Raw genomic sequence first — 57,671 nt, forward strand, 5'->3', positions numbered from 1 at the left:
GCCGGGCGAGCCAAGGGTGCCGAAAAAGCCGTGGGTGCCGACATGCCAAGGGTGCCAGCACGACAACCACCACCCCCCTAATCGCAATGGGCCAATACCAACGGCCTGTTTGGGTGGTTCGCCTTGATTCGGGGGAAATGGGGCTAAACTCGCGGTGCGGGTGGGCTTTACGTGCCCCGCCTTTTGACCCGCACAGCCCCATTTCGAGGGGTCCCCGAATCAAGGCGAACCACCCAAACAGGCACCCACAGCGCAGCCGGCCGGCCCACAGCCGTACCCGGCACCCGCCCAACATGCCCGAGCAAAGCTCAGACAAGCTCAGGCAGCACCACAGACAACGATCCCCGCACCACAGCCGAAGCCATCCCGTCATAAGGCGTCGGCGACGCGTTGCACAAAACCACGACCGCCCCAGCCCGAGCCGCCAACCCCACCAACCCGGCAGCAGGCTGCACAGTCAACGAACTTCCCACTGCCATCAACAGATCCGCCGACTCCACCACCGCCCGCGCCTCATCCAGCACCGCCCGGTCCAACGCCTGCCCGAACGACACCGTCGCCGACTTGAGAATCCCGCCGCACCGCAAGCAAGGCGGATCAACCTCTCCCGCCGCCACCCGCTCCAGCGCCTCCCGCATCGGCCGCACTTCGGCGCACGACAGGCACACCGTGTCGAAAATCGTCCCGTGCAACTCGATGACCCGACTCGACCCGGCGCGCTGGTGGAGTCGATCGATGTTCTGGGTCACGATCGCGGCCAGCCGTCCACCACGCTCCAGCCGCACTAGCGCCAGATGCGCCGCGTTGGGCTCCGCAGTCCACGCTGGGTGTACCCGCCGGGCCAGCCAGGTCTGTGCGCGCAGCGCCGGATCTCGTTGGTATTCGCGGAGATTCGACATCCGCTGGGCGTCCGGGTTCTTCGTCCAGAGGCCGTCGGGTCCGCGGAAGTCCGGGATGCCCGAGTCGGTCGAGATGCCCGCCCCGGACAGCACGACGATCCGACCCGCCTTCGCGATCAGCTCGCGCGCCTGTTCGGTGCCCACCTGACGATGATGTCACGGGAATACCTGACGATCGCGGACCGCGATTCGGGAATGAAGGCCATTTATCCGGCCACTGACCGAAAATGACAAAGAACCGCGCCCGCTTTTCTCGGCCCTATCGCCTGTTCCGTGGCATGCCGCATCATTGCCGCGGCCTTTGCCGAATAGTCTTGGGAGGGGATCATCCGTGAGAATCACCCGGCGTCGATCGGCGATCATCGGTGTGCTCGTGGCTATCGGAGCGGCGGTGACGCCGAGCGCCCAGGCCGAGTTGCTGGGGATCGCGGTCCCGGTCGACATGGGTTCCACCCAGCTCGGACGCAACGCCTGGGTCACCGATTACGGCGACAGCGGCGTGGTGATCGGGCAGAGCGGCACCGGGCCGGGTGAGACCGACGTGCGGGGCGCGACCTGGAAGAACGGCAAGGTCACCGATCTCGGCCCCGGCGCCAACCCGCTCGCGGTCAACGGCACCGACGTGGTCGTCGGCTACCAAGGCGACTGGAGCGACAAGACCGCCCGGCTGTGGCGTCCCGACGGCACGTCGGTCGACTTGGCTCCGGCGGGCGAAGACTCTGTCGCCGTGGCGGTCAATGACCGCGGTGAGGCGCTCGTGTCGTCGGGCGCGGCCATCGGTGTCTGGCGGCCGAGCGGCGGCTTCACTCCGCTGGCGGTGCCGGGCACCCCTAAACCGCTCGGGCACCTGCCGCAGTACCGCCGGGGTGACATCAACAACCTCGGACAGGTCGCCTTGACCGCCAAGGACGGCGGCCAGGCCTACGCGGTGCGCTGCGACCCCGCCGGGTGCGTTCGCCTGCCGAACCCCGCCGGCCTGTCGATCAACGAAGCCGAAGTGCGCGGGATGAACGACGCCGGCCAGATCGCGGGTGTCATCGAGATCCGGCCGACCTCCGGCAATCCGAACTTCACCGAGTGGCGCGCGGTGCTGTGGCAGGGCGATGAGGTCGTGCTCCTGGACACCCTCGGCGGCGTGGACAGCGGCGTCGCCGGAGGCGAGCACGCGATCAACGAGCGCGGCGAGATCATCGGCCGGGCCCGCACGTCCGGCGGCCCAAGCAAGGCGGTCGTGTGGCGCGGACTTCGCCCGGTGGTCATCGGCGACACCGGGACCAGCCCGTCGGCGATCAACGACAACGGCGACATCGTCGGCACCACCAGCGCGTTCGGCGGTTCGGGTTTCCTGCTCCGCGCGGGGAAGATGACGACACTTCCCGCGTTGCTCCTGGTCACCCCATACCAAGGCCCGACGTCGGTGGCGGTCACCGGGATCACCGACTCGGGCCTGATCGTCGGCACCTGTTCCCGGCCCATCGCGCCGTATCCGTACTACGCGGGCCATCTGCACCGCGCCACCCGGTGGACCCTGCTCTGAGCCACCCCGACGACGAACCCCTATCCCGCACTGATCATCTCGCGCACGGCACTCGTTCGCCCCGAAAACACCACGACGACGCGCACCTCCGGTAATCAACTCGCTACGCCGAGATCACCGGAGGTAGCAGCTGATGAAGTCCTTACGCCGCTTGGCCGCGCTGGGCGCGGGTCTGATCACCACCGCGTCCCTGCTCGTGGCCACCGCGCCCGCCGCGGCCGCGGTCACCGACCTGGAACTGGCGACCCGCTGGGCGCCGATCCACTACCAGGACACCGACTCGTCCGATTACGACGCCGACTACCTGTCCAAGATCGATTTCGATCTCGAGTGGGACACCCTGAACAACTGGGAGCACCAGGACGATGTGCTCTCGCGCATGACCGGCACGGTCTACTACTCGGTCGTGGAGACCTCGACCCACTGGTTCCTCGGCTACGGCTTCTACCACCCGCGCGACTGGGAGGACTTCTCTGACCCTTTCAGTATCTACACGCACGAGAACGACATGGAAGGCGTCGTCCTCACCGTGCGCCGTGACGGGACGCCCTACGGCAGGTTCGAGGCCATGGTGACCGTCGCGCACACCGACTTCTACTCCTACGTCCCCTCCGGCAGCACGTTCACCAGCGGCCGGGAGAACGTCGACGGCACGGTGCCGATGCGGACCTACAACGGTGCGGCGCATCCCACCACCCGCCAGGAGGCGAAGGGCCACGGCGTCTACGCCTGGAACGGCGCCGAGTTCCCCGGCGGCGACGGCGTCGTCTACTACCCGAGCGGCACCGCGGAGGTGCCGTCGAGCGGCAACGACCGCTCCGTCGGCTACCAGTTGGTGAACGTCTTCGCCGCCGACGGCCTGTGGGCGCGTCGCGCGAACGCCGTGACTTTCGCCAGTTACGGCACCTTCCGTGGCGACAACGGCAAGGACAACGCCGCGAACGCCCCGTGGGGCTGGGACGACGGCAACGACGGCAGCGACATCCCGCGCGGCACCATCGCCACCGACCCCGCCTACCTCGTGGCCCAGTACTTCGCCGGGGAGGGCTCCTTCAGCCTCACCTACACCCGAAACTCCTACCGTTAGCGGAGTTTGACGCGCGCGCGCCGGGGGTACACAGCATCCGGATCCGCGCGTGCGAACGCGTCATCGCGAGCGGGGTGGCGGCGCCAGAGCGCCGCCACCCCGCTTCGCCTCGTCCGGCGCGGTACGTTGCCGGATCGGACCAGAAGCGCCAGGAGGAACAAGTGTCAGAGGTCGAGACCAATGCGGCGGCTCACGCGTCGGGAGTGCGCGGCGCCGACGTGCGGGTGAGCGCCGACGCCGAACAGGTGCCGTTGATCCGCTCGTTCGCGGCGGACATCGCGATGCGCCTCGATTTCGATCTCGACGCCATCGAGGACGTGCGCATGGCGGTCGATGAGGCGTGCTCGCTGCTCGTCCGGGCGGCCGTGGCGGACTCGTCGCTGTTCTGCTCGTTCGACCTGCTCGAGGACACGCTGCGGGTGCGGGTGCACGTCGACGCCAAGAGCCCGATGCCGCCGTCGGCGGACCGGATGAGCTGGCAGATCCTGACCGCGCTCGCGTCGTCGGTCACCGAGAACGTCGAGGCGACGGGGGACGGACACCGCGTGTCCATCGAGTTGGTGACCCGCACCGGGGAAGCGGCGGCGCGGTGAGCGAGTCCCACGCCACGCAGCGCGAGGACGCCCGGTTCGACAAGTTGGCCCGTCTCCCCGACGGTGATCCACGTCGGGTCGCGCTGCGCACCGAGTTGGTCGAGGCCTACATGGACCTCGCCCGCAACCTCGCGCGCAAGTTCGACCGCCGCGGCGACCAGCTGGAAGATCTGGTCCAAGTCGCCACGATCGGGCTGATCAAGTCCATCGACCGGTTCGAGCCCACCAAGGGCAACTTCTACGGCTTCGCCATACCGACGATCATGGGGGAGCTGCGCAGGCACTTCCGTGACACCGGCTGGGCCGTGCGGGTGCCGCGCCAGCTCAAGGAGCTGCACGTCACAGTCGCCACGGGCCGCGCCGAGCTCACCCAGCAGCTGGGTCGCGCGCCCAAGCCCAGCGAACTGGCCGACCACCTGGGGCTGACCAGGGAACAGGTCTACGAGACGCTCATGGCGGGCGCGTCCAAGGAGGGCACCTCGCTCGACGCGCGGCTCGCCGAACCCAACGGCGACCGGTTCGGCTACGAGGACGACGAGCTGAACCAGGTCGACAACCGCCGGGCGCTGCAGCCGCTGCTGGCCGAACTCACCGAGCGTGAGCAGAAGATCATCCTGCTCAGGTTCGTCCGCGGGATGAGCCAGGCCGACATCGCCCGTCGCGTCGGCGTCTCGCAGATGCAGGTCTCACGGCTGCTCACGAAGATCCTCGACCGACTGCGCGCGGGCCTCGGCGAGGACAGCATGGTGCGCTGATGGATCAGCCGACCCGAATCTGCCTGCGGCGGTGGGCGATCAGCGCCCGCCGCTCGCCCTCGCCCATCGCGCCCCAGATGCCGTACGGCTCCTGGACGCTCAGGGCGTGTTCGCGGCACTGCTCGAGCACCGGGCAGGCACGGCAGATCGCTTTGGCGCGGGCTTCGCGCGCGGCCCTCGCCGGTCCGCGCTCGGCGTCGGGGTGGAAGAAGACCACGCTGTCGACCCCGCGGCAGGATCCCTTGGTCTGCCATTCCCACTCGGTCGTGACGGGCTTGGGCAGGCGGGTGATCTCGGCCATCGTGACCCTTCCTCGTGGCCCCGCCATCGCGCGGGGAAGTGATCATCAGATACCCGGTGCCCGCATGGACCAAACTGTGCTCAGCGTCCTCACAGTGATCGACGCTGCGAAAAACTCGGTGACAAACCCGAATTACCCGGTCGGAAAGGATCGATAGTGGAGATCAACAGCGAGGGTCTCGACCCGGTGATCGTGTCCGTGGAGGGCGAGGTCGACCTCGCCACGTCGCCCCGGCTCGAACAGGCACTCGACGAGGCGCTCTCGTCCTCCGGCGCCACCGGTGTGTGCGTCGACCTGTCGAAAGTCGAGTTCATGGACTCCGCGGGCCTGCGGGTCCTCGTGGCCGCGCGGCGCCGGGCGGATGGGTCGGGGCTGTCGATGACCCTGCGTGAGCCGCACGACCGAGTTCGCCGAATCATCGAGATCACGGGCCTTGCCGAGGTGTTCGGGCTCGCAAGAAATTCGTGATTCAAGGTCCCCCGGTCGGGGTATCTCAGAGCGAGTGCACCCCCAGACCCACGGGGAGGGTGGTGCGTGGACTCCAGCAAGGGGCGGCGACATGGTGGATGACCGGGCAGAGTTAATCGCCCGCCTTCTGCCGACCACCCGGTCGGCGGGTGAGGCGCGCGACTTCGTCAGCGCCGCCCTCCGGTCCTGGGCGTGCGACGAGGCGCTCACCGCTGACGTCGTCCTCGCCACCTCGGAACTGGTCACGAACGCGATGGAACACGGGCGCGGAGAGATCACCGTGGACCTCCGCCTGCTGGAAAGCCGCGTCCTGCTGCGTGTCCGCGACGAGGGCCCGGGCGCCCCGGTGAGCGGGGACAGGGAAGTCCTGGCCCCGCGCAGCCGGGGCCTCACGATCGTCGAAGCGCTGAGCACGTCCTGGGGCTGGCAACTCGCCCCCGGCGGGAAGTGGGTGTGGGCGGAGTTCCCTTTCGTCCCCGCGAGCGCGCCGGTGCCGTCCGTGCACTCGCGCCCGCCCGCACACCACTGAACACCCTTTCGCGCGACCCTGGCCGGAAAGGTGGATGGGTGGACGCACACCCGAACACGGGCCCGGGCCGCCGCCACAGAAACGGCTGACCTCACCCGCGAAGACATCGTGGGGTTGATCCTGCGTGGATCCGCAGGGCTGTTGATCTCACTCGCGAGGCATGGGTCGATTCTGCGTGGATCCGCAAGGTTGCTGATCTCACCCGCGAGGCATGGGGTTGATCCCGCGTGGACCCGCAAGGCTGCTTACCCCACCGCCAAGGCAAGGGCCGATCCCACGCAAACCATGTAGCCCATGCACCCACCCGCAAACCCAAGGGGCCCAACAGAAAGGCCTGTTTGGGTGGTTCGCCTTGATTCGGGGGGAGAAGGACCTAAACTCGCCCGGCGCGGGGCAGTTTCTTCACCCTGCCCGCTTTACCCGCGCAGGTCCTTCTCCGGGGTCCCCGAATCAAGGCGAACCACCCAAACAGGCACCACCGCCACCAGCCCGCGGCCGAACCAGCCCGCCAGCAGCCCTCCAGCAAACCAGCCCGGCGATCCGAAGCTATTTCCGCGAAGCGATCCCCGTCAACAAATCGTCAGCCGTCCGACTATTGATCACCCGGTCCGCCCCGATCCCACACTCCTCAGCCCGTTCACACCCATAAGGCAGCCAATCCAGCTGCCCCGGCGCGTGAGCGTCAGTGTCGATCGCGAACTGGCACCCGATCTCGGCGGCCAGGCTCAGCAGCCGCCGCGGCGGGTCCAGGCGTTCCGGGCGGGAATTGATCTCCACCGCCACCCCGTACTCGACGCACGCGGCGAACACCGACTCGGCGTCGAAGGTGGACTCCGGGCGGCCTCGGCCGGTCACCAGCCTGCCGGTGCAGTGCCCCAGGATGTCGGTGTGCGGGTTGGCCACGGCGGTCAGCATCCGCTCGGTCATCTCCGCCTTCGGCATGCGCAGCTTCGAGTGCACGCTGGCCACCACCACATCGACCTCCGCGAGCAGCTCATCGGTCTGGTCGAGGCCGCCGTCGAGCAGGATGTCGACCTCGATGCCGGTCAGGATCAGGAACGGCGCCAGCTCCACGTTCAGCTCGGCCACCACCTCCAACTGCCTGCGCAGCCGCTCGGCGCTGAGCCCGTTCGCCACCTTCAGCCGGGGGGAGTGGTCGGTCAGCGCCATCCATTCGTGGCCGAGCGCGATCGCCGCCTCGGCCATCTCCCGGATCGGGCTGCCGCCGTCGGACCAGTCCGAGTGCGTGTGGCAGTCGCCGCGCAGGGCGGCTCTCAGCTGGGCGCCGCCCGCGACCGGTCCCTGTGCGCCCTCGGTCAGTTTGGTGAGGTACCCGGGCTCGCCGCCCGTCACCGCTTCGGTGATCGCGGCGGCCGTCGACTTGCCGATGCCGGGCAGCGCGGTGAGGGTGCCCGCCCGCACCCGCTTGTCGAGTTCGCCAGGGGGCAGGTCGGCGACGATCGCGGCGGCTTTGCGGAACGCGCGCACCTTGTAGGTCGGCTCGCCCGACCGCTCCAGGAACAGCGCGATCTGCTTGAGGGCCGCCACAGGATCCATGAACCCAATTAACCATCGCCAGGCGACACTCGCGACTGTTCCGCCTCCCCGGGCCGCGTTATGGATGCGCTCGGTGGTGACCGTCGTCGAGTCTCGTCACGGTCCCCTTAGGTGCCGGTCGGGCAGAGCGGCGGGTTTGTCCGGTAGGGCCTAGCGTTCGAAGGGCCGAAAGGAGCACCGATGGACATCCCGGCCACCGCGCCTGTCGCCCCGTCCGCGCTGACCGACCTGCTCGACGGACGGTGGGCGCACGTCCGCCGTGACGCCCGCGTCCGGATGTCCGAGTTGCCCGCGCCGCCGGTCGACCTCCCGACCGAGGAGCACCGCGCCCAGGTCCTCGACTCCCTGCGCGCGCTCGTCGCCTCCGGGTACCCGCGCGCCGGGTTCCCCAAGGAGTACGGCGGCGAGGCGGACACCGGAGCCGCGCTCACCGCGTTCGAGATGCTCGGCTTCGGCGACCTGTCGGTCATGGTCAAGGCGGGCGTCCAGTGGGGTCTGTTCGGCGGCGCCGTGGAAGCGCTGGGCACCGAGACCCATCACGAGCGCTACCTGCGCGCGATCATGGACCTCGACCTGCCCGGCTGCTTCGCGATGACCGAGACCGGGCACGGCTCCGACGTCCAGCACCTGCGCACCACCGCGACCTACGACCCGGCCACCGGCGAATTCGTCGTCCACACACCACACGAGGGCGCCCGCAAGGAGTACATCGGCAACGCGGCCCGCGACGGCAGGATGGCCGTGGTCTTCGCCCAACTGCTCACCGGTGGCGAGTCCCGAGGGGTGCACGCGCTGCTGGTGCCCATCCGCACCGAGACCGGCGAGCCGGCCCGCGGCGTGCGGATCGAGGACTGCGGGCGCAAGGCCGGGCTCAACGGCGTCGACAACGGCAGGCTCTGGTTCGACAACGTTCGCGTGCCGCGCGACGCCCTGCTCAACCGCTACGGCGACGTGGCCCCCGACGGCACCTACAGCAGCCCCATCGATGGCGACTCCAAGCGGTTCTTCACCATGCTCGGCACCCTCATCCGCGGCCGGATCAGCGTCGCGGGCGCCGCGGGCAGCGCGACGAAGACCGCGCTGAAGATCGCCGTGCGCTACGCGCAGGTCCGCCGCCAGTTCGAGAACCCGGAGACCGGCGACGAGGTCGTCCTCCTGGACTACCTCGCCCACCAGCGCAAGCTGCTGCCCGCCCTGGCGACCACCTACGGCCTGCACTTCGCCCAGGAGGAACTCGTCACCACCCTGCACGACCGCCGAACCGACGCCGACGACCGGGCGCAGCGCGAACTCGAGTCGCGGGCGGCGGGCATCAAGGCGATCGCCACCTGGCACGCCACCAAAACCGTCCAGACCTGCCGGGAGGCCTGCGGCGGCGCGGGCTACCTGGCGGAGAACCGGCTGCCCGGTATCAAGGCCGACACCGACGTGTTCACGACCTTCGAGGGCGACAACACCGTCCTGCTCCAACTGGTCGCGAAGGGCCTGCTCACCGGCTACCAGCAGCACCTGCACGCCCTCGGCAGCGCGGGCATGGCCCGGTTCATCACCGACCAAGTCCTCGGGACCGTGCTCGAGCGCACCGCCGCCCGCGGGCTCATCGACCGGCTCATCAACGCGGTCACCACCCAGGACGAAGAGACCGACCTGCTGGAGCGGGGCTGGCACCTGAAGCTGTTCGAGGACCGCGAGAAACATGTCCTCGACACCCTCGCCCGCCGCCTGCGCCGGGCGGGGGAGGAGGGCGCGGACTCGTTCGCCATCTTCAATCGTGCGCAAGACCACGTCCTGCGTGCGGCCCGGGTCCACATCGACCGGGTCGTGCTGGAGGCTTTCGTCGCCGCGATCGACCGCTGCACCGGTCCGGCCGTCACACAGTTGCTCGACCGTCTCTGCGACCTCCACGTGCTCAGCAACATCGAGGCCGACCTCGACTGGTTCCTCGGCCACGGTCGCCTCACCACCGCCCGCGCCAAGGCCGTGACCAGCGCCGTCAATGAACTCTGCGCCCATCTGCGCCCCCACGCGGGCACGCTCGTGGAGGCGTTCGCCATCCCGGACAGCATGGTCGGCGCCCCCATCGCGCTCGGTGCCGAACGCGACCGCCAGGACGCGCAGCGCTCGCACGGGGCCCGCGAACTACCCCGTATGGAGGACTCCGAAGAAGCTGTGACACCGTGATCGAGGATCGGGTAGTCCTGGCCAGGAAAGGCCCGTATCCTGGACACTGACACCCCCACTGCGGGGTGCCCGCCGGGTCCGGCGGCAACCGTGATCGCCCGGCGCCCGCGACCGCTGTGCCGGAGGAGGAAAATATGCCACTCTCCGAGCACGAGCAGCGACTGCTCGACCAGATCGAGCGCGCTCTCTACGCCGAGGATCCCAAGTTCGCCTCCACTGTTCGAGGTGCCCGCCTACGCAAGCCGTCCCGACGGCGCAGGCTGCAGGGCATCGCCCTGTTCGTCCTGGGCGTGGCGCTGCTCGTCGTCGGTGTGATGGTGCCGTTCAAACCGGCGGACATCCCGGTGGTGAGCCTGCTCGGCTTCTTGGTGATGTTCGTCGGCGCTCTGCTCACGCTGACGGCCCTGCGACACGGCGGCGACGCCGCGTCCGAAGAGGGCGAAGGCCAGCGTCCGCCAGGCGGCGAGTCCGCCCACCGGCGCAGTTCGTTCTCCCAGCGAATGGAAGAGCGCTTCAAGAAGCGCTTCGACGGCGAGCACTAGCCCGCCTCCCCGGAATTTGAGCTTTGGTCACCTGCCGGGGAACGGTTCAGTTGGTGGGTACCGTGGTCGGCTGTCGTCGCGGTCCCCTTAGGTGCGGGTCCGTAGACGTCGGGTTAGTCAGGGAAGCAAGCTTTGGGTGGTCTTGGGATCTAGGTCCCTTGGCCACCTTCGCTTTGTCCGGGCCTAGCGCTTCGTGCGGCGGGGCTGCACCACTGAGCGGGGCAGCAGGCGGGCCTTCCACGGCAGGGGAGCGGTGCGCCGCAGTCCGCTGACGACCTCGTCGAACGCCTGCGCCAGCGCCGGGTCCTCGGTTCGTCCGCCGTACCAGGACCGCTCCACCGAACTCACCACGGTTCGGAGCGCCTGCTTGCCGCCCTCATCCAGGTTGTGTTCCCGCGACATCCTGCGCGCGGCCGTGCGGACGGTGTCGGCGTCGGACAGCGACGCGCCCCGGTCCCAGGACTCGGCCATCAGCTCGGTCCACGCCGCGCTCGCCGAGGCTGGGCTGCCCGCGAGCACCGCGTGCCGCCGGTCGTGCCGCCACCACTCCCGGACCATCGCGGGCACGATCGCCGCCACGAGCACGAGGACCAGCACGGCCAGCCACCAGGACAGGATGGACGCGAGGAAGAACACCGTCAGCGTCCCCAGCGCCGCCACCACCGGCACGGCGAACTTCAGCAGGTCGCGCCGGAAATGCGCGACCGCCATCGCCGCGACCAGAAGCAGCGCGCAGATCAGCGCCGCGAAGAGCTGCCAGGGGATCGACCCGGTGCTCTCGCCGGGGATCGCTGCCTCGTTCCCGGGGTCCGTCTGGTCGTCGGGGTTCTGCTGAGCCGACGTGCTCGGCGCGGCGGACTCCGACGGCACGGCCGACTCCGAGACGGGCGTCGAGGTCTCGGTGTTCGGGTCGCTGGTCGTGTACGGCGCCTCATAGGTGCGGCCGTCCGACAGCGGCGTCGGATCGAACGTGACCCAGCCCTGGGCGGGGAAGAACACCTCGACCCACGCGTGCGCGTCCTGCGTCGTGATCGACCGGTAGTCGCCGGACTGGAAGCCCGCCGTGTAGCCGATCGCGACCCGCGAAGGGATACCCGCCGCGCGCGCCAGGATGGCCATCGCCGAGGCGTACTGCTCGCAGTACCCGATCTTGGACCGGAACAGGAACTCCTTGAGCGCGTCCTCGTCGCTCGACGTCCCGGTCTTCGTCTTGTAGTCGAACCCGTTGGACCGCTCGAAGTGTTTCTGCAGGGCCAGAGCCTTGTCGAACATCGTCGTCTTGCCGTCGGTGATCTGCTTCGCGAGCGCCACCACCTCGGGGTCGATGCCGTCGCCCGCCAGGTAGACCGGGTCGATCTCGCCGAAGTCGTACCCGGCCAGCCGCAGGTCGGCCGCGGTGGGCTGACTCATGTCGGCCTCTTCGACATACGTGGGCAGCTTGCGCGAGTTGCGCGAATAGACCATGCCGCCGCTCTGGTCGTAGAACATGCCCTTCGGGATGTCCCGCAGCTTGCGCGGGATCCCGTAGACCGGCGCCCACAGGTCCTGGGAGTTGATCGGCTCGATGGAGATCCGGGTGATCGTGCCGCCGCCGTCGTCGCCGGGGGCCGGCGGCAGGTCGCTGTCGGCCGGGATGTCGTCGGGCAGGGCGTCCGCGGCGGTCCAGCCGCCGTTGCGGTCGTAGCGGGGCAGCGTCATCGCCCGCAGGTAGCGGCCCTCGTTGCCCAGGCCCCGCACCCGGAACAGTTCGACGTTCGTCCCCTGGTCGAGCATGCCGCGCAGCGCCGTGAACGGCTTGAGGGCCAGGCCGCCGCCACCGCCGCCGCCGCCGCTCCCGCCGGGCAGGCCGCCGACCGTGCCGATGCCCGTGACCACCACGCCGGCGAGCAGGCCCAGCACCAGGGCGGAGGACACCATCGTCGTCGGGGAGCCGAACGCCGCCGCCGTGTCCGGCAGCGCGGGCCGGTTGCGCCACTGCTGGTGGCGGTGCGCGCCGTCGACGGCCAGCAGCAGCGCGAACGACGTCGCGCCGAGCACGAAGGACCACCAGGGCAGCAGTTCGTCGGCCAGCGACGCGGGCACGGCGTAGACGCAGAGCAGCACGAGCCCGCAGGCGGCGGGCGCGCCCGCCGAGACCGCGAGGGTGTCGACGAGGACCGCGACCAACCCGATCGCGATCACCACCAGGCAGAGCATGGGCGTCGAGGCAGGCACCGGGGGAACCCCGGTCTGCACCGCGTCGACGGACTTGCGGAGCACCTCGCCGAGCTCGGCGAACGCCTTCGGGCCGGGTATCACCCCGAGGATTCCGCTGTTGGTGAACAGCGCGACGACCAGGAACAGCAGCGCGACCATCTGCGCGAGGCCGACCACGAGGGTCGGCGTGCGGATCGCCCGCAGCGCCAGGCCGGTCGCCGTCACCACGATCACCGCGATACCGGCATAGCCCAGCCAGCGCATCCCGTCGATCACACCCGCGAGGGCGCTGGAGGCGCACAGCGTCGTGATCGCGGCGATCACCGGGGTGACCGTCACCGACCACTGCGCCTGCGGAGTCGTCTGCTCGCTCATCGCCCGACCCCCGGGGTGGTGCACGGTGTTCTGTCGTCCAAGGCTCTGTCGTCCACTGTGATCACTGGCCGAACCCCGCGATCATGCTGTCGCCGCGCTTGTGGCTGTTGCGGCACACGCTGCCCCACACCCCGGCCATCGGGGTGTCCGGGCGCGCGATCGTCACGCCCCACCCGGCCGCCGACAGCAGGGTGGCCGTGCCCTGGGGATCGGCTTCCGGCCCCTCTGCCGATCCCCAGGCCGAGGTGTCGAGCAGAACCGCGAGACTGCGCGTCCCACGGGTCCGGTACCTGATCAGCTGGCCCACCGACTCCGGGGTCGCCGCGCCGATGATCGCGATCAGCTCCTGGCCGTGGCCGGGGTCCGCCGGGCAGTTGATCTCCCGCTGGTGGATCGGCTGCAGCGCGGCGAGCGCGTCCAGCACGGCGTTGTCGCTGTGGCTGCCGTCGCCCGCGTCGCTCACCAGGACGCTGCCGGTCTCGGTCACCAGGCGGATCTGCTGGCCGTAGCGGTGCAGGTGCACGCAGATGCTGGCGGCGAACGACACCGCCCACTCCAGACTGGAGCTCGCGCCGGTGCCGCGGTGGCCCGACACCCGGTGGTCGAGCAGCACGGTCGTGCCGCCGCGCCACGGGCTCTCCTCGACCCGGACCATCATCTCGTCGCGCTTGGCCGTGGAACGCCAGTGGACCTTGCGCAGGTCGTCGCCCTGCCGGTAGGGGCGCACGATGGCGTCGTCCTCACCGTGGCCCGCGTTGAGCCGGATCGAGCCGTCGTCGCCCGAGCCCAGACCCGAGCCGCCCGGCACACCGCTGAGCGGCACCACCCGGGGCACCACGACGAGCCGCGACGTCCGCGCTAGCTCCCGTTCGAACTCCGCGAGGCCGAACGGGTCGGTGATCGTCGCCTTGAGCGGCCCCAGCTGCTGGATGCCGCGCAGCATCGGCTGCACCGCGTACCGCAGCTGGGTGCCGGTGTGCCGGGGCAGGTGCTCGATGACGAACCGGGGCTTGCCGCCCAGCGCGTAGGGCACGCCGTCGGAGATGAGGAGCCCGCCCGTGGGCAGCCTGCCGGTGCTGCGCACTGTCAGCGCGACTTCCGCGCGCCCGCCCACGGGCACGCGCGCGGGGGCGATCTGGCGCTCCGCGTGCAGGCCGACCCTGGCCACCGCCGTGATCAGGCAGACGATCAGCGGCAGCGCCACCACGAACACCGCGACCCGGAGCAGGTCACGCTCGTTGAGCACCACCGAACACAGCGCGGCGGCGACCCCCGCGGCCAGCAGACACCGGCCCCGCGTGGTCAGCCCCGACAGCGCACCGCGCATGGACCACTCCTACTGACGGCCGCGGGCGGCCCATTGCGCGCTCGGCTCCGCCTGCGGGACCGGCACGCGCTGGATCAGACCGCGGATGAGCTCGGCGGGGGACCGGCGCGCGGCCTGCGCCTCAGGGGTGAGGTTGAGCCGGTGCGCCAGAACCGGGATCGCCACCAGGTGGATATCGTCCGGCACGACGTAGTCGCGGCCCGACAGCGCCGCCTGCGCCCGCGCGGCCCGCACCAGGTGCAGCGTCGAGCGGGGGGAGGCGCCGACCCGGATCTCCGAGAGCCTGCGGGTCGCCGAGACGAGCTCGACGGCGTAGCGGCGCACCTCATGGGCGATCTGGACACCGCGGACGGTCTCGATCAGCCCGCGGACCTGCTCGGCGTCCGACACCGGCTTGAGGGTCTTGAACACGTCATGGCCCGCGTGCTCGTCGACCATCGCCAGCTCGGCCTGCGGGTCCGGATAGCCGATCGACACGCGCGCGGTGAACCGGTCGCGCTGCGCCTCGGGGAGGGCGTAGGTGCCCTCCATCTCGATCGGGTTCTGGGTGGCGATCACCATGAACGGCGACTGCAGCTCGAAGGTCTTGCCGTCGACGGTGACCTGCTGCTCTTCCATGCATTCCAGCAGCGCGGACTGGGTCTTCGGCGAGGCGCGGTTGATCTCGTCGCCCACGACGATGTTCGCGAACACCGGACCGGGCCGGAACTCGAACTCGTTGGTCTGCCGGTTGAAGATCGACACGCCGGTGACGTCGCTGGGCAGCAGGTCGGGGGTGAACTGGATCCGGCTCACCGAGCAGTCGATGGACCGCGCGAGCGCCTTGGCCAGCGACGTCTTGCCGACGCCGGGCACGTCTTCAACCAGCAGGTGACCCTCGGCGAGCAGGGTGACCAGGGCGATCCGCACCACCTCGGGCTTGCCGACCAGCACCCGCTCCACATTCGCGGCGATCCGCTGCGCGCAGACATGCAGTTCGTCGAGCCTGCCGGGCCGGAGCCCGTCCGGCTGGCCCGCGTACCCGGAGATCGGCCCCAACTGCGGCTCTTGCCCTTGGCCGCCGCCGTACGGGGGATGCCCAGGCAGAGCGGCGGGGGAACTTGACGTCACGCGACCTCCTGATGCGTCTCAAAACGGCTGTCCGGGAATCCATCGCCCGATCCGGGCGTGGACGCGCTCGGCGCCTGACGTCGCCAGCCACGTCCGTGGCCGCGACAGCCTTCCATGGAGTGTGTCAAACCAGGGCGAAGTACCCCAGAGTTTCCGGGGAAGCCGGTGGGTTCTGGCCCGGTGTGGATAGTGCCAGGCGGGCTACGGCCATGATCGGGCGCTCCCGCCTCGCGGTCGCGGTCGCGACTCCGCTACCGGCGTGGGCCGTGCTCACGCTGAGCGATGGGGCGCCCGGCCACAGCCGCGCGCCCACCCCACGATCACCCACCGGCCCGCGCTCCATCCCCCACAAAGCTCCCCACAGAGCCCCACATACCGAAGGACGCGCGGGATAACGCGGGGTTGCGTGCGGATTTCGCGCGATCTTGAAGGGTGGGAGATCACCCGCGACGGTCAGGTCCCCCACCGCCCCCCACTGCGCCTTCGCGCCTTCTAGCTGGGAAAACGTCATCCACGGCTGGGTCGAACCATGCCATTTCGCGTTGACTGTGGTGAAAAGTGGGGTACTGTGGCGCCAAGTGGGGCAGACGGGAGCCTCATGACCGATCCGACCGGTTCGGTGGGGAGGTGAGTGTCCGGATGTTCCTCGGCACGCACACCCCCAAGCTCGACGACAAGGGGCGGCTGACACTGCCGGCCAAGTTCCGAGAAGCTCTCGCGGGTGGACTCATGGTCACGAAGGGTCAGGATCACTGCCTCTACGTGTTTCCGCGCGCGGAGTTCGAGGAGATGGCGCGCAAGGTCGCTGCCGCACCTTTGACGAACGAGGCCGTCCGGGCCTACCAGCGGTACCTGTTCGCGGGGACCGACGAGCAGCGTCCGGACAGCCAGGGCCGGATCGCGGTCGCACCGGAACTCCGGCGCTATGCCGGGCTGACCAAGGAGTGCGTGGTCATCGGGGCGATCACCAGGCTGGAGATCTGGGACGCGCAAGCGTGGCAGACCTACCTGGACGAGCACGAGGACAGCTACTCCCAGGCTCGGGAGGAGGTGCTGCCCGGCGTGTTCTGAGTGTGGGGGGAGCAGAGGACGCGGGTGCCGTGAGGCCTCGGTCCGCTCGCTTTCGGCCCTGGCGCACCTTCCCCGGTGCCAGGTTCGACGAGCGGGCGGGGACCTGGCGGCACCCGGCCTTTTGGGCCGGAAAGTGGAAAGGGGGTGTGGCCACATGACGGAGCAGCCGCGGCACGTGCCGGTGCTGCTGGACCGGATCTTGGAGCTGTTCGATCCGGCTCTGTCCGGCCGCCCCGCTGTCCTTGTCGACGCCACTCTAGGGCTCGGCGGCCACGCCGACGCCTTGTTGGTTGCGCACCCGGAGCTCACGCTCGTCGGTCTGGACCGTGACCCCAACGCCCTCGCGATGTCCCGTGAACGCCTCGCGCGCCACGGCGACCGGGTCCACCTCGTGCACACCGTCTACGACGGCATCCAGGAGGCCATCGACGGTCTGGGACTGTCGCGCGTGGATGGTGTGCTCTTCGACCTCGGCGTCTCGTCGATGCAGTTGGACGTGGCCGAGCGCGGCTTCGCCTACTCGAAGGACTCGCCGCTCGACATGCGGATGGACCCGACCACCGGCCCGACGGCGGCGGACGTGCTCAACACGTACGCGCCGGGGGAGCTGGTCCGGATCCTGCGCGAGTACGGCGAGGAGAAGTTCGCGACGCGGATCGTCCGCGCGGTCGTGAACGAACGCGAGAAGGAGCCGTTCACCAACAGCGCCAGGCTGGTCGAGCTGCTCTACTCCGCCGTACCCGCGGCCTCGCGCCGCACCGGCGGCCACCCCGCGAAGCGCACCTTCCAGGCACTGCGCATCGAGGTCAACGCCGAACTCGACGTCCTGCGCCGCGCCATCCCGGCGGCGTTGTCGGCGCTGCGGGTGGGTGGCCGGATCGTGGTGGAGTCCTACCAGTCCCTGGAGGACCGGATCGTCAAGAGGGCCATGGCCGACCTCGCGAAGTCGACCACGCCCGAAGGACTTCCGGTCGAACTGCCCGGCCACGGCCCCCAGATCCGCATGCTGACCAGGGGTGCGGAGCAGGCCGACGAGCAGGAGATCGAACGCAACTCCCGCGCCCAGTCCGTCCGACTGCGCGCCGCCGAACGAATTCGGGAGGCATCATGACCGCACCCACGCGCAACAAGAACTCCGCGCGAGCAGCCACGAAGCCGACCGACAAATCCCTCGATGAGGCCGTCGACGCTGTTGCCGCTGTTGCCGCTGTTGCCTCCTCGGAGGCCGCGGCCACGGACGAACGCCCCGGCCGCGCACGCCGTCGCCGTTCGCCCGCCGACGAAGCTTCAGCGGGCACCCGCGCGACCGCGGATGAGGACGCGGGCTCCCGCCGCCGCACGGGGTCGCGTCGTGGCACGGACGTCGACCCGTCCACCGACCGCCGCTCCCGCCGCGGCACCACCCGCTCCCGGGCCGCGTCCGATGCGGAACCCGACGACACCGCCGAGCCCACCCGCTCCCGCGCGGGCCGTTCGCGCGCGTCCACCCGGTCCGAGGTGGACGGTGCTTCTCGGGGCGCCCGCTCGCGCGCTTCTGACGTCGATGGTGCCTCCGTGGGGTCGCGTGGGGTTCGTTCGCGCGGATCCAGCCGTTCCCAGACGGACGGCGTCGGCTCGCGCGGGGCTCGTTCGCGCGCGGCCACCGGCTCGGCTCGCGTCACGGTTGGTGAGCCGGAGGTCCCGGTCCGCACCCACGGCGGCGTCGCCGACCTCACCGCGTCAGGCACGGCGACGGCCACCGTCGACGCGCCCCCGAAGCCCGCGCGCACACCGAGCGTCGACCGCCCGGAACGAGTCACCGGCCCGTCGCGCCCCCGCACCGCCGCCGCCGAACGCGCCTACGCCCGCCGCGCGCATCGCGACGGCCACGGATCGGTTGCCCGCACCAAGGTCTCCGATGAGGAAGTCGCTTCCGGTCGTGCCTCCTTCGTCGTGCTGATCATGGCGCTGCTCGCCGTCGGTGTCGCGGCCACGCTGTGGCTGACCACGCAGGCGGTCGCCGACTCGTACCGCCTCGAGTACGCCAAAGAGGAAGCCAACCGCCTGGCCGAACAGGCCGCCCAACTCCAGCGCGAGGTGACCAAGAAGGAGTCCGCCTCAGTGCTGGCCGAGCGCGCCCGCCAACTCGGCATGGTCCCCGCGGGCGACCCGGCCCGCATCGTGGTCGGCCCGGACGGCGCGGTGACGGTCGTCGGCGAGGCGAAGCCGGTCCAGGCCCCGCCCCCGCCACCCGCGCCGCCCGCTGACCCGGCCGCGGGAGCCCAGCCCCCGCCCGCCGCGGGCGCGCAGCCTCCCGCCGCGGGCGCACCGCCCGCGGCAGGCACGCAACAGCCCCCGGCGGCAGGCGCCCAGCAGCCTCCGGCGGCCGGTGCACCGCCCGCCGGCGCCACACCACCCGCGGCAGGTCACACCCCCCCCGGCGGCGCGGAGGCCCCCGTGCCAGGCGGCGGCTGATGACCGCCGCCCCACGAGGCGCGCCCCGCGCTGACGCTCCCGCCACCACCGGCGGGAGCGTGATCGTCTCCACCCCAAGCCCCACGCCGCCCCCCGCGGCGCGGGGCCTCGGTGCTTTGACGGCCGTTTCGCACACCTCGCCAAAGGGGGGTGCGGTCGTGCCGGTTTCGGGGCGTTCCGGACGTGGGTCGGGTGCGGTGGCACCCGATGCGCATCGCTCGTCGGTAGAGCCTGGCGTGGGCGCTGCGGCGCTTGGTGCGCGCGGTCCGTCAAGGGCGCGTGGTGTGGGCGATGTGGTGTCGGGTTCGGCCGGGCTGTTGGTTGCGCGTGGTGCTGTGTCGGGTTCGCTCGGACGGTGGCTGGCGTGTGGGGTGGGTGCTGAGGCGTCGGGTTCGGCTGGGTCGTTGGTTGCGCGTGGTGCTGTGTCGGGTTCGCTCGGACGGTGGCTGGCGTGTGGGGTGGGTGCTGAGGCGTCGGGTTCGGCTGGGTCGTTGGTTGCGCGTGGTGCTGTGTCGGGTTCGCTCGGACGGTGGCTGGCGTGTGGGGTGGGTGCTGAGGCGTCGGGTTCGGCTGGGTCGTTGGTTGCGTGTGGTGTGCGTGCCGTGATGGCTGGTTCGTCCGGACCGTTGGTAGGCCGAGCGTCGGGTGATGTGGTGCCCGCGGGTGAGTTGTCGGGCTTGACCGCGCGAATTGGTGTGCGTGGGCGATTTGGTCGTGAGGTCGCCTCTCGTTCAGGTGAGCGATGTCGTCGGCTGCGCGCCGAAGAAGTGATCTTGGGTAGGTGTTTCGGGACCGCGTGGGGTGGTCGCGCCGGGGGGTTCGGTGCGGCGATCGGTGACCGGACCAGTGGTGACGGATTTGGGTGTTCGGTGAGTGGGTTGTCGCGAGGGGGAGTCGTGGATCGAGCGGTAGGTGCCACACAGGGAGGTGGCGGCTGATGTCGGACCGGTACGACGGACCGGACGACGATCGTCGCCGTTCTCCGGGATATGGCGCCGATCCGGGGGATTCCGGACGCGGTTTCGGTGTTGGGCCGTGGGATACCGACCCGCGGGGTTCGACAGGTTCTCGCGGTAGGAGTGGCAGCGGGCAGCCCGGCGGTGCGCCACGAGGACACGGGGTCCCGAACGGATCCAGCGGTCGCCGCGGAGCGACCGGTGGCAACCCCCGCGGTGGAGCGGGTGGGTGGGACGATCCCGGCTCGGCCGGACGCCGTGGCGGCCCGGTGGGCAAGGGCTCGCGGTATGCCGATGGACCGGTGGGGAAGGGTGGCTCCGGCTACGGAGATGGCCCGGTCGGCAAGAGAGGTTCTCGGTACGGGGATGGCGCGGTAGGCAAGGGTGGCTCTGGCTACGGGGATGGTCCTGTGGGCAAGGGTGGCTCTGGCTACGGGGATGGTCCTGTGGGCAAGGGTGGCTCTGGCTACGGGGATGGTCCTGTGGGCAAGGGTGGCTCTGGCTACGGGGATGGTCCTGTGGGCAAGGGTGGCTCTGGCTACGGGGATGGTCCCGTGGGCAAGGGTCGCTCGCGCTACGGCGGGGGTCCCGTGGGCAAAAGAGGCTCCCGGTATGGGGACGGCCCGGTTGGTAAGGGCGGTTCTGGTTACCGGGATGCCCCCGTGGGCAAGGGTGGTTCCCGGTACGGGGACGGTCCGACAGGCGACCGTGGTCGCCGCTATGGCGAGGAGCCGTCCGGCGCGGGTGGTTCGCGCTCGGTGAGCCGTGGTGCGGGTTCCGGCGGTGCCGAGTGGCCGCGTTCCGGTGCGCGTGGGGGAGAACCGGTCGGCAAGGGTGCCGCGCGTCGTGGGCAGGCGGGGGCCGCGGGCGCCGGACGGCGGGGAAGTGTGGCTGGGCAAGGCAGACCGACTGGCGGTGCCGCTCGGGGCGGTGTCGCCCAGCGGGCCGCGGGCGCCCTCCGGAGGGGGACTGGTGCCGGTGGGTCGGGCGGTGCCCGGCCGTGGGGCACGACCGGTCGCGGGCCGGCCGTGCGACCGTCGCCCGCGCCGGGGCGGATGCGGCAGGTCCGCAAGCGCGCGCAGGGCACCGATCACCGTGTGCGGGTGGTGGTGATCCGGTTCTTGTTGATCGCGTCGCTGGTGACCGCCGGGCTGAAGCTGGTGCAGGTCCAGATCTTCGAAGGTGAGGCGCTCGCCGCTCGCGCCGAGCAGCAGCGGGCGATGACCATCCCGATTCCCGCGCACCGCGGGTCGATCGTCGACCGCAACGGCGTGGAGCTGGCGTTCTCCGTCGAGGCCCGAGCGTTGGCCTACCGGCCTGTCGCCCATCGCGTCGAGATCGACAAGTGGAACAAGACGCACCCGAACGAGCAGTTGGACTTCGACAAGGAGACCGCGGAGCTGGCCAAGCGGATGCGGGAGGTGTTGGGGGACCAGGTGGTGGAGGCCGAGGTGCTGGCGAAGCTGCGCTCGGACAAGAAGTTCGTCTACCTGGTCGACAAGGTCGAACCCGCCAAGGCTCGTGAGCTCCAGGAGAAGTTCCCTTTCCTCAACCTCGAATACCGTGCTCAACGGGAGTACCCGGCGGGCAGCCTCGCGTCGAACATCCTGGGGCGGGCCAACTGGCGGATGGAAGACCCGGTCCCGGCGAACCACAGCCTGCACGGGCTCAGCGGCTTGGAACTTTTCCGGGACAACCTGCTGGCAGGCAAGCCGGGCAAGCAGATGGTCGAGACCGGGGAACGCACCGATGCCGTCATCCCCGGTCGCGGCCGTGATCTGCAGGCCGCGGTCGACGGCTCGGACATGGAGCTGACGATCGACGCCGACCTGCAGTTCTTCCTGCAGCAGAAGACAGCGGAATACGGGCAGCGAAGCGGATCCAAGCGGGTCAGCGCGGTAGTGATGGACGCGAAGACCGGTGAGGTCTACGCGCTGGCCAACGACAAGGCCTTCGACCCGGCCGCGCCCGGTGGCGTGGATCCGAAGTCGATGTCCGACCCGTCGGTGACCACGCCGTTCGAGCCGGGGTCGGTCAACAAGGTCGTCACCGCCATGGGCGCGATCGAATACGGCATCACCACGCCGGACGCCGTGCACTCCGTGCCCGACTCCATCAAGGTCGCCGACCGGGTGATCAGGGACGCGTGGGACCACGGCAGGCTCAACATGACCACGACCGGCATCTTCGCCAAGTCGTCCAACGTGGGCACTCTGCTGCTGGCCAAGGAGATCAACGAGACCAGGTTCGCCGAACTGCTGGGCAAGCTCGGCCTGGGCACCCGGACCGGCATCGGCCTTCCCGGTGAGAGCCCCGGTTCGCTGCTGCCGCAGAAGCAGTGGTCCGGCAGCACCTTCGGCAACCTGCCGATCGGCCAGGGTCTGTCGATGACCGTGCTGCAGATGGCCGGGATGTATCAAACCCTGGCCAACGATGGGGTTCGCGTCCCGCCGCGGATCGTGCGGGCGACCGTGCGGCCGGATGGGACGCGGGTGGAAGAGCCGCGTCCGGAAGGGATTCGCGTGGTCTCCCCGGAGACGGCGAAGACGACTCGCGACATGTTCCGTGCCGTGACACAGAAAGCGCCCAACGGCAACAGCGGCACCGCGCCAGTCGCGGCCGTCACCGGCTACCAGATCTCGGGCAAGACCGGTACCGCGCAGCAGTTCGACAAGGCGGCGGGCCGCTACAGCGACTCGAAGTACTGGATCACGTTCGCGGGCATCCTGCCCGCGGACAACCCGCGCTTCGTCGTCGGCATGGTCTACGACACCCCGGTCTACTCGACGCCCGAGGGGCACAGCGCCGCGCCGTTCTTCCACGATGTGGCCTCGTTCCTGACCCAGCGCTACAACATCCCCATGTCGAAGGAGCCGACGCCGATCGTGCCGCTCGTCAAGTGACCGCCCGAACAGTCCGCTGAGGACAGTCGCCGGCGGACATGCCGCCACGCTCCGGACCGTGGCCCGGAGCGTGTGCGGCAGATGTTCGAACATGCGTTCGACCATACACGGCGGGCGTGGCTTGTGAGCTGCACTGATGGGCGTCACTCGAACGTGTCGCCGAACGGTGGTACGGCGGCCTACCTCATCAGCGGGAAACGCCGTGATCGAGGGGCCACACGGTCGCCGAGAGTGCGCAGGTAGCCTTCGCGGCGTGCCCGCCAAGCTCGAAGGCAAGGCTGTCACGGCCCCGCCTCGCCCCTCCCACACCGATCCCGTCGCGCTGTCCTCGTTGGCCGAGGCGTCAGCCGCGCGGTTGATCGCCCGCTCTCCGGAAACCACGGTCACCGGAGCGACACTGCGCGCCCAGCACGTGCGGCACGGCGACTTGTTCGCCGCCCTGCCTGGCGCGCGCGTGCACGGCGCCGACTTCGCCGCCGACGCCATCGCCGCGGGCGCCGCCGCCGTGCTCACCGACGAAGCCGGAGCCGCCCGGCCCGCCGTGCGCGACTCGGGTCTTCCGGTGCTCGTGCACGACGACCCGCGAGCCGCTCTAGGTCCTATCGCCGCGATGATCTACGGAAACCCGTCCGCCAAGCTGGCGATCATCGGGGTCACCGGGACATCCGGCAAGACCACCACCAGCTACATGATCGAGTCCGGCCTCGCCGCCGCGGGCCACACCACCGGCCTGATCGGCACCGTCGAGACCCGGATCGCGGGCGAGCGGCTGGCCAGCGCGTTCACCACCCCGGAGGCCCCGGACCTGCAGGCCCTTCTCGCGGTGATGGTCGAGCGCGGCGTGACGCACGTGCCGATGGAGGTCTCCAGCCACGCCCTCGCGCTGGGCCGGGCGGCTGGCACGAAGTTCGCTGTCGGCGCGTTCACCAACCTCTCCCAGGACCACCTGGACTTCCACCCCGACATGGAGGACTACTTCCAGACGAAGGCCCTCCTGTTCGACGGCCGCTCCGCGCGTGAGGTCGTGTGCGTCGACAGCGAATGGGGTCGCAGGCTGGTGACCCCCGAGACCGTCACGGTCTCCACGACCGGCGATGCCGACTGGACCGCGAGCGACGCCCACACCTCGCTTTCGGGTGAGCAGTCGTTCTACATCCACACCCCGGACGGCGCGAAGGTCGCGGCCACGCTGCCGATGCCCGGGACGTTCAACATCGCGAACGCGCTCGTCGCGGCCGCCTGCCTGAGCGCGGCCGGGGTCGGGATCGACGCGATCGTCAGTGGACTGTCCACAGTGCAGGTGCCCGGCCGGATGGAGCGGGTCGACCTGGGCCAGGACTTCACCGCCGTCGTCGACTACTCGCACAAGCCCGAGGCGGTGGCCCTCGCCCTGGACGCGATCAAGGCCCGGTCCGACGGCAAGGTGATCGTGGTGCTCGGCTGCGGCGGCGACCGCGACACCGCGAAGCGCCCGGTCATGGGAGCCGAGGCGGCGCGGCGCAGCGACCTGCTGGTCGTCACCGACGACAATCCCCGCAGCGAGGACCCTGCCGCGATCCGCGCGGCGATGCTGGCGGGCGCCGAGTCGGTGCCCGAGGCCGAGCGTGGCGAGGTCGTCGTCATCGGAGACCGGCGGCAGGCCATCGCGACCGCCGTGGCTCGCGCGGGTTCCGGCGACGTCGTGGTGGTCGCGGGCAAGGGTCACGAGACCGGGCAGGAGATCGCGGGTGTGGTCCACCCGTTCTCCGACCGCGACGAACTCGCCGCGGCCATCCGTTCGCGCGGGGTCCGCACATGATCGTGAACGAATTCGGCGACGCGAACAACGAACTCAGTGTCCTGAACGTCCGACTCGGTGTTCTGAACGTGCGACTCACGGAGGTGGTGGCGTGATCCGGTTGACGTTGCGGGAGATCGCCGACGCGATCGGTGGTGAGCTGCACAACGCCGACGGTTCTGAGGTGGTGACCGGCTCGGTCGAGTTCGACTCGCGGGCTGTCACGCCTGGCGGGCTTTTCATCGCGATGCCGGGGGAGCGGGTCGACGGCCACGACTTCGCCGCCGCCGCGGTCAAGGCGGGTGCGGTCGGCGTCCTCGCCGCGCGCCCGGTCGACGCGCCTGCGGTGATCGTGCCCGCGGTGACCGACGCGCACACCAGGTCCGTCGCCCTCGTCGGTGACACCGACGGGTCCGGCGCCGCCGTCCTCGCGGGGCTCGGCGCGCTCGCCCGGACCGTGGTCGACCGGCTCGACGGCGTCACCGTCGTCGGCGTGACCGGCTCGTCGGGCAAGACCTCCACCAAGGACCTGATCGCGCAGCTGCTCGAGCCGATGGGCCCGACCGTGGCACCCCCCGGTTCCTTCAACAACGAGCTCGGCCACCCCTGGACCGCGCTGCGCGCCGACGAGGACACCAAGCACCTCGTCCTGGAGCTGTCCGCCCGCGGCCCCGGCCACATCGCCGCGCTCTGCGACGTCGCGCCCCCGCGTATCGGTGTCGTGATCAATGTCGGCAGCGCGCATCTCGGCGAGTTCGGTTCGCGCGAAGACATCGCCCGCACCAAGGGTGAGCTGGTCGAGAAGCTGCCCGCCGACGGTGTCGCCGTCCTCAACGCCGACGACCCGCTGGTCGCCGCGATGGCCGGGCGCACCGCCGCCCGGGTCGTCCTGGTCGGCGAGGCGCCGCACGCGCAGGTGCGCGCGGTCGGCATCGAGATCGACGAGTCCGCCCGCGCGAGCTTCACGCTGGTCACGCCCGTCGGTGAGGCCAAGGTCAAGCTCGGCCTGCACGGCGCCCACCACGTGGGCAACGCGCTCGCCGCGGCCGCGGTCGCGCTCGAACTGGGCGCCACGCCGGACGACATCGCCGAGCGGCTCTCCGGAGCCCGGCGGGTATCGGCGCGGCGGATGGAGGTGACCACCCGCGCGGACGGCGTCACGGTGGTCAACGACTCCTACAACGCCAACCCGGAGTCGGTGCGCGCCGCCCTCAAGACCCTGGCGACGATGGCTCGCACGGGTGAGCGGCGGCGGTCATGGGCCGTCCTCGGCGTGATGGGCGAGTTGGGCGACTCGGCAGTGAGCGCGCACGACGAGATCGGCAGACTCGCCGTGCGATTGGACATCAACCGCCTTGTGGTGGTGGGCGACGGAGCCCGCGCGATGCACCAAGGGGCGCACCTGGAAGGTTCGTGGGGAGAGGAGTCGGTGCTCGTGCCGGACGTCGATGCCGCGGTGGCGCTGCTGCGCGCCGAACTGGCACCCGGTGACGTGGTGCTCGTGAAGGCCTCCAAGGCGGCCGCGCTGTGGCGCGTCGCCGACGCGCTGCTGGCGGTGGATGCTCAGTGAAAAGCATCCTCATCGCGGCCGCGATCGCGATGGTCGTCTCGATCCTGCTCACCCCGTATCTGATCCGCGTGTTCTCCCGGCAGGGTTTCGGCCAGGAGATCCGCGAAGAGGGCCCGCAGGGCCACAAGGCCAAGCGCGGCACGCCCACCATGGGTGGCGTCGCGATCATCGTCGCGATGTGGGCGGGCTACGGCACGTCCCACATCGTCAGCGCGATGACCGGCGGCCGCGACACCCCGACCGCGTCGGGCCTGCTCGTCCTGCTGCTGGGCACCGGCCTGGGCATCGTCGGCTTCCTCGACGACTTCATCAAGATCCGCAAGCAGCGCAACCTCGGGCTCAACAAGACCGCGAAGATGGTCGGACAGCTCGTGGTGGCGATCGTCTTCGCGATCCTCGCGCTGCGCTTCCCCGACGAGCGCGACCTGACTCCGGCGTCGGACCACCTCTCGTTCGTCCGCGACATCGCCATCGTCTCCTTCGGCGGCATCGGCTTCATCGTCTTCTGCTACCTCGCCGTGTCGGCGTGGTCGAACGCGGTGAACTTCACCGACGGCCTCGACGGCCTCGCGGGCGGCGCGTCGGCGATGGTGCTCGGCACCTACGTCGTCATCTCGTTCTGGCAGTTCAGCCACGACTGCTCGCGCGTGCGCGAAGCGGCCTGCTTCGACGTGCGCGACCCGCTCGACCTCGCCGTCGTGGCGGCGGCGGCCATGGGCGCGTGCATCGGCTTCCTCTGGTGGAACGCCGCCCCCGCGAAGATCTTCATGGGTGACACCGGCTCGCTGGCCCTCGGCGGCCTGGTCGCCGGCCTGTCGATGACCACCCGCACGGAACTGCTGATGATCGTCATCGGTGGCCTGTTCGTGGTCGAGATGGTGTCGGTGGTGCTGCAGATCGCGGTCTTCCGCACGACCCGCCGAAGGCTGTTCCGCATGGCGCCGTTCCATCACCACTTCGAACTCGCCGGGTGGGCGGAAACCACGGTCATCATCCGGTTCTGGCTGCTGGCGGGCGTGTGCGCGATGTTCGGCCTCGGCCTGTTCTACGCCGACTGGCTCGCTCTCGGCGGCGGCGTGTGACCTCGCGGGACCTCACTGGACAGTCGGTGCTGGTCGCGGGCGCCGGGGTCACCGGCCGCTCGGTCGCGGCCGCGCTGGGGGGGATGGGCGCGCGCGTCACGGTCACCGACGCGAACGCCGAACGCCTCGCCGAGCTGGCCGACACCGGCGCGGAACTGGTCCCCGGCCTCACCGAGCCGCCCGCGGGGACCGACCTGGTCGTCACCAGTCCCGGCTGGCGGCCCAGCAGCCCGCTGCTCGTCGCCGCGGCCGAGGCGGGGGTCGAGGTCATCGGCGAGGTCGAGCTGGCCTGGCGGATCGCTCAGCGGCTGCCCAAGCCGCCCGTGTGGCTCGCGGTCACCGGCACCAACGGCAAGACCACGACTGTCGGCATGCTGGAGTCGATCCTGCGCGCGCACGGTGCCAACGCGGTCGCCTGCGGCAATGTCGGCCTGCCGGTGATCGACGCGGTGCTCGCCGGGCACGAGGTGCTCGCCGTCGAACTGTCGAGCTTCCAGCTGCACTGGCAGTCCTCGCTGCGCGTCCACGCGGGCGTGGTGCTCAACCTCGCCGAGGACCACCTCGACTGGCACGGCTCGCTGGACCACTACGCCCACGCGAAGGGCGCCGTCTACGCGGGAGCGACGTTCGTCGTCCGCAACACCGAGGACGACTGGTCGACCAAGCTCGCCGCGGAGCACGACGGCACGCACGTCGGCTTCCGTCTCGACACCCCCCGGATCGGGGAACTCGGTGTTGTCGAGGACTTGCTCATCGACCGGGCCTTCGTCGACGACCCGGCGAACAACGCCGTCGAGCTCGCCACGCTGGCCGACGTCCGTCCCGCGGGCCCGCACAACGTCGCCAACGCCTTGGCCGCCGCCGCTCTCGCGCGCGCGTACGGCGTCTCCACCGACGCGGTGCGTGACGGTCTGCGCGCGTTCGTCCCGGGTGCGCACCGGGCCGTCCCGGTGGCCGAGTCGGCCGGGATCGCGTATGTCAACGACTCCAAGGCGACCAACCCGCACGCCGCGTCGGGCTCGCTGCGCTCGTTCCCCTCGGTGGTGTGGATCGCGGGGGGCCAGCTCAAGGGCGCCTCGGTCGACGACCTGGTCAAAGAGGTCGCCGGACGGCTGCGCGGAGTGGTCCTGCTGGGCGTCGACGCCGAGGTGATCTCCGCGTCGCTCGCGCGACACGCGCCGGATGTCCGTGTCGAGCGACCGGCTCCGGGAGACGATGAACCCATGATCGCAGCGGTTCGCGCGGCACGCGCTATGGCCCGATCGGGTGACGTCGTCCTGCTCGCCCCCGCGGCCGCCTCCCTCGACATGTACCGCGACTACGCCCACCGCGGCGACGCGTTCGCCGAAGCCGTCCACCGGCTTATCCAGGAAGACGACGGCGACACCGGGGCGAGCTGATGGCCGTCACCGAGATCGAGAAGACGGCCCGGCCCCGGCGCGCGGTCCAGGTCGCGGGCAGGCTGGGCGCGCTGCGCACCGCGCTGACCGCGTGGCTGGGCCGACCGCTGGCCTCCTTCCACCTCGTCCTCGCGGTGTTCGCGCTGCTCACCGCGTTGGGCCTGGTCATGGTGCTCTCGGCCTCCGTCGTGGTCTCGTTCAACACGCCCGGCTTCGGCCTCTACACGGTCTTCAAGAAGCAGCTGCTGTACGTGCTCGTCGGCTCGGTCCTGTTCTGGGTGGGCCTGCGGCTGCCGCTGCCCACCATCCGCGCGCTGAGTCCGATCGGCATGATGATCGGCGTCATCATCCTGGTGGCCGTCCTGACCCCGCTCGGCGCGAAGGTCAACGGCACCCGCAGCTGGTTCGTCGTCGGCCCCATCTCGTTTCAGCCGATCGAGGTCTGCAAGCTCGCTCTCGCGCTTTGGGGCGCCCATGTCCTGGTCGTGAAGCGCGCGGTCCTGCACCGGTACCGCCACTTGCTGGTCCCGGTGCTGCCGGTGGCCCTGCTGCTCTTCGCCCTGGTCATGCTGCAGCCCGACCTCGGCGGCACGATCACCCTCGGCGTCGTGCTGATCGCGCTGCTCTGGTTCGCGGGGGCGCCGCTGCGGCTGTTCGGCGCGCTGGCCCTCGGCGGCCTCGCGGGTGTCGCGCTGCTCGCGGTGGGCACCCAGTACCGGCTCGACCGGGTGGTCAGCTTCCTCAGCCCCGACGACGACCTCGGCGGCAAGAACTACCAGGCCGTCCAGGCGCAGCTCGCGCTCGCCGACGGCGGGTTCTTCGGCCGCGGACTCGGCCAGGGCTCGTCGAAGTGGCACTTCCTGCCCAACGTGCACAACGACTTCATCTTCGCGCTCATCGGCGACGAACTCGGCCTGCTGGGCTGCGGTCTCGTGCTGGCGCTGTTCGTGATGGTCGCGGTGATCGGCATGCGCATCGCGACCCGCAACATCGACCCGTGGATCCGGATGGTCGCCGCGACGCTGACCGTCTGGCTCGTCGCCCAGGCCGCCATCAACATCGGCTACGTCGTCGGGTTGCTGCCGGTCACCGGCATCACGCTGCCGCTGATCTCCTCCGGCGGCACCTCGGTCGTGGTGACCATGCTGGTGTTCGGCATCCTCGGCAACTGCGCGCGCCATGAACCCGAGGCCGTGTCGGCACTACGCTCGCAGGGGCCGGGCCGATTCGGCAAGCTGCTGCACCTGCCCGCACCGGACCCGTACCAGCCGCCGAAGAAGCGCAAGCCCGTGCGCCCCACGGCGCCGCCACGGGGCGCGGAGCAGCGCAGGCGGGGCACGCCCGAGCGGGCGCGGCAGAAGGCAAGTCGCGGGAATCCGCGAACCGCTAAAGGAGGACGTCGTTGACCGGTGGTAGTCAGGCCGCCCGTAAAGGCCCGTGCGTAGTGATCGCGGGAGGTGGCACGGCCGGACACATCGAGCCCGCGCTGGCCCTGGCCGACGCGGTGATGCGGCTGCGCCCGGACGCCCGCGTGGTCGCGCTGGGCACCGAGCGCGGCCTCGAGAAGACGATCATCCCCGCGCGCGGCTACCCGCTGGAGTTCATCCCGCCGGTGCCGATGCCGCGCAAGCCCAATGTCGACCTGCTCAAGCTTCCGCTCAAGGTCCGCTCCGCGATCAAGCAGACCCGCGAGGTCCTCGACCGGGTCGGCGCCGACGTCGTCGTCGGCTTCGGCGGGTACGTGGCCCTGCCCGCCTACCTCGCCGCGCGCGGCCGGATCCCGATCGTCGTGCACGACTCGAACGCCCGGGTCGGGCTGGCCAACAAGGTCGGCGCGCGGTTCGCCGACCGGGTCGCGGTGGCCGTGCCGGACTCCGGACTGCCGAACGCGGAGGTCGTCGGCATCCCGCTGCGCGAGTCGATCATCAACCTCGACCGCGCCGCACTGCGCGCGCAGGCCCGCGAGTTCTTCGGCCTCGACCCGCACGCCCCGACGCTGCTGGTCTTCGGTGGTTCGCAGGGCGCGCGCTCGATCAACAACGCGGTGTCCGGCGCGGCCCGCGCGTTCGCCGACGCGGGCATCGGCGTGCTGCACGCCCACGGGCCCAAGAACTCCCTCGTGGTGCAGGAGGTGCCCGGGGCGCCCAAGTACGTCTCCGTGCCGTACCTGGAGCGGATGGACCTGGCCTACGCGGCCGCCGACGCGGCGCTGTGCCGCTGCGGCGCGATGACCGTCGCCGAGGTGTCGGCGGTCGGCCTGCCCGCCGTGTACGTGCCGCTGCCGATCGGCAACGGCGAACAAGCGCTCAACGCTCAACCGGTGGTCGACGCCGGCGGCGCGATCATGGTGCCGGACGCCGAACTCACCACCGAGGCCGTCACCGAGCTGGTCGTCCCGATGCTCGCCGACCCCGCCCGGCTCGCCGCGATGGGCACCGCCGCGCAGGGCAGCGGACACCGCGAGGCCGCGGACGTCCTGGCCCGCATGGTGCTCGACGCCATCGACAAGAGGTCACAATGACGACGAACGACAAGCTCCTCACCCGCGCACACCTGATCGGCATCGGTGGCGCGGGCATGAGCGGCATCGCCCGAATCCTGCTCGCGCGGGGGCGGGAGGTCTCCGGCTCCGACGCCAAGGAAGCCCGCACCTTCCTGACCCTGCGCGCACAGGGCGCGAAGATCGCGATCGGCCAGCGCGCCGAGAACCTCGACCAGCTGCCCGAGTCGCCGACCGCGGTGGTCGTGTCCACGGCGATCAAGGAAGACAATCCGGAGCTTGTCGAGGCCCGCAAGCGCGGGATCGTCGTCGTGCACCGGTCGCAGGCGCTCGCCGAGCTGATGTCGGGCCACCTGGTCGCCTGCATCGCGGGCACGCACGGCAAGACGTCGACAACCTCGATGCTCACCGTCGCGCTGCAGCACTGCAGGCTCGACCCGTCGTTCGCGATCGGCGGCGACCTCAACGACTCCGGCGCCAACGCCCACCACGGCAGCGGCGGGATCTTCGTGGCCGAGGCCGATGAGAGCGACGGCTCGTTCCTGGTCTTCCGACCCAGTGTCGCGGTGGTGACCAATGTGGAGGCCGACCACCTCGACCACCACGGCACCGTCGAGGCCTACGTCGCGGTGTTCGACTCCTTCCTCGACCAGATCACCGCCGACGGCGTGCTGATCACCTGCGCCGACGACCCGGGCGCGGTCGCCCTCGCCGAGCGCGCCGAGGCGAAGGGCATCCGCGTGCGCCGCTACGGCCGCTCGGCGGCGGCGCCGTCCGACGCCACCCTGCTCGACTACAACCCGGTCGACGGCGGCGGTGTGGCCCGGGTGTCGCTCGACGGCCAGGAGTTCGAGCTCGGGGTCGCGGTCCCGGGCGAGCACATGGCGCTCAACGCGCTGGCGGCCCTGCTCGCGGGGCTGGAGCTGGGCGCGCCGCTCGAAGGGCTCGGCGAGGGCATCGCCGCGTTCGGCGGGGTGCGCAGGCGCTTCGAGTTCAAGGGCCGCTCCGGCGGCGTACGGGTCTACGACGACTACGCCCACCACCCGACCGAGGTCGACGCGCAGCTGCGCGCGGTCCGGCCCGCGGCTGAGGGCGGCCGGGTCGTGGTGATCTTCCAGCCGCACCTGTACTCGCGGACCGAGGCGTTCGCCGCCGAGTTCGCCCAGGCGCTCGGGCTGGCCGACGTGGTCGTCGTGCTCGACGTGTTCGGCGCCCGCGAGGAGCCGCAGCCGGGCGTGAGCGGCGCGCTGATCGCCGACGCGGTCACCGGGACCGAGGTGCACTACGAGCCCGCCTTCGACAAGGTGACCACGCTGGTGGCCGACCTGGTCCGGCCGGGCGACCTGGTGATGACCATGGGCGCGGGCGACGTGACGTCGCTCGGTCCGGAACTGATCGCCGAGCTCGACCGGCGAGCGGCGACGGAATGACCTCCGCGCAGACGAGGCCGCGGCGCAGGCCGCCTCGGGCAGCCGAGCGGCCCCGCAGGCTGACCCGGCGCCGCTACCTCGTCCGCCGCGCGACGGTCCTCGGCTCGTTCCTCGCGGTGGTCGCCCTCGTCTACGTCGTCCTGTTCACCTCGGTGTTCGGTGTTCGCGGGGTCGAGGTCTTCGGCACGACGGTCCTCACCCACGACGAGGTGCGCAAGGCCGCGGCGGTGGAGGCGGGCAGCCCCCTGGTGCGGCTCGACACCGACGAGATCGCCGCCCGGGTCGCCGCCCTGCCCCGCGTGCGATCGGTGGACGTGCGCCGGTCCTACCCGGTCACGGTGCGGATCACGCTGGTCGAGCGGACGCCGTTCGCGGTGCTCACCAAGCCCGACGGCGTGCACCTGGTCGACGTCGACGGCGTGGACTTCGGCGTCGCGGAGGTCGCCCCGCCGGGGCTGCCGCAACTCGCCGCGGCGGACCCGCCGACGATCAAGGCCGCGGTGACGGTGCTGGCCGCCGTGCCGGACCCGCTGCGCCCGCAGGTCGCGTCGGTGTCGGCGGAGACGGTCGGCAACGTGAAGATCACCCTCGCGGACGGCCGGGTCGTGAAGTGGGGCAGTGCCGAGCACTCCGACCGCAAGGCCGCGGTGCTGGGTCCGCTGCTGACCCAGCCGGGCAAGGTCTACGACGTGGGCACCCCGGACTTCCCGACGATCTCCTGACCGCGAGGGCGCAAATCCGGTGTCGACCGTCGGTGCTGTCCGACAGACTCACGGCCATGACCTCGACCGAGACCCGGATCGATCCGCCGTATGTGGCGGATGAGTCCACCCAGCTCACCGCTTTCCTGGACTATCACCGCGCCACTGTCGTCACCAAGGCGGCGGGATTGTCCGAAGAGGACGCCCACCGCAGCCTGCTGCCCTCTGAGCTGATGACCGTCGCCGGGCTGCTCTCGCACCTTCGCTGGGTCGAGGCCTACTGGTTCGACGTGGTGCTCGACGGGCAGCCCGACCGCGCGCCGTACAGCAAGGAGCATCCGGACGGCGAGTTCGAGATCGCCGCCGAGCTGAGCCTTTCGCAATTGATCGACGACTACCGCGCGCAATGCGCGACGAGCCGTGAGATCACCGCGAGGCGCGGACTCGACGACGTCGTGGACTTCCGCGGGGACGAACAAGTCAACGTGCGATGGGTGATCGTGCACATGATCGAGGAAACCGCCCGCCATGCCGGGCACCTCGACGTCATCCGCGAACAGCTCGACGGCGCCACGGGCGAGTGATAAACCGGATTCCTTACGTCCCGTGACGAACATCCGCCGCGCATTACGGCGTGGCGGCTGGATCGGCGGCCGGCCAGTGCCTACCTTCCTTGCGTGGTCCGGGGTTGACATAACTCTCAGTCTCTGGTTGAGGTCGAGGGTTTCCCGTCCGGACACGATCATGCTCGACACGATTCAGGAAGGCGGCCTTTGATGACGCCCCCGCACAACTACCTCGCCGTGATAAAGGTCGTCGGCATCGGTGGCGGCGGCGTGAACGCCGTCAACCGCATGATCGAGGTCGGCCTCAAGGGCGTCGAGTTCATCGCCGTCAACACCGACGCGCAGGCACTGCTCATGTCCGACGCCGACGTCAAGCTCGACATCGGCCGCGAACTGACCAGAGGCCTTGGCGCGGGTGCCAACCCAGAGGTCGGCACCAAGGCCGCCGAAGACCACCGCGAGGAGATCGAGGAGGTCCTCAAGGGGGCCGACATGGTCTTCGTCACCGCGGGTGAGGGCGGCGGCACCGGCACCGGCGGCGCGCCCGTCGTGGCATCGATCGCCCGCAAGCTCGGCGCGCTGACCATCGGTGTGGTCACCCGGCCGTTCTCCTTCGAGGGCAAGCGCCGCGCGAAGCAGGCCGAGGACGGCATCACCGAGCTGCGCAACGAGTGCGACACGCTCATCGTCATCCCCAACGACCGGCTGCTGCAGCTCGGCGACGTGGGCGTGAGCCTGATGGACGCCTTCCGCTCCGCCGACGAGGTGCTGCTCTCCGGTGTCCAGGGCATCACCGACCTGATCACCACGCCGGGTCTGATCAACCTCGACTTCGCCGACGTGAAGAGCGTCATGTCCGGCGCGGGCAGCGCGCTGATGGGCATCGGCTCGGCCCGCGGCGAGGGCCGCGCGGTGCAGGCCGCGCAGAAGGCGATCAACTCGCCGCTGCTGGAGGCGTCCATGGACGGCGCCCACGGCGTCCTGCTCGCCATCGCGGGCGGGTCCGACCTGGGCCTGTTCGAGATCAACGAATCGGCGTCGCTGGTGCAGGAGTCCGCGCACCCCGAGGCCAACATCATCTTCGGTACGGTCATCGACGACTCCCTCGGCGACGAGGTCCGGGTCACGGTGATCGCCGCGGGTTTTGACGCGGGTGCGCCGACCCACAAGAAACTCGATCCGACGGCGCTCGGCACCCGCAGCACCACGACGGGCGCCACGGCGACCGCCAAGGCGGGTCAGGTGTCGACCGACCGGCCGGCGCCTGCCACTCAGCAGCAACAGCAGCCCGCCCCCCAGCAGCAGCACACCGGCTACCAGCAGCAGACGCCGCAGCAGGGCAACGGCTACCAGACGCAGGCGACCGCGCCCGCGGGCAACGGCATGGGCTACTCGCAGCAGGCCACCCAGGCCCCGCCGCCGGTCGGCGGCGGACAGCCGCTGCCGAACGTCCGCGGCACCCAGGGCACCCTGCCCGGCCGCGCCGTCCCGGTCGGCGACGACCCGGACGACGAGGTCGACGTACCCCCATTCATGCGCAGGTAGCACCGCTCCTGCACCATACGAACCCCGGCGTTCCCCCGCCGGGGTTCGTGTTCGTTACGGTCGACTGAGGAGTTCTGGTGCGGATTCGTCGGGTGGTCACCACACGCGATGGCGGGGCTTCCGCCGCGCCGTATGACTCGTTCAACCTCGGCGACCACGTCGGGGACGCGCCGGAGGCCGTGGCGGCCAACCGGGAGCGGCTGGCGCGTGAGCTCGGGCTGGGCCCGGACCGGCTCGTCTGGATGGAGCAGGTCCACGGGCGGACCGCCGCGATCGTCGACGGTCCGCGGGCGGAGCCGGTCGAGGCGACCGACGCCCTGGTGACCGCCGAACCGGGTCTCGCGGTGATCGCGCTCGTCGCCGACTGCGTCCCACTCCTGCTCGGCGACGCGCAGGCCGGTGTCGTGGCCGCGGTGCACGCCGGTCGCGTGGGGGCGCGGGTCGGGGTCGTCCCGGCGGCGCTCGACGCGATGCGCGAGGCCGGTGCCGACGTGTCCCGGATCGAGGGTCTCCTCGGGCCGTCGGTATGCGGCGAGTGCTACGAGGTGCCGCAGGCGATGCAGAACGACGTCGAGAAGCACCTGCCGGGCAGCGCGTGCCGCACCCGCAAGGGCACCCCCGGTCTGGATCTGCGCGCGGGACTCTGGCGGCAGCTCGCCGACGCCGGTGTCGCGAAGATCGGGATCGACCCGCGGTGCACGAATGAGGAGCGTTCGCTGTTCAGTCACCGCAGGGAAGGGACCACTGGGCGATTGGCCGCGATCACTTGGCTCGAGCCGTGACGGATCGCGCCGCGGAGATCGCCGCGAACCTCGCCGACGTGCGCGAGCGGATCGACGCCGCCTGCCGCAACGCCGGCCGAAACCCGTCTGACGTGCGGCTTCTCGCTGTGACGAAGACTTTCCCGGCCACCGACGCGGCGATCTTGGCCGACCTCGGGGTGCTTGATCTCGCCGAGAACCGTGATCAAGAGGCCGGTTCGAAGTTCGACCAGCTCAGGGAGCTCCGACCGGCCGCGAAGCCGCGCTGGCACATGGTCGGGCGGCTGCAGCGCAACAAGATGCGCTCAGTGGTCCGGTGGGCCGACGAGGTGCAGTCGGTCGACTCGACGCGGCTGGCCGACGCCCTGGCGAAGGCCGCCCAAGATCGTCCCGAGCCGCTCGACGTCCTCCTTCAGGCGAGCATCGACGGCGACCCCGCGCGCGGCGGCTGCCCCCTGGGTGATCTTGATTACCTTGCGGATCATGTAATTCGTTCGGGTGAATTAGCACTGAAGGGGATCATGGCTGTGGCGCCCCTCGGAATGGAACCTTCGAGGGCGTTCGAACGTCTAGCGGGTGTGGCACACCAGCTACAGGCGCTGTATCCAACGGCGCGTGAGCTGTCGTGCGGCATGAGTAACGATCTTGAAGAAGCGGTGGACCATGGGTCGACGTGCGTGCGTGTCGGAACTGCTCTGCTAGGGGGACGCGGGCTAGCCTCCCCTTGACGGTGCGCCATGTGGGACCACGCAAGGGGAGTCGCGGAGGAACGCCATGAGTACGCTGCAGAAGCTGAAGGCCTACTTCGGAATGGTGCCTGCCGAAGAGCTCGAGGACTACGAGGGTGACGAGTACGACCGTCGCCCCTACGGCCGCCGTCCGGAGTACCTCGACGACGACTTCGACGAGTACGCCGGAGGACGCCGACGGTGGTTCGGCGGCGCTCGCGCGGGCTACCGCGACGACGTCGACGATGACTTCGAGCCGGTCGACCGAGGCCGTCCACGCCCCGCGTGGGCAGGTCAGACCTCCGAACCGCAAACCCATGGCGCACTCGCCATGGACGCCCGTCGCGACCCGGCTCCCCGGCTGCGACAGGTTGAGCCCGCTGTACAGGCAGGTGGGTACCCGATGGGCCGCGTCGTGACACTGCACCCGAGCAGCTACAACGAGGCGCGCACCATCGGTGAGCACTACCGCGACGGCCGCCCCGTGATCATGAACCTGACCGAGATGGACGACGCGGACGCCAAGCGTCTCGTCGACTTCGCGGCCGGGCTCGCGTTCGCGTTGCGCGGCTCCATCGACAAGGTCACGAACAAGGTGTTCTTGATCTCACCGCCCAATGCCGACCCAACCGCGGAGGACAAGCGGCGGTTGGCGGAGGGCGGGTTCGCCACCCGAAGCTGAGTGATGGCACAGTTGAGCTGTGGAACCAGTGCTTCTCGCCGTTTATTGGGTGTTGTTCGCCTTCTGGCTGCTGCTCACCGCCAGGGTGGTCGTGGAACTCGTGCGCACGTTCGCACGCGAGTGGCGACCAGCCGGTGGGGTTGCGGTAGCGCTGGAGACCATCTACACAGTGACCGATCCCCCGGTGCGTTTGGTCCGTCGGTTGATACCGACAGTCCGAATCGGGGGTGTAGGCCTGGACCTATCGATTATGGTGCTGCTGCTGGTTGTATTCATTCTGATGCAACTGGCGTATCCCGGGTGATCGGGGAGACTTGGGTTGATGGCAGCCCTGGAGTGCGTGAGGTGATCAGATGTCGTTGACCCCCGCTGACGTGCACAACGTCGCGTTCAGCAAGCCTCCCATCGGCAAGCGGGGCTACAACGAGGACGAGGTGGACGCCTTCCTCGACTTGGTCGAGGTGGAGCTCTCCCGCCTGATCGAGGAGAACAACGACCTGCGCGCGCAGGTCGAGCAGCTCGACGCGCAGTTGGAGTCGGCTCGCGCCGACCTCGACGACGCTCGGTCCGGAGGTGGCGTGCCCAGCGTGGCGCCGCGTCAGGCCGAGGAGCCGCGTCGGCTTACTCCGGTTCCGCCGCCCAGTGCGCTGGAGCAGACCAGTCCCGGGGGCGGCGGTGATCACCACGTGCAGGCCGCCAAGGTTCTGGGCCTCGCACAGGAGATGGCCGACCGGCTCACCGGCGAGGCGAAAGCCGAAGCCGACGGGATGCTGTCCGATGCGCGTGCGAAGTCCGACACCATGGTCACCGAGGCGCGTACGCGTGCGGAGACCATGCTGAACGACGCCCGGACCCGGGCCGAGACCCTGGAGCGTCAGGCCAGGGAGAAGGCGACCACGCTGGAGCGCGATGCCCAGCGGCAGCACACCGAGATCATCGGCGCGGTGCAGCAGGAACGCACCACGCTGGAGAAGAAGATCGACGAGCTGCGCACCTTCGAGCGCGAGTACCGCACACGTCTGAAGACCTTCCTCGAGTCCAGCCTGCGTGAACTCGGCGACCGCGGTTCCGCGGCCCCGACGACCGAAGGCGGACGCGGTGCCGGTCAGCAGAGCGGCTACTCCTTCGGTCCGCGTGCGGAAGCGGGCTGACCTAGCGAGCCATTGATCGGGACGCCTCAGCGATGAGGCGTCCCGATCAAGGCAGTAGGGCACACGGTGCTGTACATCGTCTTGATCTTGGTGCTGGCCGCCCTCGGGTTGCTGGTCACGGCTCTGACAACGGCCAACACCCTCTGGGCTTGGCTCTCGGTCGGCATCAGCATCGCCGCCGCGGGCCTGTTGGTCTACGACTGGCTGGGCAACCGCCGCCGCAAGGCCGCCGAGCCCGAGCCGGTCGCGGAGGCCGAGCCCGAGCCGGAGTACGTCGACGAAGCTGTCGACGAGCCCGTGCGGGAGCCAGTCGTCGAGTCGGTCGCGCCTGCCGAGGCGGTCGCTGTTGTTCCCGAGACGTCCTCCGAGGACGAGCCCGACGAGGAGCCGACGGACGCCGCCGACCTGTTGGTGATCTCTGGGCTGACGGCCGACGTCCGGGTGTTGGACGAGCGTCCGCGCTACCACCTGGCCAAGTGCGCCTGGCTGGGCGGACGGTCGTCGATCGGTCTCCCGGTCGCGGAAGCCCGCCAACTCGGCTTCACCCCGTGCGCGCGCTGCAGTCCGGACGCGACCCTGGCGGCCAAGCACCGCTCGGGCCGTGGAGCCAGGATTCCCGGCGAGAAGTAGTTCAGCCGAAGACGAAACCGGTCGCGGCATGTGACCTGCCCCTGGAACAGTTGGCGACAGCTGACCTAAGGGGCGCGGTTTCGCATGGTCCTGTCCGGTGAGGGGACCAAGCGCCTCGGCGCGGACTTCGGCAAGCTCTGGGCGTCCACGGCCACGGCCAATCTCGGTGATGGCATCGCGCTGGCCGCCGGCCCGCTGCTGGTCTCCGGGCTGACTTCCGACCCGGCGATCGTCTCCGGCGCGGCCTTTGTTCAGCGACTGCCCTGGCTACTGTTCTCCTTGATCAGTGGCGCGTTCGTCGACCGGGTCGACCGCCGGGCGCTGATCATCTCGGTCAACGTCTGCCGGGCCGCCGTGATCGGCGGGCTCGCCGTGACGATCTGGACCGGCTACGTCACCATCGCGATCGTCTACGCCGCGTTCTTCCTCCTGGGTATCGGCGAGACACTCGCCGACAACGCCTCCGCCGCCATGCTCCCCGCTGTCGTGGCGCCCGACCTGCTGCCCAAGGCGAACGCCCGCCTCTACGCCCTGCACTTCGTCGGCAACATGCTCATCGCGCCCCCGGTGGGCGCGGCGGTCTTCGTGATCGGCGCGGCCATGCCGTTCGGGATCAACGCCGTCATGTTCCTGCTCGGCGCGGCTGTAATGGCCACTCTGCGATACCGACCGCCGCCTGCTGAGGCCGTCGACCGGAGGCCGCTGCGCCAGGAGATCGGCGAAGGGCTGCGCTGGCTCTGGCGGCACGAGTTGCTTAGAGCCCTTGCGGTGGTCTTGTGCCTGATGAATGTGGCGTTCTTCGCACCCTCCGCGATCCTCGTGCTCTATGCGAAGGAGCACCTCAGCCTGCCCGAGATCGGGTTCGGGCTGCTCCTGGCGGTCATGGCTGTGGGCGGTCTGATCGGGACCGGCGTGGCCGCCCGGGCGCAGAAGCGGTTCGGCGACGGCACGCTGCTGCGGGCGGGCATGGTGATCGAGACCGCGACCCACTTCGGCTTGGCCCTGGCCGGTGACGTCTGGGTCGCCGGGGCGACCCTGCTCGTGTTCGGGATCCACGCCTCGATCTGGGGTGTGGTCGCCATGTCGGTCCGCCAGCGGGTCATCCCGGACCGGCTGCGCGGTCGGGTCGGCAGCGTGTACTTCCTGCTGGTCATCGGCGGCGCGTCGATCGGCTCGCTGGCCGGTGGCCTGATCGCCCGCCAGTGGGGCGTCACCGCGCCGATGTGGGTCGCCGGGGCCGCGATGATCGTCCTGACGGCGTTCGCTTGGCGGCACTTTCGCCGGGAGGCGTTCGTCACGGGGGTCTCGACGGGCTGAGGGGTGCGGAGGTCGAATGTGCCCATGCGAGTCGAGTTGGTGAAAGACGTCGACGACGATCTTGTCGGCGGGCTGGCCGAGGTCCTGGTGGACTGCGTGGCGAGCGGGGCGAGTGTCGGGTTCGTCGGCGTGCTCGCCCCCGATCGGGCCCGCGCCTGGTGGCGGACCGCGCTCGCCGACCCCAACGTGCTGACCTGGGTGTCCCGCGACGAGACCAGCCGGATCGTCGGCACCGTGCGCCTTGCCTTGGCGACCCAGGACAACGGTCAGCACCGCGGCGAGGTGGTCAAGCTCCTGGTGCACCGCGACGCGCGGGGCAAAGGCTGCGCGGGTGCGCTGCTGGCCGCGCTGGAGGACACCGCTCGCTCGCTCGGCCGCCGGGTCCTGGTGCTGGACACGCACACCGACAGCGTCGCCGAGGGCATCTACGCCCGACGCGGCTGGCGGCGGGTGGGGACGGTGGACGACTTCGCGCTGACCGTGGACGGCGTCCTCGCACCGACGACGATCATGGTCAAACACCTGGTGGCGTGAACCGGCTTGCGCGGACCCGTTACCCTAGGTGTCAAGGCACTGATCCGGCCATCACCGGGGAGCCTCCGGAAGAACGGGCGCGAGCCTCAGTAGAACCGGACGGGATCGGCCCGTCACAGCCGACCTAGAGCGGTCATCGGCGTTTCGGCGCCGGCGGCAAGCGGGGTGGTACCGCGGCGAGCGGCGGCATGGAGGCCGGCGCGAGTCGTCCCCGTGTGGGTCCGACCGATCCGTACGAGGAGTACCACCGATGCCGTACCCCAGGGCGCATCACACCGACACCGCCGCTGTCCCCGCGCAGCCTTCTTTCCCCGAGCTCGAACGCGCCGTGCTGGACTACTGGTCCGCCGACCAGACGTTCAAGGCCACTGTGGACGCTCGCCCGGCGGGCGACAACGGCGCCAACGAGTTCGTCTTCTACGACGGCCCGCCCTTCGCCAACGGCCTGCCGCACTACGGCCACCTGCTGACCGGCTACGTCAAGGACGTCGTCCCGCGCTACCAGACGATGCGCGGCAAGCACGTCGAGCGGCGCTTCGGCTGGGACACCCACGGTCTGCCCGCCGAGGTCGAGGCCGAGAAGCAGCTCGGGTTCTCGTCGAAGAGCGAGATCGAGGACTTCGGGATCGAGAAGTTCAACGAGGCGTGCCGGACGTCGGTGCTGCGCTACACCGACCAGTGGCGCGACTACGTGACCCGCCAGGCCCGCTGGGTCGACTTCGACAACGACTACAAGACCCTCGACCTGGACTACATGGAAAGCGTCATGTGGGCCTTCAAGTCCTTGCACGACAAGGGCTTGATCTACGAGGGCTTCCGCGTGCTGTGGTACTGCTGGCGCTGCGAGACGCCGCTGTCGAACACCGAGACCAAAATGGACGACACCTACCGGGACCGGCAGGACCCGGCGGTCACGGTCGGCCTGCGGCTGCTCGCGCCCGGCACCGACCTCGACGGCGTCCAGGCGCTCGTGTGGACGACCACCCCGTGGACGCTGCCGTCCAACCTCGCCGCCGCGGTGCACCCCGACGTCGACTACGTCGTCGTGCAGGGTCCGGAGGACAAGCGCTACCTGCTGGCCGAGGCGCGTGTCCCGGCGTATGCCCGCGAACTCGGTGAGGAGCCCGCGGTTCTCGCGCGCTACACCGGTTCCGACCTGCTCGGCACGAAGTACGCGCCGCCGTTCGACTTCTTCGCCGGACGCGAGAACGCCCACCAGGTGCTCGCCGCGGATTACGTGACGACTGAGGACGGCACGGGAATCGTGCACATCGCCCCGGCGTTCGGTGAGGAGGACAAGCTCGTCACCGACGCCGCGGGCATCGAGGTCGTCGTCCCCGTCGACCCGCACGGCCGCTTCACCGCCGAGGTCGCGCCTTATGAGGGCCTGCAGGTCTTCGAGGCGAACAAGCCGATCATCCGCGACCTCAAGGAAGCCGGTCTGCTGCTCCGGCACGAGACCTACGACCACCCGTACCCGCACTGCTGGCGCTGCGACAACGCGCTGATCCAGCGGGCGGTGTCGTCGTGGTTCATCGCGGTGTCGAAGTTCAAGGACCGCATGGTCGAGCTGAACCAGCAGATCAACTGGGTGCCCGGGCACATCAAGGACGGCCAGTTCGGCAAGTGGCTGGAGAACGCGCGCGACTGGAACATCAGCCGCAACCGGTTCTGGGGCTCGCCGATCCCGGTCTGGGTCTCCGACGACCCCGAGTACCCGCGGGTGGACGTCTACGGCTCGCTGGACGACCTCGAGCGCGACTTCGGCGTGCGCCCGACCGACCTGCACCGCCCGCACGTCGACGACCTGACCCGGCCCAACCCGGACGACCCGACGGGCAAGTCGGTCATGCGCCGCGTGCCCGAGGTGCTGGACTGCTGGTTCGAGTCCGGCTCGATGTCCTTCGCCCAGGTGCACTACCCGTTCGAGAACGCGCAGTGGTTCGAGGACCACTACCCGGGCGACTTCATCGTCGAGTACAACGGCCAGACGCGTGGCTGGTTCTACACGATGCACGTGATCGCGACGGCGCTGTTCGACCGGCCCGCGTTCACCAACTGCGTCGCGCACGGGATCGTGCTGGGCGACGACGGGCAGAAGATGTCCAAGTCGCGCAAGAACTACCCGGACGTCAACGAGGTCTTCGACCGCGACGGCTCCGACGCGATGCGCTGGTTCCTCATGGCCAGCCCGATCCTGCGCGGCGGCGACCTCGTGGTGACCGAGCGCGGCATCCGCGACGCGGTGCGCCAGGCCGTGCTGCCGCTGTGGAACTCGTGGTACTTCCTTGCCCTGTATGCCAACGCCGAAGGCAAGGAGGGCACCTGGCGGGCCGACTCGACGCACGTGCTCGACCGCTACGTGCTGGCCAAGACGCGCCAGCTTGTGGTGTCGGTGACCGAGTCGATGGACACCTACGACATCTCCGGCTCGTGTGCCTCGGTGCGCGAATACCTCGAGGTGCTGACGAACTGGTACGTGCGCCGCTCGCGTGACCGTTTCTGGGCAGGCGACACCGACGCGATCGACACCCTGCACACGGTGCTGGAAGTGGTGTCCCGCTTGACTTCGCCGCTGCTGCCGCTCACCGCGGAGGCGGTGTGGCGCGGTCTGACCGGCGAGCGCTCGGTGCACCTGGCGGACTGGCCGTCGGCCGATGACCTGCCCGCCGACGACAAGCTGGTCGCGGGCATGGACCGGGTCCGGCAGGTGTGTTCCTCGGCATTGGCGCTGCGCAAGGCGAACAAGCTGCGCGTGCGCCTGCCGCTGGCGCGGCTGCTGGTGGCGGCCGAGGACGCGGCCGTCCTGGAACCGTTCGTCGAGCTGATCCGCGACGAGGTGAACGTCAAGGAGGTCGAGCTGACCACCGACGTCGCCGCGCACGGGCACTTCGAACTCGTGGTCAACGCCCGCGCGTGCGGGCCGCGGCTCGGGGCCGACGTGCAGAAGGTGATCAAGGCGGTCAAGGCGGGGGAGTGGACCACCGCCGACAGCGGCGCGGTCGTCGCGGCCGGCATCGAGCTGCTCGACGGCGAGTACGAGCGTCGGCTCGTCGCCACCGACCCGGGGGCGACCGCTGAGCTGCCCGCCAGCTCGGGTCTGGTCGTGCTCGACACGGCGGTCACCCCCGAGCTGACCGCCGAGGGCATCGCCCGCGACCTCATCCGCGTCGTCCAGCAGGCCCGGCGCGACGCCGGTCTGGACGTGTCCGACCGGATCACCCTCACGGTCGGCGCACCGGAGGACGTGGTCGCGGCCGTGCGCACGCACGAGGGCATCGTCGCCGGTGACACGCTGGCCGAGGCGGTGGAGTACGGCGAGGTCGAGACCGGTTTCGACGGCACCGTCGGCGACGGCGTCGAGGTGCGGGTTCTCGTGCGCAAGCGGTAGTTCGGCGGTAATTCACATCACGTGCGGGTATCAGGGAGGCGACTTTCGGTGGTACGGAAGTCGCCTCCCTGGCATGGTGGGTGAAAGCGTGACTGTCGCGCGTCGGGGGATGTGCGGTACTGGGGGTTCGACGTGTCATCGACACGGAAGCGCTGGATTCTGTCCATAGGGGCCTTGGCGGTGATCGCGTGCCTGGGCGCCGCCATCTATGTGTTGATGCCGCGACAACGCGGACCGCAGGCCGTCGCGGGCACGCAGACGTCATCGGCGCAGCCGACGATGACCGCACTGCAGGTCGGCGACCGGTTCCTCAAGTCGCTCGCCGCGCAGGAGATGGTCACCGCGGCGAGCATGACCTCGGACCGTGACGGTGCCTCGCGGGTGTTGACCAGCGTCAAGACCATGCTGGGGGCGTCGAAGGTCGCCACGGCGTGGACGAACCAGGCCGCACCCGCCGCGGACGCGACCGAGGTCGCCCAGCAGTTCCAGATCAGCTGGACCTTGGGTGCCGACCAGGTGTGGACGTACCCGAGCGCGTTGACCATGGAACGCGCCGCCGCGGGCTGGCGGGTCCGCTGGGACCCGACCATCGTGCATCCCAAGCTGACGCCCGGTCACTCCCTCGGCGTGCGCCAGCCCGCCGCCGCGTCGAACGCCGTCCTCGACCGCGACGGCAAGCCACTGGACCCCACAGCCGCGCCACTGCTGGCGAGCGCGATCAAGAACCAGGTTCAGCCGCCCGGCACCCCCGCCGCCGGGCGGGTTGTGCTGCTCGACAAGGCGGGCGCCGAAGTCGAGAACCTCTTCGGCGTCGAAGCCAAACCCACCCCGCCCGTCACCGCGACGCTGAGCGCGGCCACCCAGAAGGCCGCCCAGGCCGCCGTGGACTCGGTCCCGGGCGCCGCCATCGTGGTCGCCATCCAGCCGTCGACCGGCGGCATCCTCGCCGTCGCGCAGAACGCGGCTGCCGGGAGCAGCCCGAAGGCACTCAACGGCCTCTACCCGCCGGGCTCCACGTTCAAGGTCGTCACCGCCGCCGCGCTCCTCGACGCGGGCAAAGCCGGTATCGACACCGTCGTGCCGTGCCCCGGCAGGCAGACCATCGGCACGCGCAGCATCAAGAACGCCGACTTCGAACTCCCCGACGGCCCGCTGCGCACGGCTTTCGCCCAGTCCTGCAACACCACGTTCGCCGCACTGGCCGCCGACCTGTCGTCCGGTTCGCTGCCAGCCGCGGCCGCCCAGTTCGGCTTCGCGGCGGACTTCGAGATCCCCGGCATCAGCACCCAGACCGGCCGCGTCGAGTCTGCCCGCGGCATCCCTGAGCAGGTGGAGAACAGCATCGGGCAGGGCACGGTCCAGGCCAGCCCGTTCGGGCTCGCCCTGATGACTGCCACCGTGGCCAAGGGATCGGCGGTCACCCCGCGGCTGTTCACCGGCGTGGACACCGTCGTGAAGACCGGCTACCAGGGCCCGCCGGCGGCCACCGTCAAGTCCCTGCGCACCATGATGCGCGAGGTCGTGACGGTCGGCCGAGCCAAGGCACTGTCCAAGTACGGCGCCGTGGCGGGCAAGACCGGGACCGCCCAGTTCGGCGACGGCACCCGCTCACACGGCTGGTTCGCGGGCTATCGAGGGGATGTCGCGTTCGCGGTGCTGGTGGAGGACGCGGGCTCAGCCGCGCCCGCCGTAGCGGTAGCGGGAACGTTCCTGGAAGGGACCTGACTCGGCCGCCTCCCCGGGATTTTGACGGTTGGCCACCTTTCTGGTGCTGGTGAGGATTGCTAGGGAACCGTGGTCCGGTTGTGTGGCGGTCTCCTTGGGGTGCGGTTGGTGGGGGCGTGGTCGGGTTGTGTGACGGTCTCCTTGGGTGCGGTTGGTGGGGGCCGTAGTCGGTCATGGCCCCCGTGGGTGCGGTTGGATCGCGCCGGAGGCTTGGCCCCGACACGTGATCGTGCGGCTGAGTCTCCCTCCGGGCAGGTGAGGCCGACAGTGACCATGGGCCGGTGAGCATCGCGAATGTCGAACTCGCTTGCCGGACGGGGCGACTCGCTTGCCGGAGGGGGCGACTCGCTTGCCGGACGGGGCAACTCACTTGCCGGAGGGGGCGACTCATTTGCCGGAGGGGGCGACTCGCTTGCCGGAGGGGGCGACTCGCGGGGTGGGTGCGGGGCTTGCGGCGTTTGCTGGCGGTGGGAGGGGGTTCGGTTTGGCCCGGCAAGCGATCTGCGGCTTGGGCATGCCGGGAGTGCCGGCGGAGTTCACCGGCAGGGGGCGGTGTGGGGTTGCGGGTGGTGCACCACGCGGGCGAGTGCGGCGGTCCGGACAGCGTTAGGCAAGGCGGAAACGGGCAGATCGGGTTTGGCCGGGGCCGCGGAATCTGTAGCGGATTCCGTCGGTTCGGCGCCCGGGGTGGAGCGAAGGTGCGACCGGTCAGGTTTCGGCCGGGCTGGTTGCCCGGGGTCGTCCAGTCGGTCGGGTGGGATCGGTGGTGGAGGGATCAGCAGCGGCTATCGGCGTTCGCTCGGGTGTGTTCGGCGATGTTCGAGCGAGGGATTAGGCCGATGCCACACCCTTGATTCCTTGTCTCGCAATGGTTCCTGGTTTGCCTCCTGATCTCCGCACCGCAAGATTAGCCGCAGGCGCTGCCGCCGTCATTGCCCCTTTAGCATGGGGATGGACGTTTGACGGGCGTCAAGATCTGTGCAGGCAACCAGTCCACTATGGACGACCGCGAACCTCCACCCGCGTCTCGCCCGAGCCGAACACCGCCACCACCTTGCTGTGGTCCACCGCGCTCGCGAGCCCCGGGCGGACGTCGATCTCCTGGCGCAGCGCCGGGGTGAGCAGCAGCCATGATTGGGCCAGACAGGTGTCGACGCACTCGTCCGGTCGGGTGGTGGCGGTTATCGGCCGTCCGTCGAGAACCAGTTCCACCCAAGTCGAATCGTCGGTCAATATCCGCGCCTCGGGCAGATTCACCCGCAGCCAGGTCGCCGCCGCGGCGGCCGGGGCGATGTCGGGCCGCTCGGTCGCGCCGACCGGGCTCGCCCACGCGGGGATCGCGAACGCCGCCACGGTCACCGCGAGCGCCGCCGTGGGCACCAGGAACGGTCGGACCAGCTGGTGCCTGCCGACCCGTTCGCGGTGCGTGATGCCGAGTTCCACGGTCCCGGCGATCAGCAGCGCGGCCAGCGGCGGCACCACGGTCAGGGCGGCGGTTCCGGGGCCGCCGGGGATCAGCGCGGTCATGATCAGGGTGAGGACGCCGACGGCGAGCGGGCGCAGCCGGTAGGAGAACAGGGCGCCGCAGGCGGCGAAGACGGCGGTGGCGGCCAGGACCGGGTCCATGCCCACCCAGTGCGCCGGGACGGGACCGTCGCCGGTCAGGTATACGCCGTTGAGGACCGACGTGGTGCCCAGGCCGATGCCGACGCCGAGGGTGAACAGCGAGGCCACCATCAGTGACAAGCGCTTGCGCCTGCGCCGCCAGATCAGCCAGGCGCCGGTGGGAACCAGGGCCAGGGTGACCGGGGCGGTGATCACCGCGATGACCAGGAACGCCGTGGCCCACAGGTCCGGGGCGAGCGAGCGGTGCCGGTTGTGCGTCCACAGCAATCCGAGTCCGGCCAGGGCCCACGGCATGGCCACGTTCTCCGGCCGGACGGCGGTCTGCATGGAGATCGCCAGCGGTGAGAGCGCCACCATGCCGACCGCCGCGGCGGCGGTCCACCGCGACAGCGACATGCGGCGGGCGAAGAGCCACACGAGCAGGGCGCAGCAGGCGGAGGCGAACAGGATCGACTCGCGGACGGCGGCGGTGCCGGTCGCGTGCCGGGCGAAGGCGTCGGTCACGGCGGTGTAGCCGCCGATCTGTAACCAGGCCAGCGGCGCCGCCGTGGCGCCGAGCGGGTCGAGCAGCTTGCCGAGTTCGGCCACGGCGTAGACCTGGGCCACGTGCTGTGCTTCGACGGGTTGGGCGGGGGACTGGAGCATCCCCGCCCGGAGGGCGGCGATCAGCCCGGCCAAGCCGAGCGGGACGATGAGTCGGAATAACGCCCGGCCCGCGGTCGCTGCCCGTTCTTCGGCGCGCAAGCGCCAGGAACGCGCGATGAGGCGGACCGAGGAGAGGGCACTCCATCGGTGTGCGGTCATCTGGTTGCCTGCTCGGCGATCCGGCACTGGGCCGGATGCGAGCGGAGCCTCCTTCGGTGGGCGAGTCCGGCAGGGGAGTGGAGCGGTCCGTCGCACGCTGCGTTCGCCCATGTTAAACGCAGATCTTCCCCTTGCGTACTGCAACTTTCCGTAAAAGAACCATGCCGCCTTACGGGTGATGCGGGAACGCTTGATGCGCCATTCGGGTGTAGCTCTTAGACCGTCGTGCGGGCGCGTTTACGCGCCGCCCCATGCAGGATCCGCACCCAGGGCGACCACTTCGCGCGCCGAGCGGGAGGGTGTCCGACGGAGTCCGCGGCGCGGTCGAGCAGGTCCTCCAGGAGCGCGTCGTGCAGCCACCGCACGGCCAGCGGCCAGAGGAGGTGGCCGATTCCGTTGGGGCGCGCGCTGATGACGTGCCGCAGCACGCAGGAGTCCGGAGTCGGGCCGTCGAGCACGTCGAGAGTGTGCGTGCCCCGCAGCGGGCCGGGGATGAAGGTGAACTCGACCAGTTCGCCGGGCTGGTAAGCGGTGCAGGTGTAGCGGATGTCCGCGTGCCCACCGGTGGCGCCCACCGAGAGCGGTCGGTCGAACCGCACGGGCGGCCAGGCGTCGACAGGCCACAGCGGGCTTTCGTCGCCCGTGATCCGGTCGATGAGCCCGCCCATGGTCGAGCGGCTCACGGGGAATTCTCGTTGGTGCACATTGTGAATCATCGCCACAGCCTTCCGTACGGAACCGTATGGTACTCAGCGTACGGTAGCGTATGGGTGTGCCGACGAGAAGGACGAAGGACGACTGGACGGCGATCGCGCTCGAGGCGATCGCCGAAGGCGGCGCGGCCGCGGTCGCCGTCGAACCGCTCGCCGCTCGCGTCGGCACCACGAAAGGCAGTCTCTACTGGCATTTCCCGACCCGGGACGCGCTGCTCGAAGCCGCGCTCGCCAGGTGGGAACGCGAGCACACAGAGACTGTGATCGGCTTGGCCGACCAGGGTGCCACCGCCGAGGAGCGGCTGCGGTTGCTCTTCAGCACCATCCTCGCGGGCGACCACGCCGTCGACATCGAGTTGGCACTGCTGGCCTCCACCGCCGATCCCGTGGTCTCGGCGGCGGTGTCGCGGGTGACCGAACGCCGGATCGCCTATCTGGTCACGCAGTTCGCGGATCTCGGCTTCGCCCGCACCATGGCGCGCCGACGCGCCGTCTTCGCGTACTCCGCCTACCTCGGGCAGGCTCAGCTGATGCGCGTGGCGCCGGAGATGCTGCCCCGCTCGGCGTCGAGCAAGCGCGCCTACATCGACGACGTGCTGCGGGTCATCCTCGTGCCGCCGGCGGAGCGCTGATGGTGTTCCGCTTCGGGGTCCGGGTCAAGCCGGGCGCGCGCAAGTCCAAGGTCGGCGGTCGGTGGACCGACGCGCTGGTCGTGGCCGTCGCCGCGCCCGCGGTCGAGGGCAAGGCGAACGAGGCGGTGCGCCGCGCGCTCGCCGCGGCTTTCGGTGTGCGCCGCCAGGACATCCACATCGTGACGGGGGACCGCGGCCGGGACAAGGTCGTCGAGATCGATCCCCCTCCCGACGACGCGAAATCCACTCTGGACCGGCTGCTCGACGAGCGGTGACGCGGGACTGGTTGTCGAAAGACGCCGGCGATCCCGCGGCAGGGGAGAATGCGTCTGACAACGTGGAGGTAGCGTGGCTGACCTGACCTTGGCGCTCGGCATCGGAGCGGCCGTGATCCTCGCGGCCGTGCTCGCGGTGCGCGTGTCGGTGAAGGTCGGTCTGCCCTCGCTGCTGCTCTACCTCGGGATCGGTGTCCTCCTCGGCGAAGCGGGCTTCGGCATCGAGTTCTCCAACGCCGATCTCACGCAGGCGCTCGGCTTGGCCGCGCTGGTCCTCATCCTGACCGAGGGTGGCCTCACCACGCGCTGGGACGAGGTGAAACCCGCGCTGTGGCCCGGAATCGCACTGTCCACAGTGGCGGTCGTGATCAGCGTCGGGGTCGCCGGGGCGATGCTGCACTGGATCCTCGGCCTGGACTGGCGGATGGCCATGCTCTGGGGCGCAGTGCTGGCCTCCACCGACGCCGCGGCCGTGTTCAGCGTCCTGCGCAACCTGTCGGTCACCCGTCGGCTCGTCGGCTCGTTGGAGCTGGAGTCCGGCATGAACGACGCGCCCTGCTACATCGCGGTCGTGCTGCTCGCCTCGACCGACCCGGTCACCTGGACGCTGCCGCTCACCCTCGCCTACGAGCTCGGCGTCGGCGCGGTGATCGGCCTCGGACTCGGCTGGCTCGGCACGCACGCCCTGCGCCGGGCCGCCCTGCCCGCGACCGGCCTGTACCCGCTCGCGACGGTCGCCGTGTGCATCCTGGCGTTCGCGGGCGGGCAGGCCGCGCACGCCTCCGGCCTGCTCGCCACCTACATCGCGGGCCTGGTGCTGGGCAACTCCAAGCTGCCGCACCGGGCCGACACCGTCTCCTTCGCCGAAGGTCTCGGCTGGCTCGCCCAGATCGGCCTGTTCGTCCTGCTCGGGCTGTTCGCCTCACCGTCGCGGCTGCTCGACGCGATCGTGCCCGGGCTGGTGGCCGGGGCGGTGGTCACCCTCCTGGCGAGACCCCTGTCCGTGCTGATCTCCACCACGCCATTCCGTGTGCCGTGGCGAGAACAGGTGTTCCTCTCCTGGGCGGGACTGCGCGGTGCGGTGCCGATCGTGCTCGCGATGATCCCGCTGTCGCAGGGCGTTCCCGGCGCCACCCAGCTGGTCGACGCGGTGTTCGTGCTGGTCATCGTGCTCACGCTGGTGCAGGGCAGCACCCTCGGGCTGCTGGCGCGCGTCCTCAAGCTCGACCCGGGGGCGAAGCCGAAGGAGGTCGAGGTGGACGTCGCCACCCTCGACGAGCTCGACGCCGAACTGCTGCAGGTGACCATCCCGCCCGGCTCGAAGCTGCACGGCGTCTACCTGGCCGAGTTGCGGCTCCCGCCGGGCGCCACCGTCAGCCTGGTCGCCCGGGAAGGCAAGGGCTTCACACCCGGCCCCACCACCCGGCTGCAGGAGGGCGACCAGATCCTCGTGGTCACCACCCAGGCGGTGCGCTCGGCCACCGAGACCCGGATCCGCGCGGTCGACCGGGCAGGCCGCTACGCCCGCTGGAAGGGCGAATCCGGCAAGGACTAGTCCGCCTCCCGGGAAGTTGTGTTGGGGTCGCCTGGCGGGCTCCCAGGATTTGGACAGTGCTGCGTGTGGGCGCGGTTGTCGGCTAGGGTCGAGACCAAGGTCATGAGTGTCAGCGTCAAGCCCCGGCTCGCTGACCGGCAACCCTCCTTCCGCGGTGGGGTGCCCCGGGTGAGGACCTGGCCCGTCGCGTGGTGCGAGCGGGCAAGCGCGGACCCATGCGGGTCCCAGGACCCGGAGGCCTGCCTTGACGCTCGCCATCAACTTCCCGACAGCACGCACCGCTGACCCGAGTGAGTCCACCGTGCCCACAGTCGTCGGCGCCCGCCTGACCGTGCCGCTGCTCGACGGCCGCCAGGTCGGCTACGCCAATCTCGATCACGCCGCCAGCGCGCCCTGTCTGGACGCGGTGCGCGACGCCGTGGACGAGTTGCTTCCCTGGTACGCCAGCGTGCACCGCGGGGCGGGCTTCGCCTCGCAGGTGTGCACCCGGGTCTACGGGCAGGCGCGCGACACACTGCGCCGGTTCGTGGGCGCGCGCGCGACCGACGCGGTGGTCTTCACCCGCAACACCACCGACAGCCTGAACCTGCTCGCCCGCGCGCTGCCCAAGGGCACCTCGGTCGTGCTGTTCGACACCGAGCACCACGCGGCGCTGCTGCCGTGGCGCGGTCCGCGGGTCCAGAGGATCCAGACCCCCGCCAACGCGGACGCCACCATCGCCGCGCTCGACGCCGCCCTGAGCACCTGCCCGGTCGGTCCCCGGCTGGTGGTGCTCACGGCTGCGTCCAACGTCACCGGCGAGGTGTGGCCCATCGCCGAACTCGCCAAGGTCGCCCGCCGCCACGGCGCCCGGGTGGTGCTCGACGCCGCGCAGCTCGCCCCGCACCGCCCGGTCGACATCCGCGCGCTGGACGTCGACTACGTCGTCCTGTCCGGGCACAAGCTCTACGCCCCCTACGGCGCAGGCGCGCTGATCGGGCGCTCCGACTGGCTCCAGGCCGCCGAGCCGTACCTGGTCGGCGGCGGCGCGACCCGCCAGGTCGTCGACTGGGGCGACCACCTCGGCGTGTCCTGGACCGCGGTCCCCGAGCGGCACGAGGCGGGCTCGCCCAACGTCGTCGGCGTGCACGCGCTCGCGGTCGCGTGCGAGACGCTCTCGCAGAGCTGGGACGACGTCGCCGCGCACGAGCGGACCCTGCTGCGCAGGCTGCGCCAGGGCCTGGCCGGCATCCCCGGCCTGCGGGTCCTCGAGCTGTTCGGCCCTGAGCAGGACCGGGTCGGCGTGGTCAGCTTCAGCGTCGACGGCCTCGACGCGGGTCTCACCGCCGCTGTCCTGTCCGCCGAGCACGGCATCGGCGTGCGCGACGGCGCCTTCTGCGCGCACATCGCCACCCGCAGGCTCCTCGACCGCTCCGGCGCCGACCAGCAGCGGGCCGTGCGGGCCAGCCTCGGCCTCGGTTCGACCGCCGAACACGTCGACCGGCTCGTCGCTGCGCTGCGCTCGCTGGTCGCCGACGGACCGGCCTTCACCTACACGCAGGTCGACGGCCGGTGGGTGCCCGCGGCCGACGAGCGGCCGCTGCCGTCGTTCCTGCGAGAGGTGTCCTGACCGGCCGCTACGCACACCATGGACAATGGACCGGTGAACACTGAGCGCGGCGACGACCGTGATACCCCGACCGAGTCGGAACCGGCACCGTCCGCACTGCCCGCCCGCCGCCGGATGCTGCTGATCTCGGCCGCGCTGGCGGTGTTCATCGCGGACCTGGTCACCAAGATCATCGCTGTGGCGACGCTGGAGGGCGAGGCCCCGATCCGGCTGCTCGGCGGCGCCGTCTACCTGCAGCTCGTGCGCAACCCGGGCGCCGCGTTCTCGATGGCGACCGGCATGACCTGGCTGCTGAGCCTGGTCGCGCTCGGGGTCGTGGTGGCGATCATCTGGATCATCCCGAAGCTGCGGTCCACCGGGTGGGCACTGGGCCTCGGCCTGGTCCTCGCGGGCGCGCTCGGCAACCTGACCGACCGAATCTTCCGTGCCCCGGGCGTCCTGCAGGGCCACGTGATCGACTTCGTGTCGGTGTTCGGACCCAACGGCGAGGTGTGGCCGGTGTTCAACGTCGCCGACTCGGCGATCTGCGTCGGCGGCGGCCTGATCGTGCTCATGGCGATGCTCGGCCGCGACTACGACGGCACCCACACCTCGGCCAAGGCGAAAGAATCCGCATGAGCGACTCCCGCACCCTTCCCGTCCCGGACGGTCTAGACGGCATGCGTGTCGACGCGGGCCTGTCGAAGCTGCTCGGCCTGTCCCGCACCGTCGTCGCCGCGCTCGCCGAGTCCGGTGACGTGCTGGTCGACGGCAGGCCGGCGGGCAAGTCCGACCGCCTGCTCGCGGGCACCTGGCTCGAGGTGACGCTGCCCGAGCCGGAGCGGCCGATCGAGGTCCAGGCGATCGCCGTCGAGGGACTGATCGTGCTGCACCAGGACGACGACGTGGTCGTGGTCGACAAGCCCGTCGGCGTGGCCGCGCACCCCAGCCCCGGCTGGTCCGGCCCGACCGTGATCGGCGGACTCGCGGGCGCGGGCATCCGCATCTCCACCTCCGGCGCCGCCGAGCGCCAAGGCGTCGTGCACCGGCTCGACGTCGGCACGACCGGCGTCATGGTGGTCGCCAAGAGCGAGCGCGCGTACACCGTGCTCAAGCGCGCCTTCAAGGAGCGCACTGTCGAGAAGCGCTACCACGCGCTCGTGCAGGGCCACCCGGACCCGAGTGTCGGCACCATCGACGCGCCGATCGACCGCCACCCCAAGCACGACTACCGCTGGGCCGTGGTCGCGGGCGGCAAGCCGAGCATCACCCACTACGAGACGATCGAGGCCTTCCGCGCGGCGTCGCTGCTGGACGTGAAGCTCGAAACCGGGCGTACGCACCAGATCCGGGTGCACTTCTCGGCGCTGCGCCACCCCTGCGTCGGCGACCTCACCTACGGCGCCGACCCGGTCCTGGCCAAGCGCCTCGGCCTGACCCGCCAGTGGCTGCACGCCCGCACGCTCGGCTTCCACCACCCCGACGACGGCCGGTGGGTCGAATTCACCAGCGAATACCCCGCCGACCTCGCCGGGGCGCTGGAATTGCTCGCCGCGGACTACTGAATCCCACCCGTTCGTGTCGCTCTGGGCTAGTTTAGGTCGGAGAGTCGGCAAGAGGGTGGGGAGCGATGAGCGATCAGCGCGAGGCGAAGTGGGATGGTGCGAACGACGGTGATCCGTTCGCGACCGGGGGACACGGTCGGTTCATGCAGGATGGCGCCGCGCCGTCGGTGATCGGCGCGTCCTCGGACGACGTCGACGAGACGGTCCGGGTGAACCCCGACGACGTGCGCTACGACCGTGAGCCGCCGACGTCGCCGATCCCGGTGGCGGATCCGGGCACCGAGAACCCGGGCGCGGGCAAGAAGAGCTGGTTCGGCAAGCTGTTCGGCCGCTAGTTCTCGATCTTCCAGGTGAGCGTCCGGGATTCCTCATCCGGGCGGGGGCTCCACTGCACCGCGGTGATCTCGAGGTCCTCGGGCACGACGTACACGGTGTGTCCGCCCGCGGTCTCGCCCGGCGCCACGCCGATGCGGTGCGGCGGCCGGGACGAGAGCGACACCGGCGCCTTGGACATCGACTTGCCGTCCGGGGTGACCAGGACCAGGTAGAGGTCGGGCAGCGTGCCGAAGCGGACGGTGCCGCGGTTGGTCAGCTCGGTGTGCACGACGACCGAGCGCTCGCCCGCCTGCAGCCGGTAGCCCGCAGCGGTGAACAGGTAGTCGGCCGGGTCGACGACCTCGACGAGCTGGATCGACAGCCGCTCGCCCTCCAGGCCCTCGGCCTCCAGCGTCTCGCCCGCGACGCCCTGCCTGCGGGGCCGGGTCGTGGGTCGCGTGCGGTCGTCGGCCATGGTCGTGGCGGGAGGCTGGTCGCCGCGCGCCCAGGACGAACTGCCCGGGGGTCCCCAGGTGGAGATCGGCTCGGCGGGCGTCGGGAACGGCTGGCTCGGCGGGCCGGTCGGCGTGGGGAACGGCTGGCTGGGCGGGCCGGTGCGGACCTGGTGCGGGCCGGACGGCGGGAACTGCTGCTGCTGCTGCTGTGGCTGGTAGGGCTGCTGCTGGTACCCGGCGGGCGGCGACGGCGGGTAGACCCCGGAAGGCGTCCCTTGCGCTCCGTAAGCACCCGACGGCGTTCCCTGCGCGCCGTAGGGCTGGCCGGGCGGTGTCTGCTGAGCGACGTACACGCCCGAGGGCGTCCCCTGCGCGCCATAGACCCCGGACGGTGTGCCGTGCACACCTTGGCCAGGTCCGGCGTGTCCCGGGGCTGGCGCTCCGTAGTTGGTGGGGGGCGTCATCCGGGCCAGCGCGGCCCGCACACCGGCCTGGTCGCACTCGACGCCGACAAGCAGCGGCACACCCGCCGCGGACAGCGCGACCAGTCGGGACGCCACCTCGCGAGGGTCCATGCCCAGCCGCGCGGCAACCTCGTGCACCGCGGCACGGCCCATCTCGGCGACTACGCCGAGCACCCGTGCGTCCATGGGATCCGTCACGGATCGCACGCTACCGGGTCCCCCTTCGTCCTGCGCCGGAAGCCGTCACACCGGCCCGGCGAAGATCCGGTTGAGTGATCGTCCGCTCACACGGGGGCGTCGTCGAGCACGGCCAGGCGCAGCGGATCGTCGGCGCGCACACCGGTGTCGGCCATATAGAGCGGCCGCACCTCGGCGTCGTACCGGGCGAACGCGGGCAGCGCCCACTGCTCGCTCTCCGGGAGCTTGCGGGCCAGCGCGGGCGCGGAGAGCCATAGGTGCACGGAGTAGTCGTGCGGCAGGCCGCGGCCCAACAGCAGTTCGCCGTCGATCAGCACCACACCCTGGGGGAGGTCGACATACTCGGCGCGGACGGCTCGGTCGGTGTCGGTGTTCCACAGTCGCGGCAGGACTCGACGCGACCCGTTGGGGCCCAACGGGTCGAGCACCTCACGCCGCAGCGCGCCGCCGTCGAGCCAGTCGTCGTACCGGGCGTCCGGGTCTGTGCGTCCACGCTCGAACCGCAGGGACGCGGCGCGGCGGAAATCGGCCGCCGAGACCCTCAATACAGGACGGCCCAGCACCCGCAGCCGCTCGCCGATCCGGTCGGCCAGCACGTCCGGGCGAGTGGGCGGCGCACCGTCGATGATCACGCGGGTGATCTCCGGACGCGCCGCCACCTGCGTGGACACCTCGTCGATGAGAGCGGGCGGCGAAAGCGGTCGGAAACGCACACCCGCCATCCTTCCCTGTCTCGCGTGCCGGTCCACAGAACTGTCCGACGGCCCGACTAAGGTGTTCCCGTGGCTGACTCCTTCGCTCATCTTCACGTGCACACCGAGTACTCGATGCTCGACGGAGCGGCCAAGCTCAAGGACATGTTCGCCGAGTGCGAGCGCCTCGGCATGACCTCGGTGGCCATCACCGACCACGGTCACACCAACGGCATCTACGACTTCTACCGGCAGGCCAAAGGCGCCGGGATCAAGCCGATCCTCGGCATCGAGGCCTACATCGCGCCCGCGTCGCGCTTCAACAAGGACCGGGTCCGCTGGGGCGACCCGGGCCAGAAGTCCGACGACGTCGGCGGTAGCGGCGCCTACAACCACCAGACGATCTGGGCCCGCGACAATCAGGGGCTGAAGAACCTGATGAGGCTGTCGAGCCTGGC

At 70.5% G+C, this 57,671-nt stretch carries 50 protein-coding genes and 1 riboswitch (1 of these 51 cut by a window edge); of the genes, 40 read left to right on the forward strand and 10 right to left on the reverse strand.

What is annotated here, in order from left to right; genetic code table 11:
- Positions 1-308: 308 nt before the first annotated feature.
- A complete protein-coding gene (locus tag C8E96_RS19490; RefSeq protein WP_091371497.1) occupies positions 309-1,043 on the reverse strand; it encodes an SIR2 family NAD-dependent protein deacylase in 735 nt (244 codons plus the stop codon).
- A gap of 187 nt (positions 1,044-1,230) precedes the next feature.
- On the opposite strand from C8E96_RS19490, the gene C8E96_RS19495 reads away from it, so the two are divergent.
- From C8E96_RS19495 to C8E96_RS19510, 4 genes are all read left to right on the forward strand, one after another.
- Positions 1,231-2,436, forward strand: coding sequence for a hypothetical protein (locus C8E96_RS19495; RefSeq protein ID WP_091371495.1), 1,206 nt, complete (start codon positions 1,231-1,233; stop codon positions 2,434-2,436).
- Between the two features lie 133 nt (positions 2,437-2,569).
- Positions 2,570-3,523: a hypothetical protein gene (locus tag C8E96_RS19500; protein ID WP_091371493.1), complete on the forward strand. Its 954-nt coding sequence runs from the start codon at positions 2,570-2,572 to the stop codon at positions 3,521-3,523.
- Positions 3,524-3,684: 161 nt separating this feature from the next.
- Positions 3,685-4,116, forward strand: coding sequence for an ATP-binding protein (locus C8E96_RS19505; RefSeq protein WP_091371490.1), 432 nt, complete (start codon positions 3,685-3,687; stop codon positions 4,114-4,116).
- Positions 4,113-4,871 (forward strand): SigB/SigF/SigG family RNA polymerase sigma factor, encoded by a 759-nt coding sequence (locus C8E96_RS19510; RefSeq protein ID WP_091371488.1) that lies wholly within the window; start codon positions 4,113-4,115, stop codon positions 4,869-4,871. The genes C8E96_RS19505 and C8E96_RS19510 overlap by 4 nt, the downstream gene beginning before the upstream one ends.
- 4 nt (positions 4,872-4,875) lie before the next feature.
- Here the strand turns inward: C8E96_RS19510 and C8E96_RS19515 are convergent, their stop codons facing one another.
- Positions 4,876-5,172 carry a WhiB family transcriptional regulator gene (locus tag C8E96_RS19515; RefSeq protein ID WP_091371486.1) on the reverse strand — a complete coding sequence of 99 codons (297 nt, stop codon included), beginning with the start codon at positions 5,170-5,172 and terminating at the stop codon, positions 4,876-4,878.
- Positions 5,173-5,328: 156 nt separating this feature from the next.
- On the opposite strand from C8E96_RS19515, the gene C8E96_RS19520 reads away from it, so the two are divergent.
- Both C8E96_RS19520 and C8E96_RS19525 read left to right on the forward strand, forming a co-directional pair.
- Entirely contained in the window at positions 5,329-5,640 is a 312-nt protein-coding gene (locus C8E96_RS19520) for an STAS domain-containing protein (RefSeq protein WP_166658053.1), read from the forward strand.
- 91 nt (positions 5,641-5,731) lie between these two features.
- Positions 5,732-6,169 (forward strand): ATP-binding protein, encoded by a 438-nt coding sequence (locus C8E96_RS19525; protein ID WP_091371481.1) that lies wholly within the window; start codon positions 5,732-5,734, stop codon positions 6,167-6,169.
- A 546-nt stretch (positions 6,170-6,715) separates the two neighbouring features.
- On the opposite strand, the gene C8E96_RS19530 is transcribed toward C8E96_RS19525, so the two are convergent.
- Positions 6,716-7,726, reverse strand: coding sequence for a PHP domain-containing protein (locus tag C8E96_RS19530; protein ID WP_091371479.1), 1,011 nt, complete (start codon positions 7,724-7,726; stop codon positions 6,716-6,718).
- 180 nt (positions 7,727-7,906) lie between these two features.
- On the opposite strand from C8E96_RS19530, the gene C8E96_RS19535 reads away from it, so the two are divergent.
- The gene (locus tag C8E96_RS19535; protein WP_091371477.1) at positions 7,907-9,907 is read left to right on the forward strand and encodes an acyl-CoA dehydrogenase family protein; all 2,001 of its coding nucleotides are present in this window, start codon (positions 7,907-7,909) and stop codon (positions 9,905-9,907) included.
- A 134-nt stretch (positions 9,908-10,041) separates the two neighbouring features.
- Positions 10,042-10,449 (forward strand): DUF3040 domain-containing protein, encoded by a 408-nt coding sequence (locus C8E96_RS19540; protein ID WP_091371475.1) that lies wholly within the window; start codon positions 10,042-10,044, stop codon positions 10,447-10,449.
- Between the two features lie 183 nt (positions 10,450-10,632).
- On the opposite strand, the gene C8E96_RS19545 is transcribed toward C8E96_RS19540, so the two are convergent.
- The 3 genes from C8E96_RS19545 to C8E96_RS19555 all read right to left on the reverse strand — a co-directional run bounded on the left by C8E96_RS19545 (position 10,633) and on the right by C8E96_RS19555 (position 15,376).
- The gene (locus tag C8E96_RS19545; protein WP_091574647.1) at positions 10,633-13,020 is read right to left on the reverse strand and encodes a transglutaminase family protein; all 2,388 of its coding nucleotides are present in this window, start codon (positions 13,018-13,020) and stop codon (positions 10,633-10,635) included.
- Between the two features lie 61 nt (positions 13,021-13,081).
- Positions 13,082-14,347 (reverse strand): DUF58 domain-containing protein, encoded by a 1,266-nt coding sequence (locus C8E96_RS19550; RefSeq protein WP_091374370.1) that lies wholly within the window; start codon positions 14,345-14,347, stop codon positions 13,082-13,084.
- Positions 14,348-14,356: 9 nt separating this feature from the next.
- Positions 14,357-15,376 carry an AAA family ATPase gene (locus C8E96_RS19555; protein ID WP_091375528.1) on the reverse strand — a complete coding sequence of 340 codons (1,020 nt, stop codon included), beginning with the start codon at positions 15,374-15,376 and terminating at the stop codon, positions 14,357-14,359.
- 720 nt (positions 15,377-16,096) lie between these two features.
- Here C8E96_RS19555 and mraZ point away from each other — a divergent pair.
- From mraZ to C8E96_RS19680, 24 genes are all read left to right on the forward strand, one after another.
- A complete protein-coding gene (gene mraZ / locus C8E96_RS19560; RefSeq protein ID WP_091374372.1) occupies positions 16,097-16,528 on the forward strand; it encodes a division/cell wall cluster transcriptional repressor MraZ in 432 nt (143 codons plus the stop codon).
- A gap of 154 nt (positions 16,529-16,682) precedes the next feature.
- On the forward strand, positions 16,683-17,639 hold the full coding sequence (rsmH, locus tag C8E96_RS19565; protein WP_091374374.1) for a 16S rRNA (cytosine(1402)-N(4))-methyltransferase RsmH: 957 nt from the start codon (positions 16,683-16,685) through the stop codon (positions 17,637-17,639).
- Positions 17,636-18,982, forward strand: a complete 1,347-nt coding sequence (locus tag C8E96_RS19570) for a hypothetical protein (protein ID WP_091374378.1) — start codon at positions 17,636-17,638, stop codon at positions 18,980-18,982. The genes rsmH and C8E96_RS19570 overlap by 4 nt, the downstream gene beginning before the upstream one ends.
- Before the next feature lie 2,011 nt (positions 18,983-20,993).
- Positions 20,994-22,841 (forward strand): peptidoglycan D,D-transpeptidase FtsI family protein, encoded by a 1,848-nt coding sequence (locus C8E96_RS19580; protein WP_091374381.1) that lies wholly within the window; start codon positions 20,994-20,996, stop codon positions 22,839-22,841.
- Between the two features lie 253 nt (positions 22,842-23,094).
- Positions 23,095-24,639, forward strand: a complete 1,545-nt coding sequence (locus tag C8E96_RS19585) for a UDP-N-acetylmuramoyl-L-alanyl-D-glutamate--2,6-diaminopimelate ligase (protein WP_228769867.1) — start codon at positions 23,095-23,097, stop codon at positions 24,637-24,639.
- Between the two features lie 91 nt (positions 24,640-24,730).
- Positions 24,731-26,188, forward strand: a complete 1,458-nt coding sequence (locus C8E96_RS19590) for a UDP-N-acetylmuramoyl-tripeptide--D-alanyl-D-alanine ligase (RefSeq protein ID WP_091374390.1) — start codon at positions 24,731-24,733, stop codon at positions 26,186-26,188.
- Positions 26,185-27,270, forward strand: coding sequence for a phospho-N-acetylmuramoyl-pentapeptide-transferase (mraY, locus tag C8E96_RS19595; protein WP_091374393.1), 1,086 nt, complete (start codon positions 26,185-26,187; stop codon positions 27,268-27,270). Before C8E96_RS19590 ends, mraY begins: the two co-directional genes overlap by 4 nt.
- Positions 27,267-28,670: a UDP-N-acetylmuramoyl-L-alanine--D-glutamate ligase gene (gene murD, locus C8E96_RS19600; RefSeq protein ID WP_091374397.1), complete on the forward strand. Its 1,404-nt coding sequence runs from the start codon at positions 27,267-27,269 to the stop codon at positions 28,668-28,670. The genes mraY and murD overlap by 4 nt, the downstream gene beginning before the upstream one ends.
- Positions 28,670-30,076 carry a putative lipid II flippase FtsW gene (ftsW, locus tag C8E96_RS19605; RefSeq protein WP_091374401.1) on the forward strand — a complete coding sequence of 469 codons (1,407 nt, stop codon included), beginning with the start codon at positions 28,670-28,672 and terminating at the stop codon, positions 30,074-30,076. The genes murD and ftsW overlap by 1 nt, the downstream gene beginning before the upstream one ends.
- Positions 30,073-31,191, forward strand: coding sequence for an undecaprenyldiphospho-muramoylpentapeptide beta-N-acetylglucosaminyltransferase (gene murG / locus C8E96_RS19610; RefSeq protein ID WP_091374405.1), 1,119 nt, complete (start codon positions 30,073-30,075; stop codon positions 31,189-31,191). Before ftsW ends, murG begins: the two co-directional genes overlap by 4 nt.
- The gene (murC, locus tag C8E96_RS19615; protein WP_091374409.1) at positions 31,188-32,600 is read left to right on the forward strand and encodes a UDP-N-acetylmuramate--L-alanine ligase; all 1,413 of its coding nucleotides are present in this window, start codon (positions 31,188-31,190) and stop codon (positions 32,598-32,600) included. The genes murG and murC overlap by 4 nt, the downstream gene beginning before the upstream one ends.
- Positions 32,597-33,322, forward strand: coding sequence for a cell division protein FtsQ/DivIB (locus tag C8E96_RS19620; protein ID WP_091374413.1), 726 nt, complete (start codon positions 32,597-32,599; stop codon positions 33,320-33,322). Before murC ends, C8E96_RS19620 begins: the two co-directional genes overlap by 4 nt.
- 56 nt (positions 33,323-33,378) lie before the next feature.
- Positions 33,379-33,885, forward strand: a complete 507-nt coding sequence (locus tag C8E96_RS19625) for a DinB family protein (RefSeq protein WP_091375532.1) — start codon at positions 33,379-33,381, stop codon at positions 33,883-33,885.
- Between the two features lie 192 nt (positions 33,886-34,077).
- A complete protein-coding gene (gene ftsZ, locus C8E96_RS19630) occupies positions 34,078-35,412 on the forward strand; it encodes a cell division protein FtsZ (RefSeq protein ID WP_091374416.1) in 1,335 nt (444 codons plus the stop codon).
- Between the two features lie 77 nt (positions 35,413-35,489).
- Positions 35,490-36,194, forward strand: coding sequence for a peptidoglycan editing factor PgeF (pgeF, locus tag C8E96_RS19635; protein WP_091374419.1), 705 nt, complete (start codon positions 35,490-35,492; stop codon positions 36,192-36,194).
- A complete protein-coding gene (locus C8E96_RS19640) occupies positions 36,191-36,901 on the forward strand; it encodes a YggS family pyridoxal phosphate-dependent enzyme (protein ID WP_091374422.1) in 711 nt (236 codons plus the stop codon). Before pgeF ends, C8E96_RS19640 begins: the two co-directional genes overlap by 4 nt.
- Positions 36,902-36,947: 46 nt before the next feature.
- Positions 36,948-37,583, forward strand: a complete 636-nt coding sequence (locus C8E96_RS19645) for a cell division protein SepF (protein ID WP_091374425.1) — start codon at positions 36,948-36,950, stop codon at positions 37,581-37,583.
- 28 nt (positions 37,584-37,611) lie between these two features.
- Entirely contained in the window at positions 37,612-37,887 is a 276-nt protein-coding gene (locus tag C8E96_RS19650; RefSeq protein ID WP_091374428.1) for a YggT family protein, read from the forward strand.
- Positions 37,888-37,936: 49 nt separating this feature from the next.
- On the forward strand, positions 37,937-38,734 hold the full coding sequence (wag31, locus tag C8E96_RS19655) for a DivIVA-like cell division protein Wag31 (protein WP_091374430.1): 798 nt from the start codon (positions 37,937-37,939) through the stop codon (positions 38,732-38,734).
- Positions 38,735-38,800: 66 nt separating this feature from the next.
- A complete protein-coding gene (locus tag C8E96_RS19660) occupies positions 38,801-39,364 on the forward strand; it encodes a hypothetical protein (protein ID WP_091374433.1) in 564 nt (187 codons plus the stop codon).
- Between the two features lie 84 nt (positions 39,365-39,448).
- Positions 39,449-40,681: an MFS transporter gene (locus C8E96_RS19665; RefSeq protein WP_091374435.1), complete on the forward strand. Its 1,233-nt coding sequence runs from the start codon at positions 39,449-39,451 to the stop codon at positions 40,679-40,681.
- A 24-nt stretch (positions 40,682-40,705) separates the two neighbouring features.
- Positions 40,706-41,215, forward strand: a complete 510-nt coding sequence (locus C8E96_RS19670; protein WP_091374436.1) for a GNAT family N-acetyltransferase — start codon at positions 40,706-40,708, stop codon at positions 41,213-41,215.
- Positions 41,216-41,465: 250 nt separating this feature from the next.
- Positions 41,466-44,606, forward strand: a complete 3,141-nt coding sequence (gene ileS, locus C8E96_RS19675) for an isoleucine--tRNA ligase (RefSeq protein WP_091374437.1) — start codon at positions 41,466-41,468, stop codon at positions 44,604-44,606.
- A 132-nt stretch (positions 44,607-44,738) separates the two neighbouring features.
- Positions 44,739-46,331, forward strand: a complete 1,593-nt coding sequence (locus tag C8E96_RS19680; protein ID WP_228769868.1) for a penicillin-binding transpeptidase domain-containing protein — start codon at positions 44,739-44,741, stop codon at positions 46,329-46,331.
- Positions 46,332-47,327: 996 nt separating this feature from the next.
- Here C8E96_RS19680 and C8E96_RS19685 read toward each other — a convergent pair.
- On the reverse strand, positions 47,328-48,761 hold the full coding sequence (locus C8E96_RS19685) for a phospholipid carrier-dependent glycosyltransferase (protein WP_091374439.1): 1,434 nt from the start codon (positions 48,759-48,761) through the stop codon (positions 47,328-47,330).
- Positions 48,762-48,976: 215 nt separating this feature from the next.
- A complete protein-coding gene (locus tag C8E96_RS19690) occupies positions 48,977-49,444 on the reverse strand; it encodes a hypothetical protein (RefSeq protein ID WP_091374441.1) in 468 nt (155 codons plus the stop codon).
- A gap of 89 nt (positions 49,445-49,533) precedes the next feature.
- Between C8E96_RS19690 and C8E96_RS19695 the strand changes: the two genes are divergently transcribed.
- The 7 genes from C8E96_RS19695 (at position 49,534) to C8E96_RS19725 (ending at position 55,424) form a co-directional block, all read left to right on the forward strand.
- Positions 49,534-50,106 carry a TetR/AcrR family transcriptional regulator gene (locus C8E96_RS19695; RefSeq protein ID WP_091375538.1) on the forward strand — a complete coding sequence of 191 codons (573 nt, stop codon included), beginning with the start codon at positions 49,534-49,536 and terminating at the stop codon, positions 50,104-50,106.
- Complete coding sequence (locus tag C8E96_RS19700) at positions 50,106-50,381, forward strand: DUF167 domain-containing protein (RefSeq protein WP_091374444.1); 276 nt, start codon at positions 50,106-50,108, stop codon at positions 50,379-50,381. The genes C8E96_RS19695 and C8E96_RS19700 overlap by 1 nt, the downstream gene beginning before the upstream one ends.
- Positions 50,382-50,454: 73 nt before the next feature.
- Entirely contained in the window at positions 50,455-51,936 is a 1,482-nt protein-coding gene (locus tag C8E96_RS19705; protein ID WP_091374446.1) for a potassium/proton antiporter, read from the forward strand.
- A gap of 98 nt (positions 51,937-52,034) precedes the next feature.
- Positions 52,035-52,150: riboswitch (SAM riboswitch) on the forward strand.
- A gap of 30 nt (positions 52,151-52,180) precedes the next feature.
- On the forward strand, positions 52,181-53,545 hold the full coding sequence (locus C8E96_RS19710; protein ID WP_091374450.1) for an aminotransferase class V-fold PLP-dependent enzyme: 1,365 nt from the start codon (positions 52,181-52,183) through the stop codon (positions 53,543-53,545).
- Between the two features lie 33 nt (positions 53,546-53,578).
- On the forward strand, positions 53,579-54,163 hold the full coding sequence (lspA, locus tag C8E96_RS19715; protein ID WP_228769869.1) for a signal peptidase II: 585 nt from the start codon (positions 53,579-53,581) through the stop codon (positions 54,161-54,163).
- Positions 54,160-55,089 (forward strand): RluA family pseudouridine synthase, encoded by a 930-nt coding sequence (locus C8E96_RS19720; protein ID WP_091374454.1) that lies wholly within the window; start codon positions 54,160-54,162, stop codon positions 55,087-55,089. The genes lspA and C8E96_RS19720 overlap by 4 nt, the downstream gene beginning before the upstream one ends.
- Before the next feature lie 65 nt (positions 55,090-55,154).
- On the forward strand, positions 55,155-55,424 hold the full coding sequence (locus C8E96_RS19725) for a hypothetical protein (protein ID WP_091374456.1): 270 nt from the start codon (positions 55,155-55,157) through the stop codon (positions 55,422-55,424).
- Here the strand turns inward: C8E96_RS19725 and C8E96_RS19730 are convergent.
- Both C8E96_RS19730 and C8E96_RS19735 read right to left on the reverse strand, forming a co-directional pair.
- A complete protein-coding gene (locus tag C8E96_RS19730) occupies positions 55,421-56,476 on the reverse strand; it encodes an AsnC family protein (protein ID WP_407642680.1) in 1,056 nt (351 codons plus the stop codon). The two genes, C8E96_RS19725 and C8E96_RS19730, sit on opposite strands and share 4 nt — an antisense overlap.
- A 131-nt stretch (positions 56,477-56,607) precedes the next feature.
- Complete coding sequence (locus C8E96_RS19735; protein ID WP_091374462.1) at positions 56,608-57,243, reverse strand: nucleoside/nucleotide kinase family protein; 636 nt, start codon at positions 57,241-57,243, stop codon at positions 56,608-56,610.
- Between the two features lie 60 nt (positions 57,244-57,303).
- Here C8E96_RS19735 and dnaE point away from each other — a divergent pair, with 60 nt between their 5' ends.
- Positions 57,304-57,671 carry the 5' end (the start) of a DNA polymerase III subunit alpha gene (gene dnaE / locus C8E96_RS19740; protein WP_091374464.1) on the forward strand. Its footprint extends 3,166 nt past the window's final position, so 368 of the gene's 3,534 nt are visible here — the first part of the coding sequence; the start codon lies at positions 57,304-57,306; its stop codon lies beyond the right edge, outside the window.

Source organism: Actinokineospora alba, from assembly GCF_004362515.1.
Lineage (GTDB): Bacteria > Actinomycetota > Actinomycetes > Mycobacteriales > Pseudonocardiaceae > Actinokineospora > Actinokineospora alba.

Excerpts from the sequence above, each read along its gene's own strand:
- C8E96_RS19670 (WP_091374436.1), top strand. The coding sequence starts at position 40,706 with ATGCGAGTCGAGTTGGTGAAAGACGTCGACGACGATCTTGTCGGCGGG.
- C8E96_RS19665 (WP_091374435.1), top strand. The coding sequence starts at position 39,449 with ATGGTCCTGTCCGGTGAGGGGACCAAGCGCCTCGGCGCGGACTTCGGC.
- C8E96_RS19720 (WP_091374454.1), top strand. The coding sequence starts at position 54,160 with ATGAGCGACTCCCGCACCCTTCCCGTCCCGGACGGTCTAGACGGCATG.
- C8E96_RS19735 (WP_091374462.1), bottom strand. The coding sequence starts at position 57,243 with ATGGCGGGTGTGCGTTTCCGACCGCTTTCGCCGCCCGCTCTCATCGAC.
- C8E96_RS19540 (WP_091371475.1), top strand. The coding sequence starts at position 10,042 with ATGCCACTCTCCGAGCACGAGCAGCGACTGCTCGACCAGATCGAGCGC.
- rsmH (WP_091374374.1), top strand. The coding sequence starts at position 16,683 with ATGACGGAGCAGCCGCGGCACGTGCCGGTGCTGCTGGACCGGATCTTG.
- C8E96_RS19580 (WP_091374381.1), top strand. The coding sequence starts at position 20,994 with ATGCGGCAGGTCCGCAAGCGCGCGCAGGGCACCGATCACCGTGTGCGG.
- C8E96_RS19545 (WP_091574647.1), bottom strand. The coding sequence starts at position 13,020 with ATGAGCGAGCAGACGACTCCGCAGGCGCAGTGGTCGGTGACGGTCACC.
- ileS (WP_091374437.1), top strand. The coding sequence starts at position 41,466 with ATGCCGTACCCCAGGGCGCATCACACCGACACCGCCGCTGTCCCCGCG.
- C8E96_RS19685 (WP_091374439.1), bottom strand. The coding sequence starts at position 48,761 with ATGACCGCACACCGATGGAGTGCCCTCTCCTCGGTCCGCCTCATCGCG.
- mraZ (WP_091374372.1), top strand. The coding sequence starts at position 16,097 with ATGTTCCTCGGCACGCACACCCCCAAGCTCGACGACAAGGGGCGGCTG.
- C8E96_RS19625 (WP_091375532.1), top strand. The coding sequence starts at position 33,379 with ATGACCTCGACCGAGACCCGGATCGATCCGCCGTATGTGGCGGATGAG.
- ftsW (WP_091374401.1), top strand. The coding sequence starts at position 28,670 with ATGGCCGTCACCGAGATCGAGAAGACGGCCCGGCCCCGGCGCGCGGTC.
- C8E96_RS19530 (WP_091371479.1), bottom strand. The coding sequence starts at position 7,726 with ATGGATCCTGTGGCGGCCCTCAAGCAGATCGCGCTGTTCCTGGAGCGG.
- C8E96_RS19550 (WP_091374370.1), bottom strand. The coding sequence starts at position 14,347 with ATGCGCGGTGCGCTGTCGGGGCTGACCACGCGGGGCCGGTGTCTGCTG.
- C8E96_RS19645 (WP_091374425.1), top strand. The coding sequence starts at position 36,948 with ATGAGTACGCTGCAGAAGCTGAAGGCCTACTTCGGAATGGTGCCTGCC.
- C8E96_RS19525 (WP_091371481.1), top strand. The coding sequence starts at position 5,732 with ATGGTGGATGACCGGGCAGAGTTAATCGCCCGCCTTCTGCCGACCACC.
- C8E96_RS19700 (WP_091374444.1), top strand. The coding sequence starts at position 50,106 with ATGGTGTTCCGCTTCGGGGTCCGGGTCAAGCCGGGCGCGCGCAAGTCC.
- C8E96_RS19535 (WP_091371477.1), top strand. The coding sequence starts at position 7,907 with ATGGACATCCCGGCCACCGCGCCTGTCGCCCCGTCCGCGCTGACCGAC.
- C8E96_RS19515 (WP_091371486.1), bottom strand. The coding sequence starts at position 5,172 with ATGGCCGAGATCACCCGCCTGCCCAAGCCCGTCACGACCGAGTGGGAA.
- murC (WP_091374409.1), top strand. The coding sequence starts at position 31,188 with ATGACGACGAACGACAAGCTCCTCACCCGCGCACACCTGATCGGCATC.
- ftsZ (WP_091374416.1), top strand. The coding sequence starts at position 34,078 with ATGACGCCCCCGCACAACTACCTCGCCGTGATAAAGGTCGTCGGCATC.
- C8E96_RS19570 (WP_091374378.1), top strand. The coding sequence starts at position 17,636 with ATGACCGCACCCACGCGCAACAAGAACTCCGCGCGAGCAGCCACGAAG.
- C8E96_RS19500 (WP_091371493.1), top strand. The coding sequence starts at position 2,570 with ATGAAGTCCTTACGCCGCTTGGCCGCGCTGGGCGCGGGTCTGATCACC.
- C8E96_RS19725 (WP_091374456.1), top strand. The coding sequence starts at position 55,155 with ATGAGCGATCAGCGCGAGGCGAAGTGGGATGGTGCGAACGACGGTGAT.
- C8E96_RS19620 (WP_091374413.1), top strand. The coding sequence starts at position 32,597 with ATGACCTCCGCGCAGACGAGGCCGCGGCGCAGGCCGCCTCGGGCAGCC.
- C8E96_RS19730 (WP_407642680.1), bottom strand. The coding sequence starts at position 56,476 with ATGGGCCGTGCCGCGGTGCACGAGGTTGCCGCGCGGCTGGGCATGGAC.
- wag31 (WP_091374430.1), top strand. The coding sequence starts at position 37,937 with ATGTCGTTGACCCCCGCTGACGTGCACAACGTCGCGTTCAGCAAGCCT.